30 protein-coding genes are annotated in these 42,105 nt (G+C 70.5%); 20 read left to right on the forward strand and 10 right to left on the reverse strand.

What is annotated here, in order from left to right; genetic code table 11:
• Positions 1-75 precede the first annotated feature (75 nt).
• The 3 genes from ABZS97_RS24185 to ABZS97_RS24195 are packed head-to-tail and all read right to left on the reverse strand — an operon-like array spanning position 76 to position 5,269.
• The gene (locus ABZS97_RS24185; RefSeq protein ID WP_356140415.1) at positions 76-3,120 is read right to left on the reverse strand and encodes a glycoside hydrolase family 38 C-terminal domain-containing protein; all 3,045 of its coding nucleotides are present in this window, start codon (positions 3,118-3,120) and stop codon (positions 76-78) included.
• A 47-nt stretch (positions 3,121-3,167) separates the two neighbouring features.
• Entirely contained in the window at positions 3,168-4,505 is a 1,338-nt protein-coding gene (locus ABZS97_RS24190) for a 6-phospho-beta-glucosidase (RefSeq protein ID WP_356140416.1), read from the reverse strand.
• Positions 4,502-5,269 (reverse strand): DeoR/GlpR family DNA-binding transcription regulator, encoded by a 768-nt coding sequence (locus ABZS97_RS24195; RefSeq protein WP_356140443.1) that lies wholly within the window; start codon positions 5,267-5,269, stop codon positions 4,502-4,504. The genes ABZS97_RS24190 and ABZS97_RS24195 overlap by 4 nt, the downstream gene beginning before the upstream one ends.
• Before the next feature lie 151 nt (positions 5,270-5,420).
• Here ABZS97_RS24195 and ABZS97_RS24200 point away from each other — a divergent pair, with 151 nt between their 5' ends.
• The 7 genes from ABZS97_RS24200 to ABZS97_RS24230 are packed head-to-tail and all read left to right on the forward strand — an operon-like array spanning position 5,421 to position 16,099.
• Positions 5,421-6,464, forward strand: a complete 1,044-nt coding sequence (locus tag ABZS97_RS24200) for a carbohydrate kinase family protein (RefSeq protein WP_356140417.1) — start codon at positions 5,421-5,423, stop codon at positions 6,462-6,464.
• A 43-nt stretch (positions 6,465-6,507) separates the two neighbouring features.
• Complete coding sequence (locus ABZS97_RS24205) at positions 6,508-7,794, forward strand: extracellular solute-binding protein (protein ID WP_356140418.1); 1,287 nt, start codon at positions 6,508-6,510, stop codon at positions 7,792-7,794.
• Positions 7,794-8,744, forward strand: coding sequence for a sugar ABC transporter permease (locus tag ABZS97_RS24210; protein WP_356140419.1), 951 nt, complete (start codon positions 7,794-7,796; stop codon positions 8,742-8,744). The genes ABZS97_RS24205 and ABZS97_RS24210 overlap by 1 nt, the downstream gene beginning before the upstream one ends.
• Positions 8,745-8,758: 14 nt before the next feature.
• Positions 8,759-9,619, forward strand: a complete 861-nt coding sequence (locus tag ABZS97_RS24215; RefSeq protein WP_356140420.1) for a carbohydrate ABC transporter permease — start codon at positions 8,759-8,761, stop codon at positions 9,617-9,619.
• On the forward strand, positions 9,616-12,540 hold the full coding sequence (locus tag ABZS97_RS24220; RefSeq protein ID WP_356140421.1) for a glycoside hydrolase family 2 TIM barrel-domain containing protein: 2,925 nt from the start codon (positions 9,616-9,618) through the stop codon (positions 12,538-12,540). Before ABZS97_RS24215 ends, ABZS97_RS24220 begins: the two co-directional genes overlap by 4 nt.
• A 34-nt stretch (positions 12,541-12,574) precedes the next feature.
• Positions 12,575-14,401: a LamG-like jellyroll fold domain-containing protein gene (locus tag ABZS97_RS24225; RefSeq protein ID WP_356140422.1), complete on the forward strand. Its 1,827-nt coding sequence runs from the start codon at positions 12,575-12,577 to the stop codon at positions 14,399-14,401.
• A gap of 27 nt (positions 14,402-14,428) precedes the next feature.
• Positions 14,429-16,099 carry a histidinol-phosphatase gene (locus ABZS97_RS24230; RefSeq protein WP_356140423.1) on the forward strand — a complete coding sequence of 557 codons (1,671 nt, stop codon included), beginning with the start codon at positions 14,429-14,431 and terminating at the stop codon, positions 16,097-16,099.
• Between the two features lie 70 nt (positions 16,100-16,169).
• On the opposite strand, the gene ABZS97_RS24235 is transcribed toward ABZS97_RS24230, so the two are convergent.
• Genes ABZS97_RS24235 through ABZS97_RS24250 form a run of 4 tightly spaced genes read right to left on the reverse strand, consistent with a single transcriptional unit; the run spans position 16,170 to position 19,968 of the window.
• Complete coding sequence (locus ABZS97_RS24235; protein WP_356140424.1) at positions 16,170-16,625, reverse strand: MaoC family dehydratase; 456 nt, start codon at positions 16,623-16,625, stop codon at positions 16,170-16,172.
• A gap of 14 nt (positions 16,626-16,639) precedes the next feature.
• Complete coding sequence (gene menE / locus ABZS97_RS24240; protein ID WP_356140425.1) at positions 16,640-18,148, reverse strand: o-succinylbenzoate--CoA ligase; 1,509 nt, start codon at positions 18,146-18,148, stop codon at positions 16,640-16,642.
• Positions 18,149-18,175: 27 nt separating this feature from the next.
• The gene (locus ABZS97_RS24245) at positions 18,176-19,051 is read right to left on the reverse strand and encodes an amidohydrolase family protein (protein WP_356140426.1); all 876 of its coding nucleotides are present in this window, start codon (positions 19,049-19,051) and stop codon (positions 18,176-18,178) included.
• Positions 19,051-19,968 carry an SDR family oxidoreductase gene (locus tag ABZS97_RS24250; protein ID WP_356140427.1) on the reverse strand — a complete coding sequence of 306 codons (918 nt, stop codon included), beginning with the start codon at positions 19,966-19,968 and terminating at the stop codon, positions 19,051-19,053. The genes ABZS97_RS24245 and ABZS97_RS24250 overlap by 1 nt, the downstream gene beginning before the upstream one ends.
• Before the next feature lie 248 nt (positions 19,969-20,216).
• Between ABZS97_RS24250 and ABZS97_RS24255 the strand changes: the two genes are divergently transcribed.
• The 5 genes from ABZS97_RS24255 to ABZS97_RS24275 all read left to right on the forward strand — a co-directional run bounded on the left by ABZS97_RS24255 (position 20,217) and on the right by ABZS97_RS24275 (position 25,849).
• Entirely contained in the window at positions 20,217-20,645 is a 429-nt protein-coding gene (locus ABZS97_RS24255; protein WP_356140428.1) for a MarR family transcriptional regulator, read from the forward strand.
• Positions 20,646-20,658: 13 nt separating this feature from the next.
• Positions 20,659-21,414, forward strand: coding sequence for an IclR family transcriptional regulator (locus ABZS97_RS24260; protein WP_356140429.1), 756 nt, complete (start codon positions 20,659-20,661; stop codon positions 21,412-21,414).
• Between the two features lie 107 nt (positions 21,415-21,521).
• The gene (locus tag ABZS97_RS24265) at positions 21,522-22,724 is read left to right on the forward strand and encodes a sensor histidine kinase (protein WP_356140430.1); all 1,203 of its coding nucleotides are present in this window, start codon (positions 21,522-21,524) and stop codon (positions 22,722-22,724) included.
• Positions 22,721-23,389, forward strand: coding sequence for a response regulator transcription factor (locus ABZS97_RS24270; protein WP_356140431.1), 669 nt, complete (start codon positions 22,721-22,723; stop codon positions 23,387-23,389). Before ABZS97_RS24265 ends, ABZS97_RS24270 begins: the two co-directional genes overlap by 4 nt.
• Positions 23,390-23,737: 348 nt before the next feature.
• Positions 23,738-25,849, forward strand: coding sequence for an MMPL family transporter (locus tag ABZS97_RS24275; RefSeq protein ID WP_356140432.1), 2,112 nt, complete (start codon positions 23,738-23,740; stop codon positions 25,847-25,849).
• Here ABZS97_RS24275 and ABZS97_RS24280 read toward each other — a convergent pair.
• On the reverse strand, positions 25,834-26,892 hold the full coding sequence (locus tag ABZS97_RS24280; RefSeq protein ID WP_356140433.1) for a hypothetical protein: 1,059 nt from the start codon (positions 26,890-26,892) through the stop codon (positions 25,834-25,836). The genes ABZS97_RS24275 and ABZS97_RS24280 overlap by 16 nt on opposite strands.
• Before the next feature lie 210 nt (positions 26,893-27,102).
• On the opposite strand from ABZS97_RS24280, the gene ABZS97_RS24285 reads away from it, so the two are divergent.
• Positions 27,103-28,350: an Ig-like domain-containing protein gene (locus ABZS97_RS24285; protein ID WP_356140434.1), complete on the forward strand. Its 1,248-nt coding sequence runs from the start codon at positions 27,103-27,105 to the stop codon at positions 28,348-28,350.
• A gap of 156 nt (positions 28,351-28,506) precedes the next feature.
• On the opposite strand, the gene ABZS97_RS24290 is transcribed toward ABZS97_RS24285, so the two are convergent.
• The gene (locus ABZS97_RS24290) at positions 28,507-31,098 is read right to left on the reverse strand and encodes an ABC transporter substrate-binding protein (protein ID WP_356140435.1); all 2,592 of its coding nucleotides are present in this window, start codon (positions 31,096-31,098) and stop codon (positions 28,507-28,509) included.
• 605 nt (positions 31,099-31,703) lie between these two features.
• Here ABZS97_RS24290 and ABZS97_RS24295 point away from each other — a divergent pair.
• Positions 31,704-33,101 carry a glycoside hydrolase family 16 protein gene (locus tag ABZS97_RS24295; RefSeq protein WP_356140436.1) on the forward strand — a complete coding sequence of 466 codons (1,398 nt, stop codon included), beginning with the start codon at positions 31,704-31,706 and terminating at the stop codon, positions 33,099-33,101.
• A gap of 98 nt (positions 33,102-33,199) precedes the next feature.
• Here ABZS97_RS24295 and ABZS97_RS24300 read toward each other — a convergent pair whose 3' ends face one another.
• A complete protein-coding gene (locus tag ABZS97_RS24300; protein ID WP_356140437.1) occupies positions 33,200-34,099 on the reverse strand; it encodes an AraC family transcriptional regulator in 900 nt (299 codons plus the stop codon).
• Positions 34,100-34,244: 145 nt separating this feature from the next.
• Between ABZS97_RS24300 and tkt the strand changes: the two genes are divergently transcribed.
• The 6 genes from tkt to ABZS97_RS24330 all read left to right on the forward strand — a co-directional run.
• Positions 34,245-36,350 carry a transketolase gene (tkt, locus tag ABZS97_RS24305; RefSeq protein ID WP_356140438.1) on the forward strand — a complete coding sequence of 702 codons (2,106 nt, stop codon included), beginning with the start codon at positions 34,245-34,247 and terminating at the stop codon, positions 36,348-36,350.
• A 19-nt stretch (positions 36,351-36,369) separates the two neighbouring features.
• The gene (gene tal, locus ABZS97_RS24310) at positions 36,370-37,506 is read left to right on the forward strand and encodes a transaldolase (protein ID WP_356140439.1); all 1,137 of its coding nucleotides are present in this window, start codon (positions 36,370-36,372) and stop codon (positions 37,504-37,506) included.
• 149 nt (positions 37,507-37,655) lie between these two features.
• Positions 37,656-39,185, forward strand: a complete 1,530-nt coding sequence (zwf, locus tag ABZS97_RS24315) for a glucose-6-phosphate dehydrogenase (RefSeq protein WP_356140444.1) — start codon at positions 37,656-37,658, stop codon at positions 39,183-39,185.
• Positions 39,182-40,117, forward strand: coding sequence for a glucose-6-phosphate dehydrogenase assembly protein OpcA (gene opcA, locus ABZS97_RS24320; protein WP_356140440.1), 936 nt, complete (start codon positions 39,182-39,184; stop codon positions 40,115-40,117). Before zwf ends, opcA begins: the two co-directional genes overlap by 4 nt.
• On the forward strand, positions 40,110-41,759 hold the full coding sequence (gene pgi, locus ABZS97_RS24325; protein ID WP_356140441.1) for a glucose-6-phosphate isomerase: 1,650 nt from the start codon (positions 40,110-40,112) through the stop codon (positions 41,757-41,759). The genes opcA and pgi overlap by 8 nt, the downstream gene beginning before the upstream one ends.
• 5 nt (positions 41,760-41,764) lie before the next feature.
• A partial coding sequence (locus ABZS97_RS24330; RefSeq protein WP_356140442.1) for an NAD(P)-binding domain-containing protein occupies positions 41,765-42,105 on the forward strand: 341 nt, incomplete at its 3' end.

A 42,105-nucleotide genomic window follows, 5' to 3' on the forward strand; every position in this document is an offset into this window, starting at 1 on the left:
GGGTTCTGGGGCTGTGTGGGGGGGCGGGCGGGGGGGGGCGCGCTGGCCGGGGCCCGCCGCCACCTGTCTGTCTGCCTACTTGCCCACGGCCAGCCGCAGCGTCTGCACCTCGAAGGGCCGCAGCGACACGGCCACCGCGTCCCCGTCGGCGTCCACCGGCGTCAGGGGGCGCTCCAGCAGGTCGGTGATCTGTGCGTCCGCCAGCGGGAAGCCGGTGCGCAGCACGCCCTGGACGCGCCCGCCGCGGCACTCGTACAACCGCACCACCACGTCGCCGGATCCGTCGTCGGCGAGCTTGACCGCCTCCACGGTGACGCCGTCGCCGTCCACGGAGACGACCGGGCCCGGGGCGCCCGCCGCGTCCGCCACCCGCAACGGCAGGTTGAGCGCGTAGCCCTCGGCGACCGCTTCCTCGATGCTCGCGCCGGGCAGTAGGGCGTAGGTGAAGCGGTGCCTGCCCTGGTCGGCCTCGGGGTCCGGGACGCGCGGGGCGCGGACCAGGCTGAGGCCGACCGTGGTCGTCGTACCGCCGTCCTCGCGGACCGTGCGGGTGACGTCGTGGCCGTACGTCGAGTCGTTGATGACCGCGACGCCGTAGCCCGGTTCGCCGAGGTGCACCCAGCGGTGGCCGTAGACCTCGAAGCGGGCCGCTTCCCAGCTGGTGTTGGTGTGGGTGGGGCGCTGGACATGGCCGAACTGGATCTCGGCGGAGGAGTGGGGCGCCCTGATGTCCACGGGGAAGGACGCCTTGAGGATCTTCTCGGCCTCGTGCCAGTCGATGTCGGTCTCGATGTCGATGCGGGGGCTGCCGGCGCGGACGGTGATCGTCTGCGTGATGCGCGAGCCCTTGCCGAAGGACCGCTCCACCTTCAGCGCGCCGAGCAGCGGACCGTCCTCGGTCACCGTGACCGACTCCGGGTCGAGCAGGTCCGTGTAGCGGTTCTTGTAGTGCTTGTCGATGTCCCAGGCGTCCCAGTAGTTGGGCAGGTCCGTGTGCAGGCGGAGCAGGTTGCCCTGGCCGGCGAGGACCTCGCGGCCGGCGACGAGGTCGCGTACGGAGGACAGTGTGCCGTCCTCGGCCACCTCGACGCGGACCAGCCCGTTGTCGAGGACGCGGCCGGTGACCGTCACCGGCCGGGCGGGCTCGGCGCCTTCCAGGGCCGCGCTGCCGTTCGCCGGTACCTCCACGTACGCCCGGTCGCCGGCCGCCGTGCGGACCACCTCGGCCCGGTCGAACGGACTCGTGTTGAAGACCCGCGCCCCGCCACCGCCGAGCGCGGCGACCGCCTCGGCCGTCAGCACCTCCAGCTCCTCGGCCACCCGCGCGTATTCGGCCTCCGCCTCACGGTGCACCCAGGCGATCGAGGACCCCGGCAGGATGTCGTGGAACTGGTGGAGCAGGACCGTCTTCCAGAGCCGGTCGAGCTTCTCGTACGGGTAGGCGTAGCCCGGCGCGTGCAGTGCGGCCGTGGTCGCCCACAACTCGGCCTCGCGCAGCTTGTGTTCGCTGCGCCGGTTGCCCTGCTTGGTGCGGGCCTGGGAGGTGTAGGTGGCCCGGTGCAGTTCCAGGTAGAGCTCGCCGACCCAGACCGGGGCGTCGGGGTACTCCTCGCGGGCGGCGGCGAAGAACGCGTCGGGGTGCTCGATCACGACCTTGGGCGAGCCCTCCAGGTCGGCGAGCCTGCGCGCCCGTTCCATGATCTCGCGGGTGGGACCGCCACCGCCGTCGCCCCAGCCGAACGGCGCCAGTGAGCGCGTACCGCGGCCCTTGTCGGCGTAGTTGCGGACGGTGCGGGACATCTCCTCGCCGCTGAAGCGGGCGTTGTAGGTGTCGATCGGCGGGAAGTGCGTGAAGATGCGGGTGCCGTCGATGCCCTCCCACCAGAAGGTGTGGTGGGGCAGCTTGTTGGTCTGGTTCCAGGACAGCTTCTGGGTCAGGAACCACTCGTTGCCGGCGAGCTTGGCGAGCTGCGGGTAGGCCGCGTTGTAGCCGAAGGAGTCCGGCAGCCAGACGCCCTTGGTCTCGACACCGAAGTGGTCCATGAAGAACCGCTTGCCGTGCACCAGTTGGCGGGCGATCGCCTCGCCGCCGGGCAGGTTGCCGTCGGCCTCCACCCACATGCCGCCGACCGGCGCCCACTGGCCCTTCTTCACGGACTCCTGGATCCGGGCCCACACCTGCGGGTAGTTGTCGCGCACCCACTCGTACTGCTGGGCCTGCGAGCAGGCGAAGATGAAGTCCTCGTACTCGTCGGCGAGCGCGGTGACGTTGGAGAAGGTGCGGGACGTCTTGCGCTTGGTCTCGCGGATCGGCCACAGCCAGGCGGAGTCGATGTGCGCGTGGCCGACGCCGGAGACGGTGTGGGCGCTGGCGTGCGCGGGCCTGGCCAGGGCGGGCCTGAGCACGGCGCGGACGTCCGCCGCGGAGCCGGAGATGTCGTCCAGGTCCAAGGCGTCGAGCGCGCGGTCCAGGAGGTGCATGATCTCGTGCCGGCGCGGCTCGTGCTCGCCGAGCTCCAGCATCAGCTCGCGCAGCACCTGGACGTCGAGGTCGAGGTGGAAGACCTCCTCGTCGAGGACGGCGATGTCGGCGCGGCGGAAGGTGTAGAGGGGCTTGTCGCCGGCGGTGAGGACGTCGCCGAGCGGGGTCGGGCCCGCGAAGTCGCCTGCCAGGATGTCGGGGTTGGAGGCCGCTTCGACCAGGTAGTCGATCGCCTCGCCGCCCGTCACCGGGTTGCCGATCGGCACGTACTGGTTGAGCGGGTTGACCGCCTTCAGCGGTGTCCCGTCCGTGCGGTGGACGAGGGCCTCGGCCTGGTTGCCGGGCCAGTCGCCGGTGAAGCCGAGGTCGATGACGGCCTCGACGCGCTTGCCGGCCCACTCGGCGGGCACCTCGCCGCGCATCCGGAACCAGGTCGTGCCCCAGGGCGGACCCCACGGGGTGTCCATGGCGAAGGGCTCGTAGCCGGCGGCGGAGGCCTCCTCGAAGGAGACCGGCTCCCCCGGCGCCTGCCACGCCTCGACCTCGAAGGGGACGCAGGCCGCGTGGATCGCGGGCTTGATGCGCTGGTTGTGGATGCGCTCTGCGCGCTCCTCGATCCGGCGGCGTTCGTCGTGCATGGCGGTTCTCCAGAAGAAAGAGAGGGAAAGCGCTTTCCGGCGAGGGGTTACCCAAGATACGCGAGGCCGGGATGGACCTCGGTGTAGCCCTCGACCAGCCGACGGGCCACGTTCACGGAGTCGACGAGCGGATGCAGCGCGAAGGCCTTCACCGCGGTCGCACGGGAGCCGGACTCCGCCGCGGAGAGCACCTCGCGCTCGACCGCCTTCACCGCGCAGACCAGGCCGGTCGCGTGGTCGGGCAGCGGGGCGACGGCGACCGGGTGCGCTCCGTTGGCGTCGACCAGGCACGGGACCTCGATGACGGCGTCGGCGTCGAGGGCCGAGAGGGTGCCGTGATTGCGCACGTTGAGGATCAGAGTGGTGCGCTCGTCGCGGGCGATGGCCCGCATCAGGGCGAGCGCCACCTTCTCGTAGCCGCCGGAGAGGTCGTCGGCGTCCCGTTCGCCGGCGCCCGCGGTCTCGCGGTTCTCGGACATGTACGTGGCCTCGCGTTCGGCCCGGGTGCGGTCCCAGACGGACAGGGCCGAGGCGTCGGTGCGCTTCATCTCCTCGTAGAACCGGGCCTGCTGGTCGCGGAGGAAGGCGCCGCGGGTCTTCTCGGCCTGGCTGTAGGACAGGACCGCCTCGCGGTTGAAGTAGTAGTAGTGCAGGTACTCGTTCGGGACGGCGCCGAGGGACTGGAGCCATTCCGGGCCGAAGAGCTTGCCCTCCTCGAAGGAGCCGAGCAGTTCGGTGTCGGCGAGCAGGCGCGGGAGCTCGTCCCGGCCGGCGACGCGCAGGCCGCGCACCCAGCCGAGGTGGTTGAGGCCGACGTAGTCGATGAACGCCTCGCGCGGGTTCGCGCCCAGCACCCGGGCGATACGGCGGCCGAGGCCGACCGGGGAGTCGCAGATGCCGATGACCCGGTTGCCGAGATGGCGGGACATCGCCTCGGTGACCAGTCCCGCCGGGTTGGTGAAGTTGATGACCCAGGCGTCGGGGGCGAGCTCGGCCACGCGCCGCGCGATGTCGACGGCCACGGGCACGGTGCGCAGGCCGTAGGCGATGCCGCCCGCGCCGACCGTCTCCTGGCCGAGGACGCCCTGCGCGAGGGCGACCCGTTCGTCGTTCGCGCGGCCCTCCAGGCCACCGACGCGGATCGCGGAGAACACGAAGTCGGCGCCGCGCAGTGCCTCGTCGAGGTCGGTGGTGGCCGTCACCTGTGGCGCGTCGGGGACCTGGGAAGCCTGTTCGGCGAGCACCCGGGTGACCGCGGACAGCCTCGCCGCGTCCAGGTCGTGCAGCACCACCCGGGTGACGCGGCCCTCGGCGCGGTCCCCGAGGAGTGCCCCGTACACGAGCGGTACGCGGAATCCGCCGCCGCCCAGAATCGTCAGCTTCACGCTGCCCCTGCCTCTCCTGCCACGACCACGTCGACGCCCGCCTCCTCCAGGGAGGCGCGTGTCGCCGCGTCCACCGGCGCGTTCGTCACCACCACGTCCAGGTCCTCGGGCCCGCAGACCTTCGCCATCCCGGTGCCCGGGAACTTGGCGGCGTCGGCGAGCAGGACCACCCGGTCACTCGCCTTGATCATGGCTCGCTTGACGGGCACCTCGACGACCGTGGTGTCCATCACCTGACCGCCGGGCCGTACTCCACTGGTACCCAGGAAGAGCCAGTCGGCGTGCAGCTGGCGGAGGTTGTCCTCGGTGAGGAAGCCGACCAGGGAGCGGTACTCGCGGCGGACCATGCCGCCGAGCAGCACCAGGTCGATGTCCTCGTCGTCGGCGAGTTCCTCGTAGACCACGAGGTTGCTGGTGATCACGGTGATGCGGCGGCCGTGCAGCTGCCGGGCGAGCCGGTAGGCGGTGGTGCCGATGTCGAGCAGCACCGACTGGCCGTCCGCGACCATCGCCGCGGCGTGCGCGGCTATGACGTCCTTCTCGGACACCCGGACCTCGGCGACCTCGGCGAAGGGCTGGTCGCCCTCCTCGGCGACGGCACCGCCGTGCACACGCGTGAGAAGCCCGTCCTCCTCAAGTTTGACCAGGTCCCGTCTGACCGTGGCGGGGCTCACACCCAGTCGCTCGGAGAGATCGGTCACGGCCGCCGGACCGCCCGAGCGCAGGGCCCGCAGGATGAGTTGATGTCGTCGTTCTGCCAGCACGGCGTGAACACTACTCGTCATCTTCAATCATTTCCATGCTCAGTTCTGCTCAGGTATTGACCAATCTCGCGGAGCGGCGCACGATTCCGGTCACCGAAATGAAGAGTTTTGACGAGCTCTCCGCAACGACCGGAAGCGAGAGGACATATCCGTGGACCACGACCGGCCCGACGTGCTGCTGACCGGGCTGCTCTTCTACGACCTCGTCCTCACGGGGCTGGGAAGACCGCCGACGCCCGGCGAGGAGATCTGGACCGACGGCATGGGCAGCAGCCCCGGCGGCATCGCCAACCTGGCGGTGGCCGCGGCCCGCTTCGGCCTGAGGACCTCCCTGGCGACGGTCTTCGGCGACGACTACTACGGCGCGTACTGCCGCGGGGTCCTCGCCGACCAGGAGGGCGTCGACCTCTCCCTCTCCCGCACCGCGGACGGCTGGCACACCCCCGTCACCGTCTCGCTCGCCCTCCCCCACTCTCGGCTTCGCTCGAGCGGGGGGACCCCCATCCACGACCGGGCCCTCGTCACCCACGGCCAGGAGCCCCCGTACTCGCAGGACGCGCTGATGGGCGACCCGCCCGAGGCCCGCACCGCCCTCGTGCACCTGGAGGCCGAGCCGCGCGGCTGGCTCGGCAAGGCCGCCGCGAACGGCACACAGATCTACGCGGACGTCGGCTGGGACCCCACCCAGCAGTGGTCCCGCGATCTCCTCGACCAGCTCTCCCTGTGCCACGCCTTCCTCCCCAACGAGGCCGAGGCGATGGCCTACACCCGCACCGACAGCGCGCTCGCGGCGCTCGGCACACTCACCGAACTGGTGCCGGTCGCCGTGGTCACCCGCGGCGGCGACGGAGCCGTGGCGGTGGACCAGACGACGGGCGAGTACGCGGACGTACCCGCCCTCGACGTCGACGTCCTGGACGCGACGGGCGCCGGCGACGTCTTCGGCGCGAGCTTCGTCGCGGCCTCGCTCGGCGGCTGGCCGCTTCAGGAGCGGCTGCGCTTCGCGGTCCTCGCCGCGGGGCTCTCCGTGCAACGGCACAGCGGGGCGCTCGCCGCACCCGGCTGGTACGGCGTCGACCGCTGGTGGCGCACCCTCGACGACCCCGAGCTGCGGCGCACGTACGGCTTCCTGGCCGACCGCATCCCGGCGGATCCGGGCCCGCCCACCCGCGGCGCCCCCGTCACCCCCCAATGATCCGCACCCCTCAGACACAAAGATCCGAAAGGCGGTGGGAGCTGTGCGGCTCTCACGAAGAGGCCTGCTGCGCGCGGGCCTGGCCGGCACGGCCGCCACGGCGCTCGGCGGCCTGGCGTCCGGCTGTGCCGTACCGGCCGGCTCGACCGGCCGGAACATGGTCCTGTGGTACTGGAGCGGCGGTCTCAGCGACACCGTCGTGAAGAACGCCAAGGCCCGCTACGACAGTTCGGTGAGCCTGGACGCCATCCAGATCGGCGGCCAGTACCGCTCCAAGCTCATCACCACCATCACCGGCCGGGCCCACATCCCCGACATCGCGGGGCTCAAGGGCGAGGACATGGCCGCCTACCTGCCGAACGCGGACCAGTTCATCGATCTGCGGACACTGGGCGCGGAGAAGTACAAGAGCCAGTACCTGTCCTGGAAGTGGGACCAGGGCATCGCCGACGACGGCACGATGGTCGGCTTCCCGATCGACTGCGGACCGGTCGCGCACTACTACCAGTACGAGATCTTCCGCAAGGCGGGACTGCCGTACGAGCCCGACGACGTGACGAACGAACTCAACACCTGGGAGAGGTTCTTCGACGCGGGCGTGCAGCTCGGCAAGCGGGTCCCGGATGCCAAGCTGCTCACCGACGTCAACTCCGTCTTCGAGAACGTCGTGCAGCAGGGCGCACAGCGGTACGTCGACAAGGACCGCCACTTCATCGGCGACCAGGAGCATGTGCGCCGGGCCTGGGCGCTCGCCGTGGAGGCCAAGCGGCGAGGGATCGTCTCGGACCTGGTCAGCGGCACCCCGGACCAGCAGTCGGCCATCCAGGACGGCAAGCTGCCGAGCCAGCTGAACGCCTCCTGGGCCTCCTTCGACATCAAGAACGGCGTGCCGAAGACCAAGGGGAAGTGGCGGGTGGCGCAGATGCCGGTGCGGCCCGCCAACAGCGGCGGCTCGTTCCTGTCGATCACCAAGGCGTGCCGGGAGCCCGAGCGGGCCTTCGAGATCATCACCTGGATGCTCAACGCGGGCAACCAGGCCCAGGGTTACGTCGACGCGGGCCTCTTCCCTTCCACGCCCGCCTCCTACGACCTGAAGCAGATGCAGGAGTCCGACGACTTCTTCGGCGGGCAGGTGACGACCGACATCTTCGGGCCCGCCGCGCAGAAGATCGTGGTCGCCTACAACAGCCCGTTCGACGTCGCGCTCGGGCAGCCCATCAAGGACGAGATCAAGAACGTCGGCGTCCTCGGCAAGGACCCGAAGAAGGCCTGGAGTGACGCCATGAGCAAGTGCCGTCGCATCGCGAAGCACCTGGGGGTGAGCTACTGATGGCCGTCCTCGAACAGACCCCGCCCGCCGTGAGAGAACCCACCGCGGTCCGGCCGAAGAAGGGCCTGCGCAAGTACTGGCACCTCTACGCCGCGATCTCCCCGTTCTATCTGATCTTCCTCGGCTTCGGCCTGTTCCCGGTCGGCTTCTCGCTCTACCTGTCCTTCCACCGCTGGGACGGCCTCGGCACCATGGAGTGGGCCGGGCTCTCGCAGTACCAGTACCTGCTGAGCGACAGCGACTTCTGGAACTCCATCGGCAACACGATCATCATCTGGGCACTGGCCACCTTCCCCATGATCTTCCTGGCGATGGTCACGGCCGTGATGCTCAACTCCGCGGTCCGCTTCAAGAACGTGTACCGCTTCGCGTACTTCCTGCCGAACGTCACCTCGGTCGTCGCCATCGCGATCGTCTTCGGCTCGATCTTCTCCACCAACGCCGGCATGGTGAACGCCGTCCTGCACGCGGTGGGGATCGACCAAGTGGCGTGGCTGAACACACCCTGGGGCATCAAGATCACCATCGCGGCCCTGATGACCTGGCAGTGGACCGGTTACAACGCCATCATCTTCCTCGCCGGACTCCAGACCGTCCCGAGCGATCTGTACGAGGCGGCGCGCATGGACGGCGCCGGACCGATCCAGACCTTCTTCCGGATCACGCTCCCGCTTCTGAGGCCCACGCTGCTGTTCGTGCTCGTCGTCTCGACGGTCACGGGCCTGCAGAGCTTCTCCGAGCCGCAGGTGCTGCTCCAGACCTCGTCCAACGACTCGACGTTCGCGGGCGGTCCGGGCCACTCCGGCCAGACGATGGTCCTCTATTTCTTCCAACAGACCTTCGACAACAACGACTTCGGGTACGGCGCCGCGGTGGCCTGGGGCATCTTCCTCGTCGTCGTCCTCTTCTCGATCATCAACTGGCGCCTCGTGCAGCGCCGCGGCGACTAGGAAGGGCGCGCATCATGGCATCCATCAAGGAGTCCCGCACCTCCATCAGGGGGTCCCGCCGCAGAGGGATCGCGCTGCACCTCCCGCTGATCGTCGGCACGCTGATCTCGGCCTTCCCGTTCTACTGGGCCGTGATCATGTCGACGCACAGCTCGTCGGAGATCTTCTCCTACCCGCCCAAACTGCTGCCGGGCACGCACTTCCTGGAGAACGTCCGGGGTCTCTTCGACGCCATCGACTTCTTCGGGTCGATGTGGAACTCGCTGCTGGTCGCGGTGTCGGTGACCTTCCTGGTCCTGCTCTTCGACTCCCTCGCCGCCTTCGTCTTCGCCAAGTTCGAGTTCCCCGGCAAGGGGCCGCTGTTCGGGCTGCTCATGGTCATCTTCATGGTCCCGGCGCAGCTCTCGGTCATCCCGCAGTTCGTGATCATGGCGAAGATCGGCTGGATCGGCTCGATGACCGCGCTGATCGTTCCGGCCGCGGCCAACGCCTTCGGCATCTTCTGGATGCGCCAGTACATGAAGTCCGCCATCCACGACGAGCTGCTCGACGCCTCCAGGCTCGACGGCGCGAACTTCCTGCGCCAGTACTGGCATGTGGCGCTGCCGGTGGTCCGCCCCGGCCTCGCCTTCCTCGGCATCTTCACCTTCATGGGCCAGTGGAACGACTTCGCGTGGCCCCTGATCTCCCTCACCAACCCCGACAACGTGACCCTCCAGGTCGCGCTGTCCCAGCTCAACGGCACCCACGGCACCACCGACTACGGCATCGTGATGACCGGCGCCCTGCTCGCCCTCATCCCGCTGCTGATCGTCTTCGCGGTCGGCGCGAAGCAGATCATCGGCGACCTCGCGAAGGGGGCCGTACGCGGATGACCCACGATCCGCTGATCGCCCTCCGCCCCTGGGAGGCACCCGAGGTGACCTCCTGGGGGCGGCTGCCCATGAACGCCGTCGACCGGCGCTCCGGAGGACTCCCCCTTGACGGCGACTGGCGGTTCCGGTTGCTGTCGGCTCCGGACGCGCCGGTCGGCGGTGCCTGGTCGTCGGCGTGCGTCCCCGGCGTCTGGACCATGCAGGGCACGGACGATCTGCCGCAGTACACGAACGTGCGGATGCCGTTCGCGCAGGTCCCGCCCGGCTCCCCTCCGGCGAACCCGACGGGGGTGTACGAGCGTGAGGTCGACGTCCCCGCCGACTGGGCCGGACGCCGGATCGTGCTCCAGGTCGGTGCCGCCGAGAGCGTGCTCCTGGTGCACGTGGACGGGCGGCCGGTGGGCATCTCCAAGGACTCCCATCTGGCGGCCGAGTTCGACCTGACCACTCTGGTGACGCCGGGAGCGCGCAGCACCGTACGGCTGACCGTGGTGAAGTGGTCGGACGCCTCGCACATCGAGGACCAGGACCAGTGGTGGCACGGCGGTGTGACGCGCTCGGTGCTGCTGTACGCGACCGACCCCCTGCATCTGGCCGACGTGACCGTACGGGCGCGGCGGGACGGCGAGCTGCGCGTCGACTGCCGGGTGCGGGACAGCCGCGGCGCGCTGCCCGCCGGGTGGTGTGTCAGCGGCGAGCTGGAGGGCCGCCTCCTCACCCAGGACGCGGAGTTCGACCGTGTGAACGCCGAGGACGACCGCGTCTCCGACTTCCTCGGCGAGGCCCGCATCCGCGCCCGCGTCCCGGACGTGCGCACCTGGAACGCCGAGACGCCCGAGCTGTACACCCTCACGGTCCGGCTGCACCGCCCGGACGGGACGATCGCCGACACCACGCGGCACCGCATCGGCTTCCGCGACATCGAGATCATCGGCCGCGACCTCCTGGTCAACGGCGAGCGCGTCTACATCCGGGGCGTCAACCGGCACGACTTCCACCCGCTGACCGGCCGCACGGTGTCGCACGAGGACATGCGCGCCGACCTGGTGCTGCTGAAGCGGTTCGGCTTCAACGCGATCCGCACCGCGCACTACCCGAACGACCCGGGCCTCTACGACCTCGCCGACGAGCTCGGCCTCTACGTCGTCGACGAGGCGGACATCGAGTCCCACGACCACGCCCACGAGATCGCCGACGACCCGCGCTATCTGAACGCCTTCGTGGACCGGGTCTCACGAATGGTGCTGCGGGACAAGAACCACCCCTCGGTGATCATCTGGTCGCTGGGCAACGAGTCCGACTACGGCGCGAACCACGACGCGGCGGCGGGCTGGGTGCGGCGGCACGATCCGACCCGGCCGCTCCAGTACGAGGGGGCCGCGAAGCTCGACTGGGCGGCGAGCGACGACGCCTCCGACATCGCCTGTCCCATGTACGCGCCGATCGAGGACTGCGTAGCCCACGCCCTGTCGGGCCGGCAGACGCGGCCCCTCATCCAGTGCGAGTACTCGCACGCCATGGGCAACAGCAACGGCACGCTCGCCGACACCTGGGCGGCCATCGAGTCGACCCCGGGTCTTCAGGGCGGTTTCATCTGGGAGTTCTGGGACCACGGCATTCTCCAGCGTGTGAACGACGGAAGACCGGCCGGGCGCGGTGGCGCCCGGCTGTATGACAACGGTGTCGCGGCCCCCGGCCATCGCTGGGCCTACGGCGGCGACTTCGGCGAGACACTCCACGACGGCGCCTTCATCGCCGACGGAGTGGTCTTCCCCGACCGCACGCCGAAGCCGGTGCTGTACGAGCACCGGGAGATCGCGGCACCGGTGCGGCTGACGTACGAGGACGGCGTTCTACTCCTCCACAACCGCCTGCACTTCCGCGGGCTGGAATGGCTCGCCGCCCAGTGGGAGCTGTCCCTCGCCCACGGCGGCACCCTGACCGCCCCGGCCGAGCTGCCCGACGTGGCGCCCGGCGCCTCGGCCGTGCTCGCACCTCCCTTCACGCTGCCCGAAGAGGGCGGCGAGGCCTGGCTGACGCTCCGGGTCACGACGGCGCGCGACGAAGCCTGGGCGGCCCGCGGCACGGAGGTCTGCGTGCCGCAGGTGCGGTTGCGGGCGGCCGGTCCGGGAGCCCCGGCCGCCCCGCCGTCCGGTCCCGCCGTCCGGGTCGACGACGACGGCCTGCTCGTCCATCCCCTGCTCACGCTCGCCCCCACGCTGTCCCTGTGGCGGGCGCCCACCGACAACGACGAGCTCGGCGGCATGGCGCCGCGATGGCGGACGTGGGGGCTCGACACGCTCGTCCGCAAGGTCGTCTCCGTCACGCGTGACGGGGAAAGGGTGACCGTGCTCTGCGAGTACGCCGCAACGCCCGGCGTCGTCCGCCACGAGCAGGCGTTCACACCGGTCGAAGGCGGCGTCCGCGTCGAGGAGTCGGCCGAACTGCCGGCCGCGTTCGACGACGTGGCGCGGGTCGGCTCCGTGTTCGAGACGGTCGGAGGCCTGGACCTGCTGGAGTGGTACGGGCCGGGCCCCTGGGAGTCCTATCCGGACCGCGCCGCCGGAGCACCGGTCGGCCATCACTCCCTTGCGGTGGACGCGCTGTTCACGCCTTACCTGCGCCCGCAGGAGAGCGGCGGCCGGCACGGCGTACGGCACTTCACGCTGTCGGCGCCCGACGCCACCGGCCTCACCGTCGAGCCGGACGAGCCGCGCCAGGTCTCCGTCACCCGCCACCGCGCCGAGGATCTGACCGCCGCCGCGCACCACGACGAGCTGGTGCCGCGCTCCGGATGCGTGGTCCACATCGACGCGGCGCACCGGGGGCTGGGCACGGCGTCGTGCGGCCCCGACACCTCCCCTTCGTACCGCATCCGACCGGGTGTCCACCGCTGGAGCTGGACCCTGCGCGTTCTTTGAATCCCCGGGCTCAAAACACTCTCACGGAGCACACGTGTGCACTTCGCATGACCACGAACAGGGCGAGGCCGCGCAGGCCGGTGCCGGACGACGCAGTTTCCTCAGGGCCACCGCGCTGCTCGGCGCCGCAGCCACCGCGGGGGTCGCCCTGCCCGCCGTCGCCGAGGCGGCAGACAAGAGCGGCTGGCGGCCCGACACGCAGAGCCGTCGCTTCACTCTCGCGGTGATGCCCGACACCCAGTACCTCTTCGACGGGCCGAGCCTCAACCCCGCGCCCATCGAGGCGTCCCTGCGCTATCTGCTGGAACACGGCAAGGAAGACAACATCGTCTTCCTGTCCCACCTCGGCGACCTCACCCAGAACGGGGCCCCGGAGGAATTCGCGGCGATCGGTGGGGCGTTCGAGCTGCTCGACCGCAAAGGCGTCGGCTACAGCGTGCTGGCCGGCAACCACGACGTGAAGTCGTCGACGGACGACCAGCGCGGCTCGACGCCGTACCTGGACACGTTCGGGCCGCAGCGCTTCAAGGGCAGGCCGACGTTCGGGGGCGCCGGCTCGGACGGCTACAACACCTACCACCTGTTCCAGGCGGCCGGGCGCGAATGGCTGGTGCTGGCGCTGGACTGGCGACTGTCGGCGAAGGGGTACGCCTGGGCCAAGGACGTGCTCGCTCGGCATCCGAAGACGCCGGTCATCCTCACCACGCACGAACTCGTCGCCGGGGACGACCAGTTGTCGACGTACGGGCAGCAGCTGTGGGACCAGCTGATCGCGGACCACGACCAGATCTTCCTGACCCTGAACGGCCACTACTGGCCCGCCGGCCGCGCTACCCGCAAGAACGCGGCCGGTCACGAGGTGCACCTGCACCTCACGAACTACCAGAACCGCTACTTCGGCGGCGCGGCGATGATCCGCCTCTACCACTTCGACCTGGACCGGAACGTCATCGACGTCGAAACGGTCTCGCCATGGATCCTGGGCCGGGCCAAGAAGGGGCTCAACGAGCTGGAGCGGCAGGAGATCGAGCTGAGCGGGGACGGGGACCGCTTCTCGGTCGACATCGACTTCGCGGACCGCTTCTCCGGCTTCGACCCGGCTCCGGTGCGCCCCGCCCGGCCCGCCTCGAAGATGCTGATCCCGGGCACGGTCGCGTACTGGCGCTTCGAGGCGCCCGCGAACGGCACCGTCCGTGACCTGTCCGGCCGGGGCAACGACCTCACCGTGGTCCCGGTGGGCGGCGGTTCGCTCGGCTGGTCGGCGGACCACCACCCCGACCAGCCCGGCCACGGCAGCCTGGAGTTCCAGGGCTACAAGTCGCCGCTGAAGGGCGCGTACCTGAGAACGGTCGACGGCGCGCCGCTCAACTCGGCCACCTTCAGGAGCGGTTACACCATCGAGGCGTTCTACCGGCTCCCCGCCGACTGGAACCCCGACCACCACGCCTGGGCCGGCATCGTCAGCCGTACGGGCACCGGCGGCGCGGCGGGCAGGACGGGCGACGACCCCGACGAGCCGCTCGCCACCCTGTCCCTGTCCAACGACCGCGAACCGCAGTGGGCCATGCGCCCGCTCAACCAGGAGGGCATCGCCACCAACTGGGGCCAGGAGACACCGCTGGAGACCTGGTGGCACCTCGCGGTCGTCAACGACGGCAGACACACGACGCTGTACGTCGAGGGCTGCCCGGTCGTCCGCAACCCGAAGGCCACCGCGATCGGCATCACCTCCGTCGGCCTGCCCTGGCTGCTCGGCGGCTACACGTACGCCGACAGGATCGACCAGATCCTGCACGGCCGTCTCGGCGATGTCCGCATCGTCTCCCGGGCGCTGCCCGTCACCTCCTTCATGAGCCACTGAGGCCCTCCCGGAAGACCTGGAAACGACATGACCGAGCAGCAGCTGCCCGTCTGGGCCGACCCGTCCGTCTCCCCCGCCCAGCTCGACGCCCAGGGTGTGTCGAGACGCCAACTCATGCGCCGCGCAGGCCTGTTCGGCGCCGCCTTCGCCCTCGGATCCGCGGCCACGCCCGCCCTCGCCTCCCCACGGCGAGGCTTCGGCGGCGAGGACCCGCGCCTTGCCTACCTCGTCGGCGACCACCACGTGCACTCCGTCTACAGCCACGACGCCAAGTACACGTTCTCGCAGCAGGCCGGCGCGGCCGCCCGGTACGGCCTGGACTGGATGGTGTTCAACGAGCACTCCAACTTCGGGCACGCCGCCTACGGCGCGAAGCTGGAGCACCAGGAGATCCTGAAGGCGCGCGCCGAGAACCCGCGCCAGCTGATCTTCCAGGGCCTGGAGTGGTACATCCCGGCCGCCGAGCACTGCACGGTGTTCGCCGCGCCCGGACCCCACGAGGTCGACCTGCTCACGCAGTTCGAGCTCGCCTACGACGGCAAGCTCCTCAACTACACCGAGGGCTCCGCGGGCGCGGCCGACACCGCCCGCAACGAGGCGCACGCCGTCAAGGCCATCAAGTGGCTGGCCGAGCAGCGCCGTTCGGGATACGTCGACGACGTCCTGGTCCTCGCCAACCACCCGCTGCGCCTCGGCATCGACTCCCCGCACGAGATGCGGGGCTGGCGGGACGCGGCCCCCGAGATCATGATCGGCATGGAGGGCGCGCCCGGCGCCCAGGGCGCGGCCCTGCCCGGCTGGCGCGGGGCGACCTCGATCCGCGGGGAGTACGAGAACAAGCCGTCCGCGCAGTCCTGGTCCGGCTACCCGGCGGACGCGTACCTCACCTACGGCGGCTTCGACTGGGCCACCGCGACCGTCGGCGGGCTGTGGGACTCGATGCTCGCGGAGGGGCGGCTGTTCTCGATCACCACCAACTCCGACAACCACCGCACGGTCTTCGACACATGGAAGAACGGCGACTGGCCGGCCGGGCAGAACTTCGACACCACCGGAAAGCTCCCCGACCCGGTGAACACCGACACCCCGCAGCCGGGCAGCGACTTCTGGCCCGGCCAGTTCAGCCGCACCCACGTCGGCGTGTCCCGTTACGGCTATCGCGCGGTGATGGCGGGCCTGCGTGCCGGCCGGGTCTGGCTGGACCACGGGCATCTGCTGGACGGGCTCGACGTCCGGATCAAGCGCGACTGCGACCACGGAAGGGGTGTGACCCTGGGCGGCCGGCTGCGGGTCCGCAAGGGCGAGAAGCTCACCCTGTCGGTGACCGTCACGACGGCCTCGCGCCCCAACCCGCAGGGAATCCTCCCGGAGTTGGCCCATGTCGACGTGATTCGCGGCGCGGTGCGCGGGCCCGTGGCCGACCGTGACACGTGGCGCGCGCCCGACACCCGGGTCGTCCACACGCAGGACGTGAGCGGCCGCAAGGGGACGTACACCCTGCGCATCCCGCTGGTCGCCGGGGACGAGTCCTTCTACGTCCGGCTGCGCGGCAACGACGGCAACCGTCATGGTGCGGGTTACCTCGGCGCGGCGGTCGACCCGCACGGCCCGATCCCGCACGAGCCGGGCAACGGCGACCCGTGGGTCGACACGTGGTTCTACGCGAACCCGGTCTTCGTCGATGTGGCGGGTGCGTGACGGAGTGTCAGGCCCGCGCCTGCCTTTGGGCAGGTGCGGGCCGTGTACGCGGGCCGGCGGAGGCAGCCGTTCAGGCGTAGAAGCGCGACAGGCTCTGCAGGACGGCGGCGGGCTTCGCGCCGCCGTCGATCTCTATCGCGCCGTCGACGGCGATCTGCACCCCGCCCGGCACGTCCTCGACGGAGGCGAGCTTCGCGACCAGCCGGATGCGTGAGCCGACCTTCACCGGGGAGGGGAAGCGCACCTTGTTCAGGCCGTAGTTGACCTTCGTGGACACGCCCTCGACGTCGAGCAGCTCGGTGAAGAGCGGGATGAAGAGGGAGAGGGTCAGATAGCCGTGCGCGATGGGTGCGCCGAAGGGGCCCTGTGCGGCCTTCTCCGGGTCGACGTGGATCCACTGGTGGTCGCCGGTGGCGTCGGCGAAGGTGTTGATGCGCTCCTGGGTGATCTCGATCCACTCACTGGTGCCGAGGTCGCTGCCGGCGAGCTTCTTCAGCTCGTCGAGTCCGTTGACGGTGATGCCCATGTGCCGTTCCTTAGCTAAGAGTTGGTGGTGCCGTACCGGGTGCGGACCCGGGACTTGAGGAGCTTGCCGGAGGCGGTGCGCGGCAGCTCGTCCGCGACCACCACCGACTTCGGGATCTTGTACTTGGCGAGGCGTCCGGCCAGCGACGCGAGTACCTCGTCGGGGTCGAGGGCTACTCCCTCGCGGGCGACGACGACCGCGCGCGGCACCTCGCCCCACTTGTCGTCGCGCACGCCGATGACGGCGCACTCGACGATGTCGGGGTGGGCCAGGAGCAGGTCCTCGATCTCGGCGGGATAGATGTTCTCCCCGCCCGAGATGATCATGTCCTTGATGCGGTCGACGATGAAGACGTAGCCGTCCTCGTCGATGCGGGCGGCGTCCCCGCTGCGGAACCAGCCGTCGGCGAAGACGGCGGACGTCTCGTCGGGCAGCCCCCAGTACCCGGGCATGACGTTCGGTCCGCGCACGACGACCTCGCCGGTCTCCCCGACGTCGGCCGGGGTGAGGTCGGGCCGCAGCACGCGCACGTCGGTGAAGAAGTGCGGCACCCCCGCGGAGCCCGCCTTGCCGATCGCGTGCTCGGCGTCCAGGAAGAGCGTGCCGGGCGCGGCCTCGGTCATGCCGTAGCCCTGGAGGAAGGTGAGCCCGCGCTCCTGGTAGGCGGCGATCAGCGGGGTCGGCACGGGCGAGCCGCCGCAGGTGAGGATCCTGAGCGAGGAGAGGTCCGTGTCGGCCCAGCGGGGGTGCCGGGCCACGAGGTCGAACATCGTCGGCACCCCGAACATGAAGGTGATCCGGTGGCGCTCGATCAGGTCGAGGGTGGCCGCCGGGTCGAAGGCCTCGACCAGGACGCAGGTGCCGCCCTTGAGCAGCACGGGCAGGGTGAGCATGTTCAGCCCGGCCGTGTGGAACAACGGGGCGGATACCAGGGCGCGTTCGTCGGCGATCAGATCGGTGTCGACGAGGACGTTGATCGCGTTCCAGGTGAGGTTGCCGTGCGTGAGCATCGCACCCTTGGGGCGCCCGGTCGTCCCCGAGGTGTACATGATGATGCAGGTGTCGTCGGCGGTGACGGGCTGGTCGATCGGCTCGTCGGCGGCCGAGGCCGTCAACTCCTCGTATTCGGCGCCCACTTCGACGTACGTACGCACATCGGAGCTGCCCGGGAGGCCAGCCACGAGTCCGGCGAACACGGGCGCGTAGACGAGGGCTTTGGCTCCCGAGTCGGCAAGCTGGTAGGCGATCTCGGGCCCGGCGAGCCGGGTGTTGAGCGGCACGAAGACCGCGCCCAGGGTGCCCGCCGCGAACAGTGTCTCCAGGTACGAGGGGTGGTTGGGACCCAGGTAGGCGATCCGGTCGCCCCGGCGGATGCCGCGGGCCTTCAGGGCGTGGGCGAGCCGGGTGGTGCGCCCGTACAGCTCCGCGTAGGTGACCGCGGTGTCCCCGTGGATCAGGGCGGTGCGGTGGGGGGTCTTGCGGGCCCGGCGTGCGGGCCACGACCCCAGTCCCTCGTTGCGCATCGTTGCGCCCCTCTGCGAGTCGGGGAGTTACGGTTTCGACAGCCCGAGCAGCCGGGCCGCGTTCTCCTTGAGGATCTTCGGCCGGACCTCGTCCTTGATGGCCAGCTTGGCGAAGTCGGCGAGCCAGCGGTCCGGGGTGAGGACCGGGTAGTCGGAGCCGAACAGCACCTTGTCCTTGAGCAGCGTGTTCGCGTACTGGATCAGCTGCGGCGGGAAGTACTTGGGCGACCAGCCGGACAGGTCGATGTGCACGCCCGGCTTGTGCGTGGCGACGGCGAGCGCCTCGTCCTGCCAGGGGAAGGACGGGTGCGCCAGGATGATCTTGAGGTGGGGGAAGTCGGCGGCGACGTCGTCGACGTGCAGCGGGTTGGAGTACTTCAGCCGGATCCCGCCGCCGCCGGGGACTCCGGCGCCGATCCCGGTCTGTCCCGTGTGGAACAGCGCGATGGTGCCGGTCTCCTCGATCACCTCGTACAGGTCGTACGCCACCGAGCGGTCGTTGGGGAAGAAGCCCTGGATGCTGGGGTGGAACTTGAAGCCCTTCACCCCGTACTCCTCGACCAGGCGGCGGGCCTGCTTGACCCCCGCCTTGCCGCGGAAGGGGTCGATGGACGCGAACGGGATGAGGACGTCCGGGTTGGCGGCGGCCGCCTCGGCGACCTCCTCGTTGGGGACGGGTTCGGTGCCGGTGGCGGACTCGGCGTCCACCGTGAAGATCACGGCGGCCATCTTCCGCTCACGGTAGTAGGCGGCCGTCTCCTCCAGGGTGGGCTTCCGCTTGCCCTCGACCTTGAAGTAGGCGCTGGAGGCGTCGTGCAGGTCGTCGTCGAGCGAGGCGTGACCCTTGGAGGAGACCTCCGCATGGGTGTGGACGTCGATCGCGACGAGTTCGTTCGGGTCCATCACGCCTCCGGGAGCTTCGGCGCGGGGATCCCGACGGTCTGCGGCTCGGCGCCGAGGGAGCCGGCCCAGACATCGGCGAGGGTGTCCGGGGTCCAGCCGCCGTCCGCGTACGCCGCCTTGATCTCCTGCGGATGCGACCAGAGTGCCACCTTGTCGCCGCCGATGCCGATGGCCTGGCCGGTGACACCGCGGGCGGCCTCGGAGGCGAGGAACGGCACGAGGGCCGCGCAGTCCTCGGCGGTGCCGAAGCCCTCGCCCTTGCGGAGGAAGTCCGGCAGCGGCGCGCCGCCCTTCATGGCCTCGATGTAGGGCGCGAAGGCGGGGATGGTCTCGGTCATCGCGGTGGCGGCGACCGGCACGATCGCGTTGACGGTGATGCCCGCGCGGCCCAGCTCCATCGACCACGTACGGGCCATGGCGGCGATGCCTGCCTTCGCGGCGGAGTAGTTCGTCTGGCCGAAGTTGCCGCGCTGTCCGGCCGGCGAGCCGACCAGGATCAGGCTGCCGCCCTCGCCCTGCTCGCGCATCCGTACGGCGGCGGCGCGGGCGCAGGTGAAGGTGCCCTTGAGGTGGGTGGTGATCACCGCGTCGAAGTCTTCGTCGGTCATCTTCCACAGCACCTTGTCGCGCAGGATGCCCGCGTTGGTGACCAGGATGTCGAGCCGTCCGAACTCCTCGACCGCCCGCGAGACGAGCCGGTCCGCGGCCTCGGTGGTGCCGACCGCGACCACCTCGGCGACAGCTCGCCCGCCGGCCTCGGTGATGGACTTGACGGCCTGCTCGGCGACGGCCTCGTCGATGTCGTTGACGACCACGGAGGCGCCGTGGGCGGCCAGGGCGTGCGCGTAGGCCAGGCCGAGGCCACGGCCGCTGCCGGTGACGACGGCGACCTTGCCGGTGAGATCGATGCTGGGCACGAGGGGATCCCTTCACGCAGGAGGTACGGCTGCCGGTCGCACTCGGTACGACCACGAGATCGAAGCTAAGGACAATAATTGTTGACGTCAATAGTTGTTGCCGACTCGTCCGTACGTCATGCTGGGTTCCGTAGCTACGAACCGCCCCGCCCGGGGCCCGGCCCAGGGAGCCCGTCATCGCAGGTCAGCAGCACGCCACGGACCATGCCGCAGGACCGGCCGCCGCCATCGACGCCCAGGAGCCGTGGATGCGCGGACTGCACGCCGACACCGGCTACCTGCTGTACCGGCTCGGGCTGCGCTCCGGGCAGCTGTTCAACACGTTCCTCCAGGAGTCCGGGCTGCGCCTGCGCCACTACGCGCTGCTGCGCCTTCTGGCGGGCTGCGAGGGCGCGCTCCAGCGGGAGCTGAGCACCCGGCTCGGCTACGACCCGAGCGCGATCGTCGGCCTGGTCGACGACCTGGAGAAGCTGGAATTCGCCGAGCGCCGCCCCTCCCCGGACGACCGGCGCAGCCGCATCGTCGTGCTGACCGACACCGGCCGGGCCTTCCTCCAGGGCACCGATGAGGCCGGGCTGCGTGTCACGAACGACCTGCTCGCGCCCCTCGACCCGGCCGAGCGGGAGACCCTGCACGCCCTTCTGCAGCTGGTCGCCGAGACCGGGCTCACCTCATGACCGCGCCACGCCCATGACACCGCGCTCCGCACCCGACCGGCTGCTCGCCGTGCTCGCCGCCTTCGACCACGGGCACCCGGCGCTGAGCCTGACGGACATCAGCCGCCGCGCCGGGCTCACCCTCACCACCGCCCACCGGCTGGTCGGCGCGCTCACCGACTGGGGCGCCCTGGAGCGGGACGAGGACGGCGTCTACCACGTGGGCCTGCGCCTGTGGGAGCTCGCCGCGCTCGCCCCGCGTGCGCTCGCCCTGCGGCAGATCGCGCTGCCGTACCTGGAGGACCTGTACGAAGCCACGCACGAGAACGTGCAGTTGGCGGTCCGCGACGGCTGCGAGGTCGTCTACATCGAGTGGATCTCCGGGCGCTCCGCGGTCGGCGTGCACATCCGCGTCGGCGCCCGCTGGCCGCTGCACGCGACCGGCGTGGGCCTCGCCCTCCTCGCTCATGGCGAACCGGCCCTCCAGGACGCCTACTGCGAGCGTCCGCTCGCCTCCTTCACCCCGCACACGATCACCGATCCGGCCCGACTGCGCCGCGTCCTCGCCGAAGTACGCCGCACGGGCGTGGCAGTGAGTACCCGTCAGATCACCGACGACGCCCTGTCGGTGGCCGCTCCGGTACACGGCCCGGGGGGCGCGGTGCCCGCGGCGGTCTCCGTCGTGGTGCCCGAACGCGACGCGCAGGTACCGGCGTTGATCCCCGCGGTACGACTCGCGGCGCGCGGCATATCGCGGGCGCTGGGCTGGCAGCCGGCGAGGGAGGCCTGACTCTTTCCGGGATCGGTCGACAAGCGCCGGATATCCCTCGCACCGGTGAGGACGGGACAGTGCACCGGTCGCAATACTGAAGCGGCCCTTGCCCCGAGGAGCCGCCCATGTCCGCCCAGCCCTGGTTCACACCCGCCCTTGAACGGTTGCGGACCGCCAACCCGTACGCCGTCGACACCGCACTCGCCACGCTGGTGCTGTTCGCCGCGTCCCTGCAGTGGATCTTCCCCGACGAGGGGGACGACCGGTTGTCCTGGCAGGGGTTCCTGCTCGCCGTCGGCACGGCGGTGCCGCTGGTGTGGCGGCGCCGGGCACCGTTCCTGAGCGCCTGCGCGGTCTCGGCGGCCACGACCACCATGGCCGTGCATCACGCGCCGCCGCCAGACGTGGCGTACGGCGGACTGGTCGTCCTCTACACGGTCGCCGTGGTCTGCCCGCCCTGGCAGCGGCGCCTCATGCTGGTCGGCTGGCTGGTCGGCGCGTCGTCGAGCATGAGCGTCATGGAGCACGCCCAGCCCTTCGAGTACGCCTTCCAACTGCTGACGATCGTCAGCGCGTACGGGTTCGGGGTGCTCGCCCGGGTCCAGCGCGCCTACACCGCCGCACTGGAGGACCGCGCCCGTCGGCTGGAGCGGGAGCGCGCCGCCGACACCGCGCGGGCGCTGGCCCAGGAGCGCGCCCGCATCGCCCGGGACATGCACGACATCCTGGCCCATGCGGTGAGCCTGATGGTGGTGCAGGCCGAGGCCGGGCCGGTCGTCGTGCGCAGCGATCCGGCGCGCGCCGAGGCGGTGTTCGACGCGATCGCGGGGGCCGGGCGCGACGCGATGACTCAGCTGCGGCGAATCCTCGGCGTCCTCAAGGAGGAGCGGCGGGAGGACTGTTCGCCCCGGCTGCCGCAGCCGGGCCTCGCCGCGCTCGCCGCCCTGGTGCGGCAGGTCGGCGAATCCACCGGTCTGCGTGCGGAGTTGAGGACTTCCGGGCAGCCTCGCCCGCTGCATCCGGACACCGAGGTGGCCGTCTACCGGGTCGCGCAGGAGGCCCTCACGAACACTGTCAAGCACGCGTACGCTGCCTCCGCGACCGTTGAACTGAGCTGGGCGGAGGACGCGTTGACACTCACGGTGACGGACGACGGGCGGGGCCCGGCCGACACACCGTCGCGGGACGGCGGGCACGGGCTGATCGGCATCCGGGAGCGGGCCGCGGCCTGCGGGGGCAGCGCCGACACCGGACGGGGTCCCGCAGGCGGCTTCCGTGTCGTCGTACGGCTGCCGACCGCGGCCGACCGGCAGGCGGCCCTGGGGTGAGCATCCGGGTGGTCGTCGCCGACGACCAGGAGCTGGTCCGCAGCGGCTTCAGCATGATCCTTCAGGCGCAGGAGGACATCGAGGTGGTCGCCGAGGCCGGTGACGGCGCCGAGGCCGTCGCCGCGGTGCACCGGCACGCCCCCGACGTGCTGCTGCTCGACATCCGCATGCCCGGCACGGACGGCCTGGAGGCGGCCCGGCAGGTGTGCGCGCAGTCGAGCTGCCGGGTCGTCATGCTGACCACCTTCGACCTCGACGAGTACGTGTACGAGGCGCTGTACGCGGGGGCAAGTGGCTTTCTGCTCAAGGACGTTCGCCGTGACGACCTGGTGCACGCGGTACGGGTCGTCGCCGCGGGCGACTCACTGCTCGCGCCGGCCGTGACGCGCCGGCTGGTCGCGGACGTCGTCCGGCGCCGCCGCGAGGAGGCCACCGCCCGGGTCACGCCGCAGCGCCTGGACGCCCTCACCGCGCGAGAGGCGGAGATCCTCCGCATGCTGGCCCGCGGGCTGACCAACTCGGAGATCGCGACCACACTCTTCGTCAGCGAGCACACCGTCAAGACCCATGTCAGCAACGTGCTGAGCAAGCTGGGTCTGCGGGACCGGGTGCAGGCCGTGATCTGCGCGTACGAGACGGGCCTTGTGACGCCGGGCGCCCCCTGAGAGCCCGTGTCACATCCCCGGCAGGATCAGCGCACGTCGTCATGGGGGTCCCCCCGCGCGAGCGCATGCGAGCGTGGGGGGGGTGCGATCACAAGGCGCCGGAGCGTCCTCGTAGCGGAGCTACCAGGACGTTTCGGCAACGCCGCGAGCGTGCGTGCCAGGCGGCGTGCGCCCGGCCGGGGATGTGACACGGGCCCTGAGCGCCTTCGGCCTCCCTCCGGAGGATGAGCCGGACGCCCGTATCCCTCGTGCGAGGGAGCCCGGAAAACCGCTCCCTCCGGCGATCCGGTGACCAGCCCGGCGCCGCGAACCTAAAGGCGATACCCACGACCATCGCCGGGAGGGACCGTGCTCGCCACGATCACCCGGGCGGCCACCCGTCGCCCGCTCACCGTCATCAGTCTCTGGACGCTCTTCATCCTGCTCGGCTTCGGCCTGGGCACCGGCGTCTTCGGCCGCCTCTCCGACGAGGTGCCGAACATCCCCGGCACCGAGTCGGAGCGGGCCGCGCAGTACCTCGACGGCGTCGACCGGACCGGCGAGTCGATCACCGGCGTCGTCGAGGGCACCGCGGTCTCCGATCCGGCTCTGCACTCCCAGGTCACCCGGGCCGTCGCCTACGTTCGGGGCATCGCTGGAGTCGCGGCCGTGCCCGACCCGTTCACCACCCGCGGGCTCACCGCTGAGGACGGCCGAGCCCTGATCATCCCCGTGACCCTCGCGGGCGGCCTCTCCGACGATCAGGAGGAGCGGGCCGTGGACGCGGCAGCCGCGCGCCTGCAGCAGATCGAGGCCCCCGAAGTCCACGTCAGCGGCGGCCCGTTGCTCGGCAAGCAGATCGGCGAACGGGCCCAGGAGGACGTGAAGAAGGCCGAGTTCATCTCCCTGCCCGTCGTGCTCGCACTGCTGCTCGTCGTCTTCGGCGGACTGCGCTCCGCGGGGCTGCCCCTGGTGATCGCGGTCAGCGGCATCGCGGGCGCTTTCCTCGCACTGTTGGGCTTCAGCCACGTCACGGACATCTCCGTGTACGCGATCCAGGTCACCACCATGCTCGGGCTCGGCCTCGCGATCGACTACGCGCTGCTGATCCTGGTCCGCTTCCGCGAGGAACGCCGGGAGACCGACGATGTGGTCGAGGCCGTGCAGCGCACGCTCGCCGGGGCCGGGCGGACGGTGATGTTCTCCGGGCTCACCGTCGCGGTCAGCCTCGCCGGCCTGCTGGTGTTCCCGAGCACGTTCCTGCGCAGCATGGGCCTGGCGGTGGCCGCGGTGGTCGTCATCGACATGCTGGCCGCCCTCACCCTGCTGCCCGCGCTCCTCGCCCGGTTCGGCGCGAAGATCGCCCCGTCGCGCCCTCGGCCGGGCCGCGAGGAGGGCCGCGTGTTCGCCCGCCTCGCCCGCTTCTCGGCGCGCCGCCCGCTCCTCGTCGTGGCCGCGGTCGTGCCCGCCCTGCTGGTCCTCGCCCTGCCGGCCACCGGCATGAGGATCATCCTCGGGGACGCGAAGCAGTTGCAGACCGGCACGGAGGCGCGGCAGTTGTACGACACCGTCAACGCCCACTTCCCGCCCGGCACCGGGGTCTCACCGGTGACCGTCGTCCTGAAGCCGGGCGCCGACACGGAGGTCGCCGCCCGCATCCTCGCCCTGCCGCAGGCCACCGGCACCACTCCGCTGGCGGACGGCGGCACCAAGGTCGACCTCCAGCCGTCCGGCAGCGTCGACGGCAAGGCGGCGACCGATCTCGTCCAGCGGGTCCGCGACCTGCGCGGCAGCGAACCCGTCCAGGTCACCGGCCCGGCGGCCCGGCTGGTCGACTTCCGGGCGATGCTCGCCGACCGCGTCCCATGGGCGGCCCTCACGGTCCTGATCGGCGTCCTCGTGCTGCTGTTCGCGTTCACCGGTTCGCTGCTGATCCCGCTGCGCACCCTGGTGACGACGCTGCTCAGCCTGGGCGCCGCGCTCGGCGCCGTGGTGTGGGTCTTCCAGGACGGGCACCTCGCCGGGGCGCTGGGCACCGAGGGACAGGGCGCGCTGAGCCTGACCTCGCCGCCTCTCGTCATCGCGATCGCCTTCGGACTCGCCATGGACTACGAACTGTTCATCATCGGCCGGATGCGCGAGCACCGGCTGCGCACCGGTGACGACCGCGAGGCCGTGGTGACCGGCCTGCGCCGCTCCGGACGCGTGGTGACCTGCGCCGCGCTGCTCCTCGCCGTCGTCTTCGGCGCCTTCATGACCGGCGGTTTCTCCGCGATCCTCCAGATCGGCCTGGGTCTGACCCTGGCGGTGCTGATCGACGCCACCGTCGTACGAATGCTCCTGGTGCCCGCGACGATGACCCTGCTGGGGAGGTGGGCCTGGTGGGCGCCGGGACCCCTGCGGCGGGTGCACGAACGGTTCGGGCTGCGCGAGGAGGCACCCGCCGCGCCCCGGCGGCCGGCCGGTCACCGAGCCGGATAGAGGCAGTCCGTCCCCGTCGCCCGGTGGGTGACGGACTGTGTCGCCAGGTGGGCCCGGAACTCGTAGCAGCCGTCGTTCCAGTGGGTCTCGTCGAGGGCGCTGACCTTGGCGAGGACGACGACCTCGGAGGCCGAGCGTCGGGTGGTGACCGCTGCGGCGACCGGATCGCGCGGCGCCGGGAGGCCCATCGAGTCGGTGCGCGGCAGCGCGAGGGCCCGCTTCAACTCGGTGTCCGAGAGGGTGCCGTCATCGGCTGCGCGCTCGATCCGCCCCTCGATCTTCCGGGCGCTCGCGTCCAGTTCGGCACGCCGGTCCGCCTTGTCCCGCGCCTCCCGCTCCCGCTCGATGCGGGAGCAGCCGTCCGGCTTCAGCTTCCTGGCGCTGACGCTGCGTGGATGCTCCCGCACACGGAACTCGTAGCAGTCCCGCTCCAGCGGGGCGCCGGGCTTCCTCAACAGCATTGCCAGTACGACCAGTTGCTCGCCCTTGGTCTCCTGGCCCGCGACGTTGATGCCGTAGGTCCGCCAGACCTCGGCGTTCTGCGCAGCCATGAGATCGCCGGCGGACAGGGCCGAGCGCAGCTCCGTGACGACGTCGGCGGCGACGTCCGCGGTGGGCCGGTAGGGGAGAATCGGCCGGTCTCGGCAGACCTTCTCGGAGATCTCATGGGCCGTGACGGACGGCGGCTCGATGTCGAAGCGGTAGCAGCCGCTGACCTCGGTGGCGGCCATGAACCCCGGCCCGAGCCCCCTGAACTGCTGGGTCACCGTGACCTGTTGTCCCGCCCGGCGGACCTGCGCGTTCGACCTGTTCAGGGGCGAGACGGCCCGGTCGATCTCGGTGCCGAGGAGTGTTCCGTCCGCGGCCGCCTGCGCCAGCCGGATCCTCGCCGCGTCCACGGACCGCTTCATGCTGTCGCGCGCCTTGCCCTCGTCGCGCCCCGAGGCCGTGCCGAGCCACACCATCCCGCCCAGCACCAGAGCCAGGGCACCGCCCAGCACGACCAGACAGCCCTGCAGCACGCATCCCCCGCGCATCGCCATGTCCGCAGGCTCCCCCACCGCCGCCCGCGCGACGGGACCCGTGTCCGACACGTGATCGAACAGGGCCCCGTACGAGACAGACGCCCGAGCCCGCCTCTCGCACCCCGTCCTCACCGGAATCTCAGACAGCGGCCCCCGGATTCAAAGGGTCGACCCAGACAAGTGGCGCACGATGCACCAACAGTGGTGATCACCGAAGAAAGGCGTGCCGTGGGCGTCCCTCAGATATCGAACCGGTCCGAGCGGCCGGCGTGGTCGCGGCGCGGGATCCTCGCCGCGCTCGGCGTCCTGCCGGCGGCCGCCCTGACCGGTTGCAGCGCTTCGGCGGACGCCTCCGAGGGGAAGGGCACGACCACGGGTACGGGCAAATCGGCCGGTACGAAGGCCGCGCAGACGAAGGCGCCCACGCTCACCGTCTCTCCCGCCGACGGCACGAAGAAGGCCGCCTTCACCAGCCCGGTCGAGGTCACCGTGGCCGACGGCACGCTGTCGGCCGTCAAAGTCACCGGCAACGACGGATCCACCCTCGCCGGTTCCCTCAACGAGGCGCGGACGAGGTGGACTTCCACCCGGAACCCGTACTCGGGCACGAAGTACACGGTCACGGCGCAGGCACAGGGGGCCGACGAGGAGAGCACGACCTTCACCACCAAGTCGCCCGGGGAGACCTTCGTCGGCTACTTCACCCCTGAGGCGGGCTCCACCTCCGGCGTGGGCATGCCGGTGTCGATCAACTTCACCGAGGCCGTCAAGGACCGGGTCGCCGTACAGAAGGCGATCACAGTGACGGCCGAGCCCGCGGTCGAGGTCGTCGGCCACTGGTTCAGCGACACCCGGCTGGACTTCCGGCCCGAGGAGTACTGGGCCGCGGGCACGAAGGTCACGCTGAGCCTGCGCCTCAAGGACGTCGAGGGCGCGGACGGCGTGTACGGCACGCAGTCCAAGGACGTCACGTTCCACATCGGCCGCTCGCAGATCAGCACGGTCGACCTGGCGGCGAAGACGATGGAGGTGCAGCGGGACGGCGCCACGTACGCGACCTACCCCGTCACCGGCGGCGATTCCGACCACACCACCTGGTCCGGGATCATGGTGATCAGCGAGCGGTTCAAGCAGACCCGTATGGAGTCCTCGACGGTCGGTCTGGGCGACGAGTACGACATCAAGGACGTCCCGCACGCGCAGCGCCTGACCACCTCCGGCACCTTCGTGCACGGCAACTACTGGGCGTCGACCTCGGTCTTCGGCCACACCAACGCCAGCCACGGCTGCGTGGGCCTGCACGACGCCAAGGGCGCCGACGACAGCTCGGTTGCGGGCTACAAGTTCTACAAGAGCTCGATGCTCGGTGACGTGGTCGTCGTGAAGAACTCGGGCGAGCGGACCGTGGACCCGGCCAACGGCCTCAACGGCTGGAACCTGTCCTGGGCGGACTGGAAGGCGGGCAGCGCCCTGTAGCCCTGCAGTTGCCTTCCGATGCTGCCCGCACGTTCCGGCCTCGTGTCCGGGCCGCAGGAGGATGCCGCAGCCTGAGCCCGTCCCGCCGGGACCGGGCCCACGCTGCTTCGGCACTGCGCTCACCGTGCCACTCGGCGCTCATTCACGGGACAGGGCTCAGTCGTCGGAGGGGCAGGGGAACCGCCCGCCGGGCCCCCAATGGGTGACGGGAGCCATGCGGACGGAGACCGCTCCGCACGTCAAGTCCGTCCTGATGACACTCTCCGGCGTGATCTCCCGCACGTGGAACTCCTTGCCCGGCGGGAATTTCAGGCCGTGCCCCAGGTTGATGATCCCTGATTCGCCGACGTAATCCCGGACCCCGTACTTCTGCAGGTAGGTGATGACCGCGCTGGGGGTGAATTCCGGGTCCGTGTCGTAGATGTCGTCCATGGCGCCGAAGAGGATGTTGACGGCGTCGTAGCCGGCCGCCGCGTCCGCGTCCGGGTTCTTGTCGAACGCCTTTTTGAGGCTTTTGGCGAAGGTCCCCGACGGGTCGGGGCTGCTGAACTGGTTGTAGAACAGCGTCAGCGCACTGTATTTCTGCGCCATGAGGTGACGGTTCAGGATGAGGTCCGGGGCGGGACTCTCGGCGAGCACCGCCACACGTCCCTTGTGGGTACGGCATCCCCGGTCGCCCTGGAGATAGTGGAACAGGTCGTGCATGACGCCGGAACGGCTCGCGAAGAGAACGAAGCCGTCGGTCTCGCGGACCAGTGTGCAGACCTTCGCGGCGACCTCGGGGGACTGGTCCCCGCGGGTGGACTCGGTGTACGGAACCTCGTGGGTGTCCCCCATCCCGCGGTAGGCCTCCTCGAAGCGATGAGCCAGGTCGGCGCTGAAGTACCGGTCGTCCGGGTCGAAGACGACGATGGCCGGCGGCCCCGCCCGACCGGCGGACGGCTTGGTCACCGCGCGCAGCCGCGGGGAGTACCTGGCGAAGGTCGCCATGCCACGGGCGACGTAGGCGTCCGGCGGCGAGATCTGGAAGTAGGACACCGGGGAGTCACCCTCGACCATGGGCTGTCCGGAGACACCGGTGCCGAGTACGGGGATGCCGGCGTCACCCAGTTCGATGGCCGCCTGCAACGATTCCGGGCGGCTCTGGGTGAGACCGATGACCGCGGAGATGTTGTCGCGCCGGGCCCGCGAGACGATCATTCCGGCGACATCCACGGAGCCGGGGTTGGTGTGGTTGAGCCCCTGGTGCGAGCCGTAGGTGAAGTACTCCCCCGCGTTCGCGATCAGCAGCCTGACCGGCACCTGGGACTTCAGCCGCAGCGAGTTGACCTGCTGCTGTGCGAGCAGTGCGCCGCGCAGCATCTGGATGCCGGTCGGCGAGGCGCGCCGGGACTGGGAGCCCACGCTGAGCGGAGCGAAGAACACGAGGGTGCGATACGGCTCATGGCGGTCCACCTCCTGGTTCTGCCGCCGCAGCACGTCCTCCAGGGGCTTCAGTTCCGAGGCGTACAGGCCCTGTCCGAGCTCGCAGCCGTCCGTGCCGTCGGTAAGGCCCACCACCTCGCCGGTCGCCACGTGCGTGCACGAGTCGGGAGTGGTCGGCCGTGTCGTCACGAAGGCGACGGTGGAGGCGACCACCGTCGCCACCAGGGCGGCGACCACCGGCCGCGCCCAGTCCCGCCAACGGTTGGGCCGGGAGCGGACCTTGCGGTGCACCGCCACCCAGTCGGCCGCGGCGCCGTCGTCGGCATGCCGGGAGACCGGAACGAGGTAGGCGCCCTCGATCTGCCGTCCCGCCGCTGCCGCCGCGAGCACGGCGCCGACGCCCTGTGCCGGGCCGCGCGAGCCCTGCTGGGGAACCTCGACGGCGTAGGAGGGGATGTCCGTGGTCGCGGCCGCCAGCACCAGCACGGGGCAGGCGGGCACCTCTCGCCCGACCGCGACGAAGGTGTCGAGGAGCTTGCGGCTGAGGGAGCCCTCGCCGCCCAGGGAGGGCAGGAGCAGGACGAAGGGCCAGGACCGCCGGGGCCGTCTCGGGCTCAGCAGGGCCGGCCGGGACGCCTCGGCCAGATCGTGCAGCAGGGCGGTCAGCAGGACCTGGCGCACCACCGCCTCGTCCCGCGGCACGGTGGCCGCTCCGTCGGCCACCCGGTCGCGGGACCGTTCCCGCAGCACCACCGCCGCGTTGAGGAAGCTCCGCCCGGGCTCCCCCAGCAGCCGTCCCACCCACTGCATCCGGCCTCCGCGGTTGATGCGGAACCCGTACCACCGCCTCCACAGCCACGCCACGGGTGCCCCCGCGGCCTTGAGGACGGCCGCCCATCCCTTGGGCGCGAGCACGTCACCGACAGCGTCGGCCCCGTTTCCCCACCCCAGATTCCACGCGTACTTTCCGTACAGGACGTCCCGAATGGCTCGCTGTTCCTCGTCCGCGTCCTCCGCGGGCAGCTCGGCCTGCAGGACCGAGAGGCAGATGTCGAACTCGGTGCGCCGCAGTTTTCCGGCACCGTCCGGCATGGTCGAACGGAACTGCCGTGCCACATGACGGAGCAGCATGACATGCTCATTGCCGGTGACCGCGCATTCCTCGGGCGGGGCGGGCAGCCGCGCCTCGTCCACGATCGCGTGCGGCACAAGACTGGGAATGTGCCCCGACTCTCCGGTCGCCGACCTCAGCAGCCGCTGACGGTAGAAGGTGAGCAGGTCCGCGAGGCCGGGATCGGCCTCCGGCGCCGAGGCGTCGTCCACGGCCTCCCGGACCAACACCAGGGCGGGAATGCGCGCCTTTCGCGAGCGCCGCGGAAATGCAATTCCCGCGTGTCGGTCGACGATGACTTTGTCGGTCGCTCTCAGCACATCGTGAAATGACTTGGGCAGGACAAAGCCCGTGTTTTCTCCGGAAGGAGAAGAAGGAGAAGGTGACATCAGGTCCTCCGAATGACGTGGAGGCGGGACACCTTACGGGCCCGGATGAGCAGTTCCGTGACCGTTAATTGGTTTTTTCTCCTCCCTGATCGAATGTGATCGCCGACTGAATGCGATCGGCCGATCGGGAGAAAGGAGAGGCCGGTGATCCGACCTGCCCGATCCCGGAACTTCACCCGGGGAGCAGGCACCGCCGCAAAGAACATCTTCATGGAAAGCGACGCAAACCAGGACCAAGCGTCACCGAAGCAGCATTCCCAGCCGAGACCGCCCCACCTTCACCACCTGAACTCCACTACAGCGAAACGACTTTCTCGGCTTTACCTCTTGACGGCTGGAGTGACAGAGAGCACATTGACCGCGCAGCTGCGATGAGAGCGCTCTCAAAACCACCCGCGCACCCCCACTCCGTACCCGAAGAGGCACCCATGAGTGAACCCTCCGGATCACCAGCCAGACGTGGCCCCCTGCGGCGCGTACTCGTCGCCGTCGTCGGCACCCTGAGCCTGGCCGCGGCCGCGGCGACGGCGGCCACCCTCCCCGCGAACGCGTCCGCGCCCACACCCCCGTCCGGCTGGTCCCAGGTCTTCGTCGACGACTTCAACGGGGCCGCCGGCTCCGGCGTCAACACCGCCAACTGGCAGTACGACACGGGCACCAGCTATCCCGGCGGCGCCGCCAACTGGGGCACCGGCGAGGTCGAGACGATGACCTCCAGCACGAACAACGTCTCGCTCGACGGCAACGGAAACCTCAGGATCACCCCGCTGCGCGACTCCTCCGGCCACTGGACGTCGGGCCGCATCGAGACCAACCGGACCGATTTCCAGCCACCGGCCGGCGGCAAACTGCGCGTCGAGTCCCGACTGCAGATGCCGAACGTGACCGGCGCCGCCGCGAAGGGCTACTGGCCCGCGTTCTGGATGCTGGGCGCGCCCTACCGCGGCAACTACCAGAACTGGCCGAGCGTCGGCGAGCTGGACATCATGGAGAACGTCCAGGGCCTCAACACCGACTGGTCGACCGTCCACTGCGGCACCAACCCGGGCGGCCCCTGCAACGAGACCTCCGGCATCGGCAATTCGACGTCCTGCGCGGGCACGACATGTCAGGCCGGCTTCCACACCTACGCGATGGAGTGGGACCGCTCGACGAGCCCCGAGGAGGTCCGCTTCTACCTCGACGGCGTCAACTTCCATACGGTGAAGGCGAATCAGGTCGACGCCACGACCTGGGCGAACGCCACGAACCACGGCTACTTCGTCATCCTGAACGTGGCAATGGGCGGCGGCTTCCCCGACGCGTTCGGCGGCGGCCCCGACAGCGGCACCGAGCCGGGACACCCGCTGGTCGTCGACTACGTACAGGTGCTGCAGTCCAGTGGGAGCGGTACCACGCCTCCGCCGACCGGCAACCGCGACGCCTACAGCGCCATCCAGGCCGAGTCGTACGACAGCCACTCGGGCACCAGCACCGAGAGCACCTCGGACAGCGGCGGCGGGCAGAACATCGGCTCGCTGGCCAACGGCGACTGGGCGCTCTACAAGGGCGTCAACTTCGGTTCCACGGCGGCCAAGCAGTTCTACGGCCGGGTCGCGAGCGGTGCGGCCGGCGGGGTCAGCGGTCTGGTGGAGGTACGCCTCGACAGCCGTACCAGCACACCGGTCGGCAGTTTCGCGGTGGGCAGCACCGGCGGCTGGCAGTCCTGGAGGACGGTCCCCGCGAACATCAGCAGTGTCACCGGGACGCACGACGTGTATCTGACCTTCACCAGCGGCCAGCCGGCGGACTTCGTGAACGTGAACTGGTTCGACTTCGGTCACTGAGTCCGGTCACTGATTGTCGGTCATCGAGCCTCGGTCACCGAGGTCCGGTCACCGAGGAAGGACCCGCGGTAGCGGCCCGCCCGAGCAGCGGCGGGCCGCTACCGCAGTTCCGCGCGGAAGGCCACCGGCGTCGTTCCGGTGTGCTGGTGGAAGTACTTGGAGAAGTTGGCCGCGTCCGGGAAGCCCACGGCGACCCCGATCCGGCCGATCGGCATGTCCGTGTGGGCGAGCAGCCGCTTGGCCTCCAGGACGACCCGCTTGTCGATGAAGCCCTTGGGGGTCTCGCCGGTGGCCGCCCGGACCGCGCGGACCAGGGTGCGGCGGGAGTAGCCGAGGGCGTCGGCGTACGCGCTGACGCTGTGGTTGGTGACGAAGCCCTTCTCGACCGCGTCCCGGAACAGGGTGAACGTGGTGTCGGTCCGCTCGCGCGCCGCCTCGGCGGAGCTGGCCGCGAGGTGGGCGAGGCGCAGCAGGAACGCGGTGAGCGAGTGCCGCAGCACCGAGGTGTGCAGGCTGAGCGGCAGCGTGGTCGTGTCGACGTACTCGCGTTCGAGCTGGTCGAGGGAGTGCCGCAGGGCGGCGAGCCGGTCCGCGTCGGGGCGCAGCAGCGGTGGCTGGTCGTAGCGGTAGAGGCCGGTCGCCTCGACGGTCGCGCGGGGCAGGAAGCCGGGCTGCATGGTCAGGACGGTGCCGCGGTAGCGGTCCGTGCGGGAGAAGCGGTGCACCTGGCCGGGGCGGATCCACAGGAGGTCGCCCGCCAGGGCCTCGTACTCGGCGAAGTCGACCATGTGCCGGACGGGGCCGTCGCTGAAGAGCATGACCACGTGGAAGTCGATGCGGTGCACGCGCTCCAGGGGCGCGTCCGCGTGCCAGACGCGGCCGGTGCCCATCGGGCCGACCTGCATCCCCACGCCGGAGACGCTCAGATCGGCGGGGAAGGGGAAGGTCCTGATCCCGTCGCCGTCATCGTGGGCGTCTTGGGTGTTTCTGTCTGCCATGTCCCTCTCGCACCGGCTCGGCCCCGCAGTCGTTGTCCCACTTTCACCAAAGGCTGACACAGGGAGACCTTCCCCGGCAAAAGTCTGACTTTTACTTTTGAAGGCGTTCCCCAGTGATTCCGCTTCTCGTGAGGACTTCTTGAAGATGAGCACGCAGACGCCCGACAGTTTCCCTGACGGTTTCGAGTGGACCGACCTCGATCGGCGTGCCGTGGACACCGCCCGCATCCTGGCGGCCGATGCCGTACAGAAGGTCGGCAACGGCCACCCGGGCACGGCGATGAGCCTGGCTCCGGCGGCGTACACGATCTTTCAGAAGGTGATGCGTCACGACCCCGCCGACCCGGAGTGGACCGGCCGCGACCGCTTCGTCCTCTCCCCCGGCCACACCTCGCTGACCCTGTACACCCAGCTCTTCCTCTCCGGCTACGAGCTGGAGCTGGACGACCTGAAGGCGTTCCGCACGCACGGTTCCAAGACGCCCGGTCACCCCGAGTACGGCCACACGGCGGGCGTCGAGACCACCACCGGCCCGCTGGGTCAGGGCGTCGCCAACGCGGTGGGCATGGCGATGGCCGCCCGCTACGAGCGCGGCCTCTTCGACCCCGAGGCCCCCGAGGGCGAATCCCCCTTCGACCACACCATCTGGGCGATCGTCTCCGACGGCGACCTGGAGGAGGGCATCTCCGCCGAGGCGTCCTCCCTCGCGGGCCACCAGAAGCTGGGCAACCTCGTCTTCGTCTACGACGACAACCACATCTCCATCGAGGGCGACACCGCGACCGCGTTCTCCGAGGACGTGCTCAAGCGCTACGAGGCGTACGGCTGGCACGTACAGCGGATCGAGCCCGAGCTCGGCGGCGACATCGACGTCCACGCGCTGCACACGGCACTCAAGGCGGCGCAGGCCGAGACCGGTCGCCCCTCGATCATCGCGATGCGCACGATCATCGCCTGGCCCGCCCCGAACGCCCAGAACACCGAGGCCTCGCACGGCTCCGCGCTCGGCGCCGAGGAGATCGCGGCCACCAAGCGCCTGCTCGGCTTCGACCCCGAGCGGACCTTCCAGGTCGACCCCGAGGTGCTGGCGCACGCCCGCGAGGCCCTCGACCGCGGCGCCGAGGCGCACGCCGCCTGGGACAAGCGGATCGGCGAGTGGCGCACCGCCGACCCCGAGCGCGCCAAGCTCTTCGACCGGATCGTGGCCGGCCAGCTCCCCGAGGGCTGGGAGCAGTCGCTTCCCGTCTTCGAGGCGGGTACGTCCGTCGCGACCCGCGCCGCGTCCGGCAAGGTCCTACAGGCGCTCGGCGGCGTGCTCCCCGAGCTGTGGGGCGGATCGGCCGACCTCGCGGGCTCGAACAACACCACCATCGACAAGACGTCGTCCTTCCTGCCGAAAGGCAACCCGCTGCCGGAGGCCGACCCCTACGGCCGCACCGTCCACTTCGGTATCCGTGAGCACTCGATGGCCGCGGAGATGAACGGCATCGCGCTGCACGGCAACACCCGCATCTACGGCGGCACCTTCCTGGTGTTCTCCGACTACATGCGCAACGCCGTACGCCTCTCCGCCCTCATGCAGCTCCCGGTGACGTACGTGTGGACGCACGACTCCATCGGTCTGGGCGAGGACGGCCCCACCCACCAGCCGGTCGAGCACCTCGCCTCGCTGCGCGCCATCCCCGGCCTGAACATCGTCCGCCCCGCCGACGCCAACGAGACGGCGATCGCCTGGGCCGAGATCCTCAAGCGGCACGCCGTCAACCCGGCCCCGCACGGCCTGGCGCTGACCCGGCAGGGCGTGCCGACCTACCCCGCCAACGCCGATGCGGCACGCGGCGGATACGTCCTTCAGGACTCCTCCACCGAGACGCCCGACGTCGTCCTCATCGCCACCGGCTCCGAGGTGCAGCTCGCCGTCGCGGCCCGCGAGCAGCTGGAGGCCGAGGGGGTCGGCACGCGGGTCGTGTCGATGCCGTCCGTGGAGTGGTTCGAGGAGCAGTCCGCCGAGTACCGCGCGAGCGTCCTTCCGCCGTCCGTGAAGGCTCGCGTGGCGGTCGAGGCCGGCATCGGTCTGACTTGGTACCGGTACGTGGGTGACGCGGGACGCATCGTCTCCCTGGAGCACTTCGGTGCCTCCGCCGACGCCGAGACCCTGTTCGCCGAGTTCGGTTTCACCGCCGAGAACGTCGCCTCCGCCGCGCGGGCTGTACTTAATTCAACTACGGGCGTCACCGCCGCGCGTGGTTGATCCGTACGCCAGAAAGAAGATGATCACCGTGACCAGCACCACCGACACCCTCAAGTCCCTTTCCGACGAGGGCGTTTCCATCTGGCTGGACGATCTGTCGCGCAAGCGCATCGAGTCCGGCAACCTTGCCGAGCTGATCGGGAAGCAGCACGTCGTGGGCGTCACCACGAACCCGTCCATCTTCCAGGCCGCCATCGGCTCGGGAGAGGGCTACGAGGAGCAGCTCGCCGACCTCGCCGTACGCGGCGTGACGGTCGACGAGGCCGTACGGATGATGACCACGGCCGACGTCCGCGCCGCCGCCGACATCCTGCGCCCGGTGTACGACGCCACGGGCGGCCGCGACGGCCGGGTCTCCATCGAGGTCGACCCGCGCCTGGCGCACGAGACGGCCGCGACCGTGGCCGAGGCCAAGCAGCTGTCCTGGCTGGTCGACCGCCCGAACGTGATGATCAAGATCCCCGCGACGAAGGCCGGTCTGCCGGCGATCACCGAGGTCATCGGCCTCGGCATCAGCGTCAACGTCACGCTGATCTTCTCGCTGGAGCGCTACCGCGAGGTCATGGACGCCTACCTGGCGGGCCTGGAGAAGGCGCAGGCTGCCGGCATCGACCTCGCCTCCATCCACTCCGTCGCCTCCTTCTTCGTCTCCCGCGTCGACAGCGAGATCGACAAGCGGCTCGCGAAGGTGGGCACGGACGAGGCGCTCGCACTCAAGGGCACGGCGGCGCTCGCCAACGCGCGGCTCGCCTACGAGGCGTACGAGGACGTCTTCGGGGGCGGGCGCTGGACCGCGCTCGGCGGGGCCCGCGCCAACAAGCAGCGCCCGCTGTGGGCCTCGACGGGCGTCAAGGACCCGTCGTACAAGGACACGCTGTACGTCGACGAGCTGGTCGCGCCCGGCACCGTCAACACCATGCCGGAGGCCACCCTGCTGGCCACCGCCGACCACGGTGACATCCACGGCGACGCGGTGAGCGGCGGCTACGCCCAGGCCCGCGCCGACCTGGCGGCCGTCGAGCGGCTCGGGATCTCCTACGACGAGGTCGTGCAGCAGCTGGAGGACGAGGGCGTCGCGAAGTTCGAGGCCGCCTGGGGCGACCTGCTCGACGCCGTGGCAACCTCCCTGAGCAGCAAGGGAGTCGAGGGGGAATGACCGAGCGTGAGACGCCTTCCGGCAACGCCGCGCAGGATGCGGCCGCCGCGCCGCAAGGACTGGGTGACCCGGCCGTGGAACCGGGCGAGGTGACCGCGGACGCCGCAGCTGCGACCGCCGCGGACGTCACGGCCGCGCTCGCCGCGGCGCTGGACGCCGACTGGTCCAACCCGCTGCGCGACCCCCGCGACCGCCGGCTCCCCCGCATCGCGGGCCCCTCCGGTCTCGTCATCTTCGGTGTCACCGGCGACCTGTCCCGCAAGAAGCTGATGCCGGCCGTCTACGACCTCGCCAACCGCGGCCTGCTCCCGCCGGGCTTCTCGCTCCTCGGCTTCGCCCGCCGCGAGTGGGCGGACCAGGACTTCGCGCAGGTCGTGCACGACTCGGTGCGCGAGCACTCCCGCACCGAGTTCCGCGAGGAGGTCTGGCAGCAGCTCGCCGAGGGCATGCGGTTCATCCCGGGCGACTTCGACGACGACACCGCGTTCAAGCAACTGCGCGCCTCTGTCGATGAGTTGGACGCCTCCCGGGGCACCAGCGGCAACTACGCCTTCTACCTCTCCGTTCCGCCGAAGTTCTTCCCGAAGGTCGTCCAGCAGCTCAAGAAGCACGGGCTCGCGGACGCGCCGGAGGGCTCCTGGCGGCGTGCGGTCATCGAGAAGCCGTTCGGCCGCGACCTGAAGAGCGCGCGCGAGCTGAACGCGATCGTGCACGACGTGTTCGACCCGGACCAGGTGTTCCGCATCGACCACTACCTCGGCAAGGAGACGGTCCAGAACATCCTGGCGCTGCGCTTCGCCAACCAGATGTACGAGCCGATCTGGAACCGGTCCTACGTCGACCACGTGCAGATCACCATGGCCGAGGACATCGGCATCGGCGGCCGCGCCGGCTACTACGACGGCATCGGCTCGGCCCGTGACGTCATCCAGAACCACCTGCTCCAGCTGATGGCCCTGACCGCCATGGAGGAGCCGGCCGCCTTCGACGCCGAGTCGCTGCTCACCGAGAAGCTGAAGGTCCTCAGGGCCGTCAAGCTGCCCGAGAAGCTGGGCGAGCACACCGTGCGCGGGCAGTACGCGGCGAGTTGGCAGGGCGGCGAGAAGGTGCGCGGCTATCTGCAGGAGGACGGCATCGACCCCGGGTCGACGACCGACACCTACGCGGCCGTGAAGCTGGAGGTCGACAACCGCCGCTGGGCGGGCGTCCCCTTCTACCTGCGCACCGGCAAGCGCCTGGGCCGGCGGGTGACGGAGATCGCGGTGGTCTTCCAGCGCGCCCCCCACTCCCCGTTCGACTCGACGGCCACCGAGGAGCTCGGCGCCAACGCGATCGTCATCCGTGTCCAGCCGGACGAGGGCATGACGGTGCGCTTCGGATCGAAGGTGCCGGGTACGTCGATGGAGATCCGGGACGTCACGATGGACTTCGCGTACGGCGAGTCGTTCACCGAGTCCAGCCCGGAGGCGTACGAACGGCTGATCCTGGATGTCCTGCTCGGCGACGCCAACCTCTTCCCCCGTCACCAGGAGGTGGAAGAGTCCTGGAAGATCCTCGACCCGATCGAGGGGTACTGGGACGCCCACGGCAAGCCGGCGCAGTACCCCTCGGGCAGCTGGGGTCCGAAGGAAGCCGACGAGATGCTCGCACGAGACGGACGGAGCTGGCGCAGGCCATGAAGATCGACCTGACCGACACCACGGCAAGCAAGATCAACAAGGCGCTCGTGCAGGGACGCCGTGCTATCGGCACCCCCGCCGTGGGCATGGTCCTGACGATGGTCATCGTCACCGACGAGGAGAACGCGTACGACGCCATCAAGGCGTCCGAGGAGGCCTCCCGGGAGCACCCCTCACGCACCCTGGTCGTCATCAAGCGTGTCGCCCGCACCCCGCGCGACCGCACCCACTCCCGCCTGGACGCGGAGGTGCGGGTCGGTTCGGACGCGGGCACCGGCGAGACGGTCGTCCTGCGGACGTACGGCGAGGTGTCCGACCACGCCGACTCGGTGGTCCTGCCGCTGCTGCTGCCCGACGCCCCCGTGGTCGTCTGGTGGCCGGTGGACGCGCCCGAGATCCCCGCGAAGGACCCGCTGGGCGCGCTCGCGCAGCGCCGGATCACCGACATGTACGCCGTGGAGCGCCCGCTGGAGGCACTGGACGCTCGGGCCCAGGCGTACACGCCCGGCGACACCGACCTCGCGTGGACCCGGCTGACGCCGTGGCGCTCCATGCTGGCCGCCGCGCTCGACCAGGCCCGCGCCAAGGTGATCTCGGCCGCCGTCGAGAGCGAGGCCGAGAACCCGAGCGCCGAGCTGCTCGCCCGCTGGCTGGGCGCCCGGCTGGGGGTCCCGGTCGAGCGGATCGTGACCGCCGGACCGGTCGTGACCGCGGTGCGGCTCGGCACGAAGAGCGGCGAGATCGTGATCGACCGCCCCGAGGGCCCGCTCGCCACCCTGTCGCTGCCCGGACAGCCCTCGCGCACCCTGGCGCTGAAGGTGCGCAGCACCTCCGAACTGATCGCCGAGGAGCTGCGCCGCCTCGACGCGGACGAGATGTACGCCGTAGCCCTGCGCGGGGACGGCACCAAGGAGAACGCCTCTCATGTCTGACTCACCCAAGCTCACGCACCGTCCGCAGTGGACGGCGCTGGAGGACCACCGCGCAGGTGAGCTGCTCCACCCGCAGCTGCGTGAGCTGTTCGCCGCCGACCCGGAGCGCGCCGAGCGCTACGTCGTGCGCGTCGGCGACCTGCGGATCGACTACTCCAAGCACCTGATCACGGACGAGACCCTCGCCCTGCTCCAGGAACTGGCCGCCGCCACCGATGTGTTCGGCCTGCGGGACGCGATGTTCCGCGGTGAGCGGATCAACGTCACCGAGGACCGGGCCGTGCTGCACAGCGCGCTGCGCGCCGCGCCCGGCGCGGTCGTCGAGGTGGACGGCGAGAACGTCGTGCCCGGCGTGCACGCCGTGCTCGACAGGATGGCCGACTTCGCCGGGCGCGTGCGCTCGGGCGAGTGGACCGGGCACACTGGCCGGCGGATCCGCAATGTCGTCAACATCGGCATCGGCGGCTCCGACCTCGGCCCCGCGATGGCGTACGAGACGCTGCGGGCCTTCTCGGACCGCTCGCTGACCGTCCGCTTCGTGTCGAACGTGGACGGCGCCGATCTGCACGAGGCCGTCCGCGACCTCGACCCGGCCGAGACGCTCTTCATCGTCGCCTCGAAGACCTTCACGACGATCGAGACGATCACCAACGCCACCTCGGCGCGGTCCTGGCTGCTGGCCGGGCTCGGCGGCGAGGAGAAGGCGGTCGCCCGGCACTTCGTGGCGCTGTCGACCAATGCCGGCAAGGTCGCGGACTTCGGCATCGACACGGACAACATGTTCGAGTTCTGGGACTGGGTCGGCGGCCGCTACTCCTTCGACTCCGCCATCGGCCTCTCCCTGATGATCGCGATCGGCCCGGACCGCTTCCGCGAGATGCTCGACGGGTTCCGGCTCGTCGACGAGCACTTCAGGACGGCGCCCGCCGAGGCCAACGCACCTTTGCTGCTGGGCCTGTTGGGGATCTGGTACGGCAACTTCTTCGACGCCCAGTCGCACGCCGTGCTGCCGTACTCGCACTACCTCTCCAAGTTCACCGCCTATCTTCAGCAGCTGGACATGGAGTCCAACGGCAAGTCGGTGGACCGGGACGGCCACCCCGTGGAGTGGGGTACCGGTCCGGTCGTGTGGGGCACGCCCGGCACCAACGGGCAGCACGCCTACTACCAGTTGCTCCACCAGGGCACGAAGGTCATCCCGGCCGACCTGATCGGCTTCGTGAACCCGGTCGCCGAGCTGGAGCCCGAACTCGCCGCCCAGCACGACCTGTTGATGGCCAACCTGTTCGCACAGGGGCAGGCGCTCGCCTTCGGCAAGACCAGTGACGAGGTCCGGGCGGAGGGGGTGCCCGAGGAGCAGGTGGCGCACCGCACCTTCCGCGGCAACCACCCCACCACCACCGTCCTGGCAAGCGAGTTGACCCCCTCGGTCCTCGGCCAGCTGATCGCGCTGTACGAGCACAAGGTGTTCGTCCAGGGCGCGATCTGGAACATCGACTCGTTCGACCAGTGGGGCGTCGAACTGGGCAAGGTCCTCGCCAAGCGCGTGGAGCCCGCGCTCACCGAGGGCGCCGACGTGCCCGGCCTCGACCCCTCCACCGCCGCCCTCGTGGCCGCTTACCGCACCATGCGAAAGAAGTGACTGACATGCAGCTCGGACTCATCGGCCTCGGCAAGATGGGCGGCAACATGCGCGAGCGGATCCGCCGCGCGGGCCACACCGTCATCGGATACGACCGCAACCCCGACCTCGCGGACGTCAGCAGCCTGACCGAACTCGTCGGCCGGCTCGAAGGCCCCCGCGTGGTCTGGGTGATGGTCCCCGCGGGCGGTCCCACCCAGTCCGTCATCGACGAGCTCGGTGAGCTCCTCGAAGCGGGCGACACGGTCGTGGACGGCGGGAACTCGCGCTGGACGGATGACGAGAAGCACGCCGAGGAGCTGGCGGCCAAGGGCATCGGCTTCGTGGACGCGGGTGTCTCGGGCGG

Source organism: Streptomyces sp. NPDC005485 (assembly GCF_040606085.1).
GTDB lineage: Bacteria > Actinomycetota > Actinomycetes > Streptomycetales > Streptomycetaceae > Streptomyces.

Excerpts from the sequence above, each read along its gene's own strand:
- ABZS97_RS24185 (WP_356140415.1), bottom strand. The coding sequence starts at position 3,120 with ATGCACGACGAACGCCGCCGGATCGAGGAGCGCGCAGAGCGCATCCAC.
- ABZS97_RS24210 (WP_356140419.1), top strand. The coding sequence starts at position 7,794 with ATGGCCGTCCTCGAACAGACCCCGCCCGCCGTGAGAGAACCCACCGCG.
- ABZS97_RS24215 (WP_356140420.1), top strand. The coding sequence starts at position 8,759 with ATGGCATCCATCAAGGAGTCCCGCACCTCCATCAGGGGGTCCCGCCGC.
- ABZS97_RS24220 (WP_356140421.1), top strand. The coding sequence starts at position 9,616 with ATGACCCACGATCCGCTGATCGCCCTCCGCCCCTGGGAGGCACCCGAG.
- ABZS97_RS24230 (WP_356140423.1), top strand. The coding sequence starts at position 14,429 with ATGACCGAGCAGCAGCTGCCCGTCTGGGCCGACCCGTCCGTCTCCCCC.
- ABZS97_RS24235 (WP_356140424.1), bottom strand. The coding sequence starts at position 16,625 with ATGGGCATCACCGTCAACGGACTCGACGAGCTGAAGAAGCTCGCCGGC.
- menE (WP_356140425.1), bottom strand. The coding sequence starts at position 18,148 with ATGCGCAACGAGGGACTGGGGTCGTGGCCCGCACGCCGGGCCCGCAAG.
- ABZS97_RS24245 (WP_356140426.1), bottom strand. The coding sequence starts at position 19,051 with ATGGACCCGAACGAACTCGTCGCGATCGACGTCCACACCCATGCGGAG.
- ABZS97_RS24255 (WP_356140428.1), top strand. The coding sequence starts at position 20,217 with ATGCGCGGACTGCACGCCGACACCGGCTACCTGCTGTACCGGCTCGGG.
- ABZS97_RS24260 (WP_356140429.1), top strand. The coding sequence starts at position 20,659 with ATGACACCGCGCTCCGCACCCGACCGGCTGCTCGCCGTGCTCGCCGCC.
- ABZS97_RS24265 (WP_356140430.1), top strand. The coding sequence starts at position 21,522 with ATGTCCGCCCAGCCCTGGTTCACACCCGCCCTTGAACGGTTGCGGACC.
- ABZS97_RS24280 (WP_356140433.1), bottom strand. The coding sequence starts at position 26,892 with ATGGCGATGCGCGGGGGATGCGTGCTGCAGGGCTGTCTGGTCGTGCTG.
- ABZS97_RS24295 (WP_356140436.1), top strand. The coding sequence starts at position 31,704 with ATGAGTGAACCCTCCGGATCACCAGCCAGACGTGGCCCCCTGCGGCGC.
- ABZS97_RS24300 (WP_356140437.1), bottom strand. The coding sequence starts at position 34,099 with ATGGCAGACAGAAACACCCAAGACGCCCACGATGACGGCGACGGGATC.
- tkt (WP_356140438.1), top strand. The coding sequence starts at position 34,245 with ATGAGCACGCAGACGCCCGACAGTTTCCCTGACGGTTTCGAGTGGACC.
- tal (WP_356140439.1), top strand. The coding sequence starts at position 36,370 with ATGATCACCGTGACCAGCACCACCGACACCCTCAAGTCCCTTTCCGAC.
- opcA (WP_356140440.1), top strand. The coding sequence starts at position 39,182 with ATGAAGATCGACCTGACCGACACCACGGCAAGCAAGATCAACAAGGCG.
- pgi (WP_356140441.1), top strand. The coding sequence starts at position 40,110 with ATGTCTGACTCACCCAAGCTCACGCACCGTCCGCAGTGGACGGCGCTG.